The sequence below is a fragment of the Streptomyces sp. NPDC028928 genome, assembly GCF_055564915.1.
Window position 1 is genome coordinate 11,748 of sequence record NZ_JBVHVI010000006.1, and the last position, 56,137, is coordinate 67,884.

Annotated in this window: 50 protein-coding genes and 2 pseudogenes; 32 read left to right on the top strand and 20 right to left on the bottom strand. The window is 73.5% G+C overall.

Annotation, left to right across the window (positions count from 1 at the left end; translation table 11 throughout):
- Positions 1-97: 97 nt before the first annotated feature.
- From ACZ4U1_RS15785 to ACZ4U1_RS15805, 5 genes are all read right to left on the bottom strand, one after another.
- Complete coding sequence (locus ACZ4U1_RS15785) at positions 98-2,050, bottom strand: FAD/NAD(P)-binding protein (protein WP_467903561.1); 1,953 nt, start codon at positions 2,048-2,050, stop codon at positions 98-100.
- A 51-nt stretch (positions 2,051-2,101) separates the two neighbouring features.
- Positions 2,102-2,944, bottom strand: coding sequence for a 2-oxo acid dehydrogenase subunit E2 (locus ACZ4U1_RS15790; protein WP_467903563.1), 843 nt, complete (start codon positions 2,942-2,944; stop codon positions 2,102-2,104).
- A 77-nt stretch (positions 2,945-3,021) separates the two neighbouring features.
- Positions 3,022-4,053, bottom strand: coding sequence for a 3-oxoacyl-ACP synthase III family protein (locus ACZ4U1_RS15795; protein ID WP_467903565.1), 1,032 nt, complete (start codon positions 4,051-4,053; stop codon positions 3,022-3,024).
- Positions 4,054-4,064: 11 nt separating this feature from the next.
- The gene (locus ACZ4U1_RS15800) at positions 4,065-4,613 is read right to left on the bottom strand and encodes an allene oxide cyclase barrel-like domain-containing protein (RefSeq protein ID WP_467903567.1); all 549 of its coding nucleotides are present in this window, start codon (positions 4,611-4,613) and stop codon (positions 4,065-4,067) included.
- A gap of 139 nt (positions 4,614-4,752) precedes the next feature.
- Positions 4,753-4,980, bottom strand: coding sequence for an acyl carrier protein (locus ACZ4U1_RS15805; protein WP_467903569.1), 228 nt, complete (start codon positions 4,978-4,980; stop codon positions 4,753-4,755).
- Between the two features lie 483 nt (positions 4,981-5,463).
- Here ACZ4U1_RS15805 and ACZ4U1_RS15810 point away from each other — a divergent pair, with 483 nt between their 5' ends.
- Positions 5,464-6,246 (top strand): AfsR/SARP family transcriptional regulator, encoded by a 783-nt coding sequence (locus ACZ4U1_RS15810; protein ID WP_467903570.1) that lies wholly within the window; start codon positions 5,464-5,466, stop codon positions 6,244-6,246.
- A 112-nt stretch (positions 6,247-6,358) separates the two neighbouring features.
- Here ACZ4U1_RS15810 and ACZ4U1_RS15815 read toward each other — a convergent pair whose 3' ends face one another.
- Positions 6,359-7,183: an SAM-dependent methyltransferase gene (locus tag ACZ4U1_RS15815; RefSeq protein ID WP_467903572.1), complete on the bottom strand. Its 825-nt coding sequence runs from the start codon at positions 7,181-7,183 to the stop codon at positions 6,359-6,361.
- 456 nt (positions 7,184-7,639) lie between these two features.
- Here ACZ4U1_RS15815 and ACZ4U1_RS15820 point away from each other — a divergent pair, with 456 nt between their 5' ends.
- Positions 7,640-8,248 carry a TetR/AcrR family transcriptional regulator gene (locus ACZ4U1_RS15820; protein ID WP_467903574.1) on the top strand — a complete coding sequence of 203 codons (609 nt, stop codon included), beginning with the start codon at positions 7,640-7,642 and terminating at the stop codon, positions 8,246-8,248.
- Between the two features lie 82 nt (positions 8,249-8,330).
- Here the strand turns inward: ACZ4U1_RS15820 and ACZ4U1_RS15825 are convergent, their stop codons facing one another.
- Positions 8,331-9,410 carry an LLM class flavin-dependent oxidoreductase gene (locus ACZ4U1_RS15825; protein ID WP_467903576.1) on the bottom strand — a complete coding sequence of 360 codons (1,080 nt, stop codon included), beginning with the start codon at positions 9,408-9,410 and terminating at the stop codon, positions 8,331-8,333.
- A gap of 384 nt (positions 9,411-9,794) precedes the next feature.
- On the opposite strand from ACZ4U1_RS15825, the gene ACZ4U1_RS15830 reads away from it, so the two are divergent.
- On the top strand, positions 9,795-12,626 hold the full coding sequence (locus ACZ4U1_RS15830; protein ID WP_467903578.1) for an ATP-binding protein: 2,832 nt from the start codon (positions 9,795-9,797) through the stop codon (positions 12,624-12,626).
- 764 nt (positions 12,627-13,390) lie between these two features.
- A complete protein-coding gene (locus ACZ4U1_RS15835; protein WP_467903580.1) occupies positions 13,391-13,912 on the top strand; it encodes a hypothetical protein in 522 nt (173 codons plus the stop codon).
- A 31-nt stretch (positions 13,913-13,943) separates the two neighbouring features.
- On the opposite strand, the gene ACZ4U1_RS15840 is transcribed toward ACZ4U1_RS15835, so the two are convergent.
- Genes ACZ4U1_RS15840 through ACZ4U1_RS15850 form a run of 3 tightly spaced genes read right to left on the bottom strand, consistent with a single transcriptional unit; the run spans position 13,944 to position 16,938 of the window.
- A complete protein-coding gene (locus ACZ4U1_RS15840; RefSeq protein ID WP_467903581.1) occupies positions 13,944-15,485 on the bottom strand; it encodes a hypothetical protein in 1,542 nt (513 codons plus the stop codon).
- Entirely contained in the window at positions 15,482-15,817 is a 336-nt protein-coding gene (locus tag ACZ4U1_RS15845) for a helix-turn-helix domain-containing protein (protein WP_188301047.1), read from the bottom strand. Before ACZ4U1_RS15845 ends, ACZ4U1_RS15840 begins: the two co-directional genes overlap by 4 nt.
- Positions 15,814-16,938: a tyrosine-type recombinase/integrase gene (locus ACZ4U1_RS15850; RefSeq protein WP_467903582.1), complete on the bottom strand. Its 1,125-nt coding sequence runs from the start codon at positions 16,936-16,938 to the stop codon at positions 15,814-15,816. Before ACZ4U1_RS15850 ends, ACZ4U1_RS15845 begins: the two co-directional genes overlap by 4 nt.
- A 160-nt stretch (positions 16,939-17,098) precedes the next feature.
- Between ACZ4U1_RS15850 and ACZ4U1_RS15855 the strand changes: the two genes are divergently transcribed.
- The 3 genes and pseudogenes from ACZ4U1_RS15855 to ACZ4U1_RS15865 all read left to right on the top strand — a co-directional run bounded on the left by ACZ4U1_RS15855 (position 17,099) and on the right by ACZ4U1_RS15865 (position 18,833).
- Positions 17,099-17,287 (top strand): hypothetical protein, encoded by a 189-nt coding sequence (locus ACZ4U1_RS15855; RefSeq protein ID WP_467903584.1) that lies wholly within the window; start codon positions 17,099-17,101, stop codon positions 17,285-17,287.
- A gap of 17 nt (positions 17,288-17,304) precedes the next feature.
- Positions 17,305-17,682 (top strand): annotated as a pseudogene (locus ACZ4U1_RS15860) (DUF4158 domain-containing protein); the annotation flags it as partial.
- A gap of 512 nt (positions 17,683-18,194) precedes the next feature.
- A complete protein-coding gene (locus ACZ4U1_RS15865; RefSeq protein ID WP_467903586.1) occupies positions 18,195-18,833 on the top strand; it encodes a hypothetical protein in 639 nt (212 codons plus the stop codon).
- A gap of 42 nt (positions 18,834-18,875) precedes the next feature.
- On the opposite strand, the pseudogene ACZ4U1_RS15870 reads toward ACZ4U1_RS15865, so the two are convergent.
- Positions 18,876-19,846 (bottom strand): annotated as a pseudogene (locus ACZ4U1_RS15870) (tyrosine-type recombinase/integrase).
- Positions 19,847-20,164: 318 nt separating this feature from the next.
- Entirely contained in the window at positions 20,165-20,887 is a 723-nt protein-coding gene (locus tag ACZ4U1_RS15875) for an AfsR/SARP family transcriptional regulator (protein WP_467903587.1), read from the bottom strand.
- Between the two features lie 371 nt (positions 20,888-21,258).
- On the opposite strand from ACZ4U1_RS15875, the gene ACZ4U1_RS15880 reads away from it, so the two are divergent.
- Positions 21,259-22,473, top strand: coding sequence for a cytochrome P450 (locus ACZ4U1_RS15880; protein WP_467903589.1), 1,215 nt, complete (start codon positions 21,259-21,261; stop codon positions 22,471-22,473).
- A 188-nt stretch (positions 22,474-22,661) separates the two neighbouring features.
- Entirely contained in the window at positions 22,662-22,994 is a 333-nt protein-coding gene (locus ACZ4U1_RS15885; RefSeq protein ID WP_467903590.1) for a DUF3040 domain-containing protein, read from the top strand.
- A gap of 130 nt (positions 22,995-23,124) precedes the next feature.
- Here ACZ4U1_RS15885 and ACZ4U1_RS15890 read toward each other — a convergent pair whose 3' ends face one another.
- Together ACZ4U1_RS15890 and ACZ4U1_RS15895 are read right to left on the bottom strand one after the other, a co-directional pair.
- Positions 23,125-23,688 (bottom strand): hemerythrin domain-containing protein, encoded by a 564-nt coding sequence (locus tag ACZ4U1_RS15890; protein WP_467903591.1) that lies wholly within the window; start codon positions 23,686-23,688, stop codon positions 23,125-23,127.
- A 100-nt stretch (positions 23,689-23,788) separates the two neighbouring features.
- Complete coding sequence (locus ACZ4U1_RS15895) at positions 23,789-24,682, bottom strand: polysaccharide pyruvyl transferase family protein (protein ID WP_467903594.1); 894 nt, start codon at positions 24,680-24,682, stop codon at positions 23,789-23,791.
- Positions 24,683-25,008: 326 nt separating this feature from the next.
- Between ACZ4U1_RS15895 and ACZ4U1_RS15900 the strand changes: the two genes are divergently transcribed.
- The 16 genes from ACZ4U1_RS15900 to ACZ4U1_RS15975 all read left to right on the top strand — a co-directional run bounded on the left by ACZ4U1_RS15900 (position 25,009) and on the right by ACZ4U1_RS15975 (position 41,264).
- Positions 25,009-26,013 carry an NAD-dependent epimerase/dehydratase family protein gene (locus ACZ4U1_RS15900; protein WP_467903595.1) on the top strand — a complete coding sequence of 335 codons (1,005 nt, stop codon included), beginning with the start codon at positions 25,009-25,011 and terminating at the stop codon, positions 26,011-26,013.
- A 39-nt stretch (positions 26,014-26,052) separates the two neighbouring features.
- On the top strand, positions 26,053-27,687 hold the full coding sequence (locus tag ACZ4U1_RS15905) for a carbamoyltransferase family protein (RefSeq protein ID WP_467903597.1): 1,635 nt from the start codon (positions 26,053-26,055) through the stop codon (positions 27,685-27,687).
- Positions 27,684-28,679, top strand: a complete 996-nt coding sequence (locus ACZ4U1_RS15910) for a glycosyltransferase family 2 protein (protein WP_467903599.1) — start codon at positions 27,684-27,686, stop codon at positions 28,677-28,679. Before ACZ4U1_RS15905 ends, ACZ4U1_RS15910 begins: the two co-directional genes overlap by 4 nt.
- On the top strand, positions 28,676-29,512 hold the full coding sequence (locus tag ACZ4U1_RS15915; protein WP_467903601.1) for a D-glycero-alpha-D-manno-heptose-1,7-bisphosphate 7-phosphatase: 837 nt from the start codon (positions 28,676-28,678) through the stop codon (positions 29,510-29,512). The genes ACZ4U1_RS15910 and ACZ4U1_RS15915 overlap by 4 nt, the downstream gene beginning before the upstream one ends.
- Positions 29,509-30,519, top strand: coding sequence for a glycosyltransferase family 9 protein (locus ACZ4U1_RS15920; RefSeq protein ID WP_467903602.1), 1,011 nt, complete (start codon positions 29,509-29,511; stop codon positions 30,517-30,519). Before ACZ4U1_RS15915 ends, ACZ4U1_RS15920 begins: the two co-directional genes overlap by 4 nt.
- Entirely contained in the window at positions 30,516-31,478 is a 963-nt protein-coding gene (locus ACZ4U1_RS15925; RefSeq protein ID WP_467903603.1) for a glycosyltransferase, read from the top strand. The genes ACZ4U1_RS15920 and ACZ4U1_RS15925 overlap by 4 nt, the downstream gene beginning before the upstream one ends.
- The gene (locus tag ACZ4U1_RS15930; protein ID WP_467903604.1) at positions 31,475-32,707 is read left to right on the top strand and encodes a glycosyltransferase; all 1,233 of its coding nucleotides are present in this window, start codon (positions 31,475-31,477) and stop codon (positions 32,705-32,707) included. The genes ACZ4U1_RS15925 and ACZ4U1_RS15930 overlap by 4 nt, the downstream gene beginning before the upstream one ends.
- Entirely contained in the window at positions 32,704-33,426 is a 723-nt protein-coding gene (locus tag ACZ4U1_RS15935) for a D-sedoheptulose-7-phosphate isomerase (RefSeq protein WP_467903605.1), read from the top strand. Before ACZ4U1_RS15930 ends, ACZ4U1_RS15935 begins: the two co-directional genes overlap by 4 nt.
- Positions 33,423-34,835, top strand: coding sequence for a PfkB family carbohydrate kinase (locus ACZ4U1_RS15940; protein ID WP_467903608.1), 1,413 nt, complete (start codon positions 33,423-33,425; stop codon positions 34,833-34,835). The genes ACZ4U1_RS15935 and ACZ4U1_RS15940 overlap by 4 nt, the downstream gene beginning before the upstream one ends.
- Positions 34,836-35,459: 624 nt before the next feature.
- Entirely contained in the window at positions 35,460-36,458 is a 999-nt protein-coding gene (locus ACZ4U1_RS15945) for a glycosyltransferase family 9 protein (RefSeq protein ID WP_467903610.1), read from the top strand.
- Positions 36,448-37,389 carry a glycosyltransferase family 2 protein gene (locus tag ACZ4U1_RS15950; RefSeq protein ID WP_467903612.1) on the top strand — a complete coding sequence of 314 codons (942 nt, stop codon included), beginning with the start codon at positions 36,448-36,450 and terminating at the stop codon, positions 37,387-37,389. The genes ACZ4U1_RS15945 and ACZ4U1_RS15950 overlap by 11 nt, the downstream gene beginning before the upstream one ends.
- 166 nt (positions 37,390-37,555) lie before the next feature.
- Positions 37,556-38,488 (top strand): glycosyltransferase family 2 protein, encoded by a 933-nt coding sequence (locus ACZ4U1_RS15955; RefSeq protein WP_467903614.1) that lies wholly within the window; start codon positions 37,556-37,558, stop codon positions 38,486-38,488.
- A gap of 128 nt (positions 38,489-38,616) precedes the next feature.
- Entirely contained in the window at positions 38,617-39,045 is a 429-nt protein-coding gene (locus tag ACZ4U1_RS15960) for an STAS domain-containing protein (RefSeq protein ID WP_467903616.1), read from the top strand.
- A 117-nt stretch (positions 39,046-39,162) separates the two neighbouring features.
- Positions 39,163-40,413: an ANTAR domain-containing protein gene (locus ACZ4U1_RS15965; RefSeq protein ID WP_467903618.1), complete on the top strand. Its 1,251-nt coding sequence runs from the start codon at positions 39,163-39,165 to the stop codon at positions 40,411-40,413.
- An 88-nt stretch (positions 40,414-40,501) separates the two neighbouring features.
- Positions 40,502-40,693 (top strand): hypothetical protein, encoded by a 192-nt coding sequence (locus ACZ4U1_RS15970; RefSeq protein WP_467903620.1) that lies wholly within the window; start codon positions 40,502-40,504, stop codon positions 40,691-40,693.
- A 115-nt stretch (positions 40,694-40,808) separates the two neighbouring features.
- On the top strand, positions 40,809-41,264 hold the full coding sequence (locus ACZ4U1_RS15975; RefSeq protein WP_467903622.1) for an RpiB/LacA/LacB family sugar-phosphate isomerase: 456 nt from the start codon (positions 40,809-40,811) through the stop codon (positions 41,262-41,264).
- Positions 41,265-41,329: 65 nt separating this feature from the next.
- Here ACZ4U1_RS15975 and ACZ4U1_RS15980 read toward each other — a convergent pair whose 3' ends face one another.
- On the bottom strand, positions 41,330-41,695 hold the full coding sequence (locus ACZ4U1_RS15980) for a DUF6479 family protein (protein WP_467903624.1): 366 nt from the start codon (positions 41,693-41,695) through the stop codon (positions 41,330-41,332).
- 153 nt (positions 41,696-41,848) lie between these two features.
- Between ACZ4U1_RS15980 and ACZ4U1_RS15985 the strand changes: the two genes are divergently transcribed.
- The 3 genes from ACZ4U1_RS15985 (at position 41,849) to ACZ4U1_RS15995 (ending at position 44,246) form a co-directional block, all read left to right on the top strand.
- A complete protein-coding gene (locus ACZ4U1_RS15985) occupies positions 41,849-42,220 on the top strand; it encodes a four-helix bundle copper-binding protein (RefSeq protein ID WP_467903626.1) in 372 nt (123 codons plus the stop codon).
- A gap of 102 nt (positions 42,221-42,322) precedes the next feature.
- Entirely contained in the window at positions 42,323-43,501 is a 1,179-nt protein-coding gene (locus tag ACZ4U1_RS15990; RefSeq protein WP_467903628.1) for an acyl-CoA dehydrogenase family protein, read from the top strand.
- A gap of 109 nt (positions 43,502-43,610) precedes the next feature.
- Positions 43,611-44,246: a protein-L-isoaspartate(D-aspartate) O-methyltransferase gene (locus tag ACZ4U1_RS15995; RefSeq protein WP_467903630.1), complete on the top strand. Its 636-nt coding sequence runs from the start codon at positions 43,611-43,613 to the stop codon at positions 44,244-44,246.
- A gap of 11 nt (positions 44,247-44,257) precedes the next feature.
- On the opposite strand, the gene ACZ4U1_RS16000 is transcribed toward ACZ4U1_RS15995, so the two are convergent.
- From ACZ4U1_RS16000 to ACZ4U1_RS16010, 3 genes are read right to left on the bottom strand one after another with little or no spacing between them, the layout of a single operon-like run.
- A complete protein-coding gene (locus ACZ4U1_RS16000) occupies positions 44,258-45,001 on the bottom strand; it encodes a PP2C family protein-serine/threonine phosphatase (protein ID WP_467903632.1) in 744 nt (247 codons plus the stop codon).
- Positions 45,002-45,026: 25 nt separating this feature from the next.
- Positions 45,027-45,449, bottom strand: coding sequence for a CBS domain-containing protein (locus ACZ4U1_RS16005; RefSeq protein ID WP_467903634.1), 423 nt, complete (start codon positions 45,447-45,449; stop codon positions 45,027-45,029).
- A gap of 43 nt (positions 45,450-45,492) precedes the next feature.
- Positions 45,493-46,311, bottom strand: coding sequence for a VOC family protein (locus ACZ4U1_RS16010; protein WP_467903636.1), 819 nt, complete (start codon positions 46,309-46,311; stop codon positions 45,493-45,495).
- Between the two features lie 116 nt (positions 46,312-46,427).
- On the opposite strand from ACZ4U1_RS16010, the gene ACZ4U1_RS16015 reads away from it, so the two are divergent.
- Positions 46,428-47,348 carry an oxygenase MpaB family protein gene (locus ACZ4U1_RS16015; RefSeq protein WP_467903638.1) on the top strand — a complete coding sequence of 307 codons (921 nt, stop codon included), beginning with the start codon at positions 46,428-46,430 and terminating at the stop codon, positions 47,346-47,348.
- Between the two features lie 52 nt (positions 47,349-47,400).
- Positions 47,401-48,963, top strand: coding sequence for a phytoene desaturase family protein (locus ACZ4U1_RS16020; RefSeq protein WP_467903640.1), 1,563 nt, complete (start codon positions 47,401-47,403; stop codon positions 48,961-48,963).
- An 18-nt stretch (positions 48,964-48,981) separates the two neighbouring features.
- On the opposite strand, the gene ACZ4U1_RS16025 is transcribed toward ACZ4U1_RS16020, so the two are convergent.
- Positions 48,982-50,769: a serine hydrolase domain-containing protein gene (locus ACZ4U1_RS16025; protein ID WP_467903642.1), complete on the bottom strand. Its 1,788-nt coding sequence runs from the start codon at positions 50,767-50,769 to the stop codon at positions 48,982-48,984.
- Positions 50,770-50,933: 164 nt separating this feature from the next.
- Between ACZ4U1_RS16025 and ACZ4U1_RS16030 the strand changes: the two genes are divergently transcribed.
- Positions 50,934-52,046 carry an NAD(P)H-dependent flavin oxidoreductase gene (locus ACZ4U1_RS16030; RefSeq protein ID WP_467903643.1) on the top strand — a complete coding sequence of 371 codons (1,113 nt, stop codon included), beginning with the start codon at positions 50,934-50,936 and terminating at the stop codon, positions 52,044-52,046.
- The gene (locus ACZ4U1_RS16035) at positions 52,043-53,605 is read left to right on the top strand and encodes an acyl-CoA synthetase (protein WP_467903645.1); all 1,563 of its coding nucleotides are present in this window, start codon (positions 52,043-52,045) and stop codon (positions 53,603-53,605) included. Before ACZ4U1_RS16030 ends, ACZ4U1_RS16035 begins: the two co-directional genes overlap by 4 nt.
- Before the next feature lie 52 nt (positions 53,606-53,657).
- Here the strand turns inward: ACZ4U1_RS16035 and ACZ4U1_RS16040 are convergent, their stop codons facing one another.
- The gene (locus tag ACZ4U1_RS16040) at positions 53,658-56,078 is read right to left on the bottom strand and encodes a penicillin acylase family protein (RefSeq protein WP_467903647.1); all 2,421 of its coding nucleotides are present in this window, start codon (positions 56,076-56,078) and stop codon (positions 53,658-53,660) included.
- Positions 56,079-56,137 lie beyond the last annotated feature (59 nt).

Consider the following 56,137-nt stretch of genomic DNA (forward strand, 5'->3'; position numbering starts at 1 on the left):
TCCCTCCCCTTCCCCTCCGCCTCCCCCCCCCCCCCCCCCCCCCCCCCCCCCCCCCCCCCCCCCCCCCCCCCCCCCCCCCCCCCCCACCGCGTTTCGCTCACCCCATCCCGACGGCGGACCCGGCGCGCACTCCCTGGCGCAGCATCGAACGCACCATCGCGTCGCAGCGCATGAAGCCGATCGGGTTCAGCCGGGGGAACCCGGCCGGGCCGAACCCCGCCGTCCATGCGCCGACCGCGAACAGCCGCGGGTGCGGTGTGCCGTCCGCCGCCAGGACCCGCTGGTCACCGGCGGCCACCGCCAGCTTGCCCGAGCCATGGGCGGGCGCGTCGGGTGCGTCGCGCAGCAGCTCCTCGGTGCAGGCGCCCCGCGCGAACAGGCGCCGGATCAGCCGGTCGCGATTGCGCTCCACGCTCGCGGTGGGCAGCCGCGCCTCCAGCAGGGCCCGCGCCTCCACACTGCCCGGGGCGTTGACGCCGCTCGCCCGGAACACCCCCCGCTCGGCGTCGGCCACCACCCGCAGGCCCCCGCCGATGAAGCGCACCACACCGGCCCGGGCGAGCGCGATCATCTGCTCGGCGCGCGGCCCCGGCGCCCCGCTCCCGATGTAACCGAAGAAGTCGTGGAACCACGGGTCCAGCTCCTTGGTGCGGGAGAACGCCGACAGCCGGTTGGAGCTGAGCAGCTGGAAGATCGGTCCCATGCTCGCCATCAGGGCCTGCAGCGCCGCCAGATCGGGGCTGTGCCGGGGATCGTTGCGCCGGGCCAGGTCCGCCTCGACATGCGCCAGGACCAGGGCGTGCAGCGCGTCGGCGTCCGCCGCCCGCACGCCCTCCAGCGGGTACTCGGTGGCGTGCAGGTCGAAGCGGTCGGCGGGATCGGGCACCGTCGCCGCCACCAGTTCGTCGATCATGGCCCGGTCGCCCGGGTCCTGCCCGCCCAGCAGCTCGAAGACGCCGGCCACCTCCGCCCAGGGGCGGGTGACGCGGTCGGGGTGGCCGGCGTACAGCTCGTGGTAGTGGGCGTACTCCATCTCCGCGGTGATCAGCGGCTGGATGTCGACTCCGAAGTGCACCGGGCCGGGCCGGGCGATCAGCTCCTTGACGGTGTGCGAGGTCAGGAACCGCGGCACCGGCTTCTCGGTGCGCAGCGTGGCGTAACCGAACTTGGCACGGTAGGGCACGCCCCGCCGCGACCCGGCGTACAGCACCGGTTCCCGTCCGGACGGCACGTACCGCAGCGTGCCGTCGGCCGCCCGCCGGTAGCTGCCGCCCCGCCCCTCGGTGAGCAGCACCATGTAGTCGACGAAGGACAGCGCGAGGCCTCGGACGATCACCGCCTCGCCGGGCGGCAGCACGTCGAGGTCGGCGTCGGCGGCGTACTGCGCGGGCAGATGGACAAGCCCGTGCTCCCGGGCGAACGCGCCGAGCGCCCCCGCCTCCGGCGCCGGCTCCACCTCGTGGTGTCCCTGGGCCAGCAGCACCGCGTCCGCCACCACCTCGGCGCCGGACGCCAGCCGTACGGTGGTGCGCGTGTCGTCGTCCACCAGCTCGACGCCGGTGTCGGTGTGCAGGACCACCTCGACGCCGGGCGGTGCCTGCGCGGTCAACCGCCGTACCACCGAGCCGAGATACGCTGCCAGGGTGCGCCGCGAGGGGTAGAAGCCGGGGTGGGCCCGCGCCGCCTCGTCGGCCACCACGGGGTCGGTGAGTTCCTCGGGTCCGGCCGTGCGGGCCCAGTCCAGGATCGACGGGCCCGGCGGCTTGGGGCCCTCGCAGGCCATGCCCTCGTCGGGGAAGACGGTGATCGCGGCCATCGGGGTGTTGGCCCACATCAGGGCCGACTGCTCGGACCGCCAGACCCGGCCGCCGCCGGGCGGGAAGGGATCGATCAGATGCACCCGCACCGGGCGGTCGGGCAGGATGTCGGGCACGTTCGCGCAGATCCGTTCCAGCAGCGAGGTGCCCGCGGGCCCCGCCCCGACCACCGCCACGGTGAAGGGCTCGGCCGGGGAACCGGAACCGGCCGGGCTATCGTCGGAGTTCGCCATGTCAGCCTTTCGCTCGGCGCCGGTCGGCCGCAGGCCGAGCGGGCGCTTCGGTCAGCGGGGACGGGCGGTGTCCAGGGACCTGGCGGGGTCCCCGGCCGCACGGTCGTCCGCGGTGCCGGAGGGGAAGTTCTCCAAGCCGTCCTTGATCTCGGTGAGCAGGTCGGCCGCTTCCGCGCCGTCGATGACGCGGTGGTCGAAGGCGAGGTTCAGCCGCATGACCGGGGCGACGGCCACGGCTCCGTCACGGACCACCGGGCGCTCGGCGATCTGGCCCACGCCGAGTGTCACCGTGGTGCCGCCCACCGAGTGGAAGCCGTTGACCGGACGGTGGCCGAGCGAGGTGATCGCCAGTGTGCCCAGCAGGTGCGGACGGCGCCGCAGCGAACGGGCGGCGAGCCGGAACAGCGGCAGCCCGATCGGCCTCGGCAGCCGGTGCAGGGTCCGTACCATGGCGAACTCGGGCATGGTCTGCGGATCACCGTCCCGGAAGTGCGACACCCGCTCCTGGATCGCGTCCAGGCTCGCGGTGTCCGCGTCGGGCACCACCGTCGCCAGCACCACCCGGTGCCCGTCGAGCCGCTTGTCCAGGGTCACCTTCGCGTGCACCCCCGTGTACCGGGCGAGCCGCGGCCACAGACGGCCGCGCAGCGCGGCGTTCGCCTCCGGGTGCGCGGCCGTGGCACGCGCGGCGGCCTGGACGACGTAACTCACCACGGAATAGCCCGGTTCGGCGGCCCGGTGCCGCAGCACCCGGGTCATGTCGACGTCGGTGTCCAGGAAGACGGGCGAGAAGGCGCGGATGACCCCGGTGAAGTACTGGGTGTGCCGCCGTCGGCGTACTTCGGGACCGATCCGCGCCACCGCACCGCGTTCCCGGCCGGACGAGCCTGACATCATGGACTCCCTGAGAATCGTCGGCGGTCCCGCAGGACCGGCTGCGGCTGAGGAAGGGAGCGGAGCGCCCGGCTCCGCTACACCATCTCGACGGCGAAGCCCGCCTTGATCCACTTGCTCGACTCCACCGACACGCCCAGCGCCCGCCGGCCCGGGGTGATCTGGTCGAGCAGCCGCTCCAATTGGAAGAACGGGGTGGCGTTGCCGTTGTTGCCGACCTCCCGCACGCAGCTGACCTCGGTCGCGGAGGGCAGCGCCAGCAGATCGACGATCTTCGCCGTCATCCGGCCGGACAGCTGCGGCGGCAGCAGGAAGTCCACCTCGTCGGGGTACCAGCCGGTCTCGTCCAGCAGTTCCTCGAGGATCTCGGCGGCCATCGCCGGCACGGACCGCTCGATCTCCTTGTAGTCCTCCTCGGCCGGAGAGCCGGTCTCGTCCCGGTCGGACGGCCCGTACCAGCGCACCGTCTGCCCCGGCGGCCGGTCCAGACCGGTCAGGCGGGTGAACAGCCGGCGCACCGCCAGTGCGCCCGCCGCCGGCTGCGCACCGAGCACCATGGCGCCCGCGCCGTCGCCGAACAGGACGTAGTGCACCAGGTGTTCGGGCGGCAGGGTGGCGAAGTCGACGTCGAAGTCGTAGAACCGCGCCGTCACGTCACCGCCCAGGACCAGCGCGTTGCGGTAGGCACCGGTGGACAGCAGCTGCAGGGCGACGTGCATCGCCTGGAAGGCGCCGGTGCAGCCGGACTGCAGCTGGTAGCTGGGCACTCCGTTGATCCGCAGCCGGTCGGCGACCACGTTCACGGTCGCCGGCATCAGCGCGTCCGGCGAGGCCGTGCCCATCACCAGCAGGTCGACCTGCTCCGGGGCGAGCCCCGCCCGCTCCAGCGCCCGCCGGCCCGCGGTCTCGCACAGGTCCGCCAGGGTGCAGGAGGGCTTGCCGCTGTCGAGGTCGATGGACAGATGACGGCTCTCGGTGCCGATGAAGGTGGCCACCCACTCCTCCCACTGCCCCGGCATCCGCAGCCGCCGCCCGAGAACGGCGTTGTCCAGGGGCGGCCCCGGCAGGGCCGTGCCGACCCCGAGCACGTGTACGTCTGTGCCGCTCACGTCCGCTTCCCTCAGCCGCACAGCCGGATGACGACTTCGGCGATCTCGCTGGCCTGCGGCGGATCGTACAGCGGAGGCAGCAGCCGCCAGCGCCGGTAGCCGGCCTTGCCCGCGAACTCGCCCCCGGTGCCGACGGCGGAGAAGTGCATCCACTTCCCGGCGATCATCCCGTTGCGGTCCAGACCCCGGCCGGTGTCGCGCAGTGTGCCCTGCGGAAGCTGCACGGACTCCTGGTAGTCGGTGATGAGGTGCCCGTCCGACGGCCGTACGCCCACGATCGTCACGTAGCCGAGGGCCTTGCCGATGACGGTGCCGTCCTTGCCGTAGATGACGTCCGTGTAGATGGCGGTGTCGCCCACCTGGCGCATCGGCGGGTTCGCGGAGCCGACCGTGTCGTACTTGACGGTCTGCTCGGTGATGCCCTTGACCGTCACACAGGCCGGCTTGGCGTGACCGGAGGCCACCGTGGCGCTCGCGGCGGGCGTTCCGGCGGCCGCGCCGGCGAGCAGGACGGAGGTGACGGCGACGGAGGTGCGGCGACGTGTTGACCAGAACCTCATGAAGATCCTTGATTGTCGGGGAGAGCCGGTGCCTGCCGGCGAGGACGGGAGGGCGGGTCCTGCGGGCCGTGCGGCCGCCCGGTCATGGTCGGCGTGCGGGCTTGGGCAGTTCTAAAGCGCCGGCCGGGGCGCGGGGCCGTCAGCCGTCGGCCGCGAGTGCGTAGATGTGCCCGAGCGTGGGCGCCTCCAGCACGGCGGGCAGCGGGATGCGCCGGCCCGTCTCGCGTTCCAGGACCGCCAGCAGCGACAGCAGGTGCACCGAGTCCCAGCCGGGCACCTGGTCGAGGTCGAGCGCGGTCTCCGCCTCGGTCAGCGGCAGGCCGATCTCGTCACGGATCAACGTGACGAAGTCGTCGATGTCGTTCACGGGTCGCGTCCTTCACGGGTCGGGTGGCCGGGCGGGCCGGGACGACCGGACAGCAGGGAGCCGTGCGCGCCGGTCGCAGGCAGTGTCCGGCCCGCCTCTTGTGCCTCGCTGAAGCCACCCTTGGGGTGCGGCCGGCCGGGATGCCGCTGCCTGGCCGAGCCGGCTGCGTACGCCTGGGCCGGGGGCGTACGTACTTTGTCTGATGTGGCCTTCCGGCCAGGACTGACAGGGTGGGTTCTCGACAACCTGCGGGGGCCGGCGTCGGCTTCCCGCGGCCCGGCCGAACGCGGGGGAGGAACGCCCCGTTCGGAGAGCGGTCCCCCCGCCGACGACGTCGTAGGGGACCGTCGGCGACGGCGCGCACGCCGCAGCGGAGCGGTTCGCGCCGCACACCCATCGTTGTTCGCGGGGGCACGGGTGCCCACGGGAGCGGAGACCGCCCCGCCGGCCGCACGCGTGCGCCGCGAGTACCAGGAGTGCGCTATGAGGTTCGAAATACTGGGCGATCTGCGCGCCGTCACCCCGGCCGGTCCGGTGACGGTCAGCGCGCCCAAGGTCGAGACACTGCTGTCGGTCCTGCTGGTACGCACCGGGCGGGTGACCTCGACCACGCAGCTGGCGGCCGAGATCTGGGGCGACTGTCCGCCCCGCCGGTTCACCGCCGCCGTGCACGTCTACGTCCATCAGGTGCGCAAGGCGCTCGCCCACTGGTCGGGCCTGCGGGACACAGCCCAGGAGCAGCGGCTGACCACCCGCCCGGCCGGGTACGTCCTGCGCGTCGAGCCCGGCGAGCTGGACGTGGACGACTTCCGCGCGTTCGTCGCCGACGGGCGCGCGCAGGCCGCGGCGGGACGGCACGAGGCCGCCTCGCGTGCCTTCGGCCGGGCGCTCGCGCTGTGGCGCGGTCCGGCGCTGGGCGGGCTCGCCGGCGGCGGCCCCATGGTCGAGGAGTTCGTGCGCTGGGCGGAGGAGGCCCGGCTGGAGTGCGAGGCGCTGCGGGTGGAGCAGGAGTTCGCGCTGGGCCGCCACGAACCGCTCATCGCGCCGTTGCGAGCCCTGACGGCGGCTCATCCGCTGCGCGAGGACTTCGCCCGCCACCTCATGCTGGCCCTGCACCGCACGGGACGTACGACCGAGGCACTGGGCGTCTACCGGCAGGTCGGCCGCACGGTCAAGGACGAACTGGGCCTGGAACCGGGCCGTGCCCTGCGGGATCTGTACACCTCGCTGTCGTCCGCCGAGCGCATGCCGGCACCAGCGAGGTGACAGCGGACGAGGTCGGGTCCCGGTGGAGCCCGGGGCCGTACCTCCGTACCTCCGCACCTGCGGAACGGGCCGGGCGGTGGGTGCCGGCCCGGCCCGTTCCGCGCGCCGCCGGCTATCCGGCCGTGCGGACCGCCGTGGCGAGGCCGCCGTTGGGCCGGCCGGTCACCGGGCGGCCGTAACCCGCGGCGACCTCCGCGCGGTCGTGCAGCCGGGGCTCCCAGCCGTGCTCGCCCAGCCAGCTGAGCGTGTCGTCCCCGAGCCCGCCCTTGACGAGGGCGTTGAGCGCGCGCAGCGCCGGGACCGCCTTGGCCTCCGTGGCGGCCGAGGCGCGTCCGGTGTTGGCGTGCTCGAAGGTGATCCGGCTGCCGGCGCAGGAGAGGCTCCCGATCGTGGTCAGCAGGGCTGCCGCCTCCTCCGCCGTCAGATAGATCAGCAGCCCCTCCAGGAGCCACACCGTGGGCACCGACGGGTCGTGCCCGGCGGCCGTCAGCTCCTCCTGCCACGCCTCGCGCAGGTCGGCGCGGACGGCCGTGCGCAGTGCGGCCGGTTCGGCGCCACGCTCCTTGATCACCTCGTCCTTGAAGTCCAGTACGTCCGCCAGGTCCACCTCGAACACCCGGGTCTGCGGCGGCCAGGCGAGCCGGTAGGCCCGCATGTCCAGGCCGGCGCCGAGGATCACCACCTGCCGGCAGCCGGCGGCGGCCGACTCCGTCAGATAGTCGTCGAAGAAGCGGGTCCTGATGGTGACGTTGAACTCGATGACGGCCTTCCAGGCCGCGAGTTCCGGCGTCTGCTCCTCGGCCTCCGGCTCGTCGCCGAGCGCCGCCTCCAGGAAGGCGCCGGCGAACGGGTCGTCGAAGAGCCGGTCGGGACGGGCCGATTCCTTCGCCCGTACCTGTGCCACTTCGATCGCCGTACGTGCCAGACCTGTACGCATGCTCAGTCCTCCGGGGACGGGGATGGGGATCAGGATGGGGATCGCGCCGGGAAGGCCCCGGTGCGGCGGGGCCGGGACAAGTGGAAAGCACCGCGGAGCGCACGAGAGGTGACCGAACGAGGCGGTGAACGGACGAGATGTGCCGAACGAGGCCGTGCGCGAACGAGACGGTGACGTGGCCGCGGCACCCGCCCCGGGGAGCGGTGCGGCGGCGAGGGCGGCCGGCGGTCGTGCGGCCACCGCGCCGCGTGAGTCCGCGCGCCGGACGGGCCCCCTCGTCCCGGCGCCGGACGGTGGCGAGCCGACAATACAGGGACTGTCCCCGGTTATTCAAGGGCGGGCGGACGGGGCCGCCGCCGAGTGGCCCGTCTATCATGGGGCGAGCGCCTTTCAGGCCGGCGGTGAGCCCGCTCCGGGCCCCGCACCCCCGACGAGCCACACACCAGGGAAGTGCCCATGACGCCCAGCACCGGTACTGCGGGGCCCTCCTCGTCGCGGCCGATGCGGGCCGACGCACGCCGCAACTACGAGCGCCTGCTCGCCGAGGCCGGCCGTGCCTTCGCCGCCTACGGCGCCGACACCTCCCTCGACGACATCGCCAAGCGCGCCGGGGTGGGCAACGCCACGCTCTACCGGCACTTCCCGACCCGCGAGGCGCTGCTGGAGGCCGTCTACCGCGAGGAAATCTCCCAGCTCTGCGATCTGGCCCGCTCGCTGGTGCCCGACGAGGACGCCGGCCCCGAGTCGGCGGTCACCGCCCTCATGGCCTGGCTGCGGGCCTCGATCGAGCGCAGCGGCACCCACAACGGCCTCAAGGGGCTGCTCGCGATCGTGCTCCGCGACGAGGGCGCGGCACTGGCCTCGTGGTGCCGGGAGAGCATCATCTCGGCCGCGGAGCACCTGCTCTCCCACGCCCAGCGGTCCGGCGCGATCCGCGCCGATCTGGACGCGCTGACGCTGCTCCGGCTGGTCAACGCCATCACCATCGCCTCCGAGTACAGCGGGGGTCCGGCCCAGGCCGACCAGATGATGTCCCTGGTCATCGACGGCCTGCGCACCCGCTGACGACCCACCCCCCGCCCGCCGGAGCACCGCTCCGCCGCTGCCCGGCGCACTCGCCCGCCGACGGCCCCGCGCCCGCAGGCCGTCATCGCCCCGTCGGCTCGTCGGTCCTCGTCCGTGCGGGGGCGCCGTCCGTGGTTCCGGGTGTGAGTGTCTCGGCGAGGAGGGCGTAGGAGCGGACGCGTAGTTCCTGGTCGTGGATCATCGTCAGGGCCATCAACTCGTCGGCGCCGGTGGCCTTCAGCAGCGCCTCCGCCTTGTTGCGCACCGTCTCGGGGCCGCCGATGAGATGGGAGGCGAGCCGGTCCGCGACGAAGGCCGCCTCCCGTGGCGAGTACGGGTACTTCTGCGCCTCCTCGGGGGTCGGGTGCGGGGCGCTGATGCCGCGGGTCCGCTGCAACAGCGAGGTCAGCAGCATCGGCCCGGCCAACCGGCGTGCCTCCTCGTCGCACTCGGCCACCACCACCATCGACGAGAGGGCCAGGTACGGGCGGTCCAGCACCGCCGAGGGGCGGAACTGCTCGCGGTACAACTGCGCGGCCGCGGCCGCCAGATCGGGTGAGAAGTGGTGGGCGAAGGCGAGCGGCAGACCGAGCGCCGCGGCCAGTTGGGCGCTGTAGCCACTGGAGCCCAGCAGCCACACCTCGGGCGGCGCGTCCACGGCGGGCAGCGCCTGGATCGGCGGCCGGACGGCCTCGGACCCCGCGGGGGGCTCCGGGAGCGACCCGAGGTAGCCGAGCAGTTCACCGAGGCGCCCGGTGAAGTCGTCGGCGTCCGGCGCCCGGCGCAGCGCGTGCGCGGTGACCGCGTCCGCCCCCGGGGCGCGTCCGACGCCCAGGTCGATCCGGCCGGGATGCACCGCCTCCAGGGTGCCGAACTGCTCGGCCACGATCAGCGGGCTGTGGTTGGCCAGCATCACTCCCCCGGAACCGACCCGGAGCCGGGAGGTGACGCCCGCGATCAGGCCGATCAGCACCGGCGGTACGGAGCTGGCGATGTTGTCGATGCCGTGGTGCTCCGCGACCCAGAACCGGTGGTAGCCCAACTCCTCGACACGCCGGGCAAGTTCGACGGACTGGCGGACGGCCTCGGCCGACGAGGAGCCGGCGAAGACGGGCGCGACGTCCAGGACGGAAAGACGCGGCGCGGGGCGGTCGGCAGGCATGGCTGAAAGTCCTCCACGGCGGCGGCGCGGCGAGGACACCGCACGGGTCGGCATCGGACGGGTACCATACGGGGAGAGTCCCCGTTAGGACAATTCATGCGTTCACGCGTGCGACCCTGGGCAATGATGTCTGATACGTCTGTGCGCCACTGAACGAACTCAGCCTGTCGGCTCGTTGGTGCGCTCCCGCCGACTGTGGAGCCACGGCGAAGGGGGAGGGGGGAGTCCGCCGCACGCGGCGACCGCCAGACCGCTCATGCACCGCGCCCGCGGGGACGAGGGTCGACCGCATCTGCGATCCGCACTGCGTCGACAGGTGCCGCGGGCCGGCTGCCGGCCGGCCCTTGCGGAAGCCGACCGTCCAACTTGCTCGGAGGATACGAGATGCTCCCCACTGCTCTCGGTGAGCCACAGCACGACCGTACGGTCCGCGGAAAGGAACTGACCAGACTGAGCGCCCTGTTAGGGCAGTTGGCGGAGGGTCGCGGATCCTTCACCGCCATAGCCGGAGACCCCGGATACGGGAAGACCCGGATGCTGAACGCGCTCGGCGACGAGGCCGAGCGCATGGGACTGCTGGTCCTGCGGGCCGGCTGCGCCTCCTCGTGCACCGACGGCCCCTTCCAGCCCTTCGTCGAGGCCTTCGGCGGCTGGCGCCGACAACGGCCGAACGCGCCCCACACGGCCGCCGCCCGCCTGGTGCGCAGCCTCGGCCAGGGCTCGCCCGCCGCCTCCGGGGCGCCCTGGACCGCCGACGGCACCCGCTGCCGCTTCTACGCGGATCTGCGCCGGGGGGTCGCGGAGACCGTGGCCGCGGCCGACAACGGTGTCGTGCTGCTGCTCGACGACTTCCATGCCGCCGCCCCGGAATCGATCGACCTCATCGAGGCCCTGCTGGACTGGCCGCTGGACGAACCGCTCGCCATCGTGCTGGCCCACCGCCCCCGCCAGAGCCCGCTGCGGCTGCGGTCCCTGCTCGAACGGGGCGAGGAGAAGCGGACCGTCCACCTCCTCGCACTCGACGCGCTCACCCTGCCGCAGAGCGCCGCCCTGCTGGACGTACCGCTGTGCTCACCCTCGTTGCGCGAACTGCACCACCGCAGCGAGGGCGTGCCGCTCTACCTGACGGCGCTGGCCGCGTCCGAAGCCTCCGTCTCCGAGGTGCCGGCCTGGGAGCGGATCAGCGCCCGACTGCTGACCGAGACCGAAGCGCTCGCCCCGCGCGACCGCGAGGTGCTCGCCGTCGCGTCGGTCCTCGGTGACCGCTTCGACCTCGAAACGGTCACCGCCGTCGGGGAGTTCTCCTCGGACGAGGCGTGCGACAGCCTCGCCGCCCTGCGCTGCACCGACCTGGTCCGCTCCGCCGGCGCGGACCTCCTGGCCTTCCGGCATCCCCTGGTCCGCGAGTGCGTGTACGAGCTGATGGACTCCTGCCTGCGCGGTCTCCTGCATGCCCGTGCGCTGCGGTACCTCGGCCGCCGCGGCGAAGACCCGATGGAGCTCGTCCGCCATGTCGACGGCGCGGGCAGCGCGACCACGCCCGAGGACGCCGGCGTGCTGGTCGCCGCGGCGGAGGAGGCACTGCACCGCCACCGCGCCGTGGACGCCGGCACCTGGCTGGCGAAGGCCATGCGCCTGTCCCGGCAGGGTCCGGTCGGCGACATCGCGAGCGGCATCCGCCTGCCGGTGGCCCGCGCCCTCGCCGCCGAGGGCCGGCTGGACGAACTCGGCGAACTGCGCCGCGAGACGCTGCTCACCCTCCCCGCCGACGCCACAGCCGAACGCGAGGCCACGGTCCGCTGGTTCGTCACCGCCGAAACCCTGCTCGGCAATCCCGCCGACACCCACCCCCTGGTGACCGCCGAGACCCACCGCGGCCACGGCCCCACCGACGCGCGTGCCGTGCACCTCAAGGTCCAGTACGGTCTCGCCCGGGTGCTGCGCGGGCTCACGCCGCTGCCCGGTGAGACCGACACGCTGCTGCGCGAGAGCGCCGGCGACCCATGGGCGCTCGGCGGAGCGCTCGCGCTCCACGGGCTGAGCCAGGTGCTCACCGGCGGCGACCGGATCCAGGCCGCGGCCACGCTCGCCGAGTCCGCCCGTACCATCGACGCCTCCCGTCACGACGTCGCGGGAGCGCGCCCGGAGCAACTCGGCGTCCTCGGCTGGGGCGAAGCGCTGATCTGGCGCCACAGTTCGGCCGCCGGACACCTGGAGCGGGCCGTCGCCGCCGCGCGCAGCAGCAACGAGACGCACCTGCTCCCCATCCTCCTCACGGGGCTGGGCCTCGTCCGCTGCCGCCTCGGGGACATCGCCTCCGCCTGCGGGCTCGCCGCCGAGGCGCAGACGACGGCCCGGGCGGCCGGTATCCCTGAGCACGCCGCGCTGGCCCGCGTGCTGAGCGCCGTCACCGGCACGCTGTTGCGCATCCCCGATCTCGGCAGCGGAGTGTTCCTCCTGGACGAGCTGGGCGGCACCGACCTGTGGTGGCGGCCGGTGGCCGCACTGCTGCTCGCCGAGGCCGCCATGGTCAAGGGCGATGCGGCCGCCGCCCACGCACTGGTGCTCAGCGGAGGCGGCGGGGCCAACCAGCCCACCATGGTGCCCTCCATGACCGCCCACGCCTACGAGGTGTTCGCCGCGGCGGAACAGCACGGTCACGACTGCGGCAGGGAATGGGCCGACCGGGCGGCGGGGGCCGCGGCCGACCTGCCTGCCGAGCGCGCCTACGCCCTGATGGCCTCCGGCCACGCGGGCGTCGACGGACCGGCGGGAGCCCTGCGCGACTACGAAGCCGCCTTCGAGTTGTTCGCCGAGGCCGGGATGGTGTGCGAGCAGGCACGGGCCCTGCTGGCGGCGGCTCCGCACGCCGCACTCAGCGGTCAGCGCCCACGGGCGCTCGGCATGCTCGACGGAGCCGAACGCATCGGACGCCGGCACGGTCTCGTGGCGGTGTGCGAGGAGGCCCGACGGCGCAGGAACGAGCTGGGACTGAGCCTCACGGGTTCGCTCGTCGGCGTTCCGGCGCTCGACGACCTCACCCAGCGTGAGCAGGAGGTCGCCCGCCTGGCCGGCGAGGGCCTCAAGACCCGCGACATAGCCCTCCGGTTGCAGATCAGCCCGCGCACCGTCGGCGTCCACCTCACCCGGATCTACGCCAAGCTGAACGTCGGCTCACGCGCGGCACTGGCCCGCTTCATGGCCCAGGTGGCCTGAACAACACCTCCCGACCGGGACGGACGCCGCTCCCGGCCGGGTGGCATGGCGATGCTCTCGCCACCGGGTCGCCCGCGCGGGGGCTCCGGGCCGCGTGGCTGGAAGGGTGCTGTCGGCTGGCCGCGTTGGGCGGTGGTTCTGGGCTGTGTGGTTGGGAGGGTGCTGTCGGCTGGCCGCGTGGAGCGTTGGTTCCGGGCTGCGTGGCTGGAAGGGTGCTCTCGGCCGGCCGTATCGAGCGGTGGCTCCGGGCCGCACGGACCACGCGCGTTCTCGGCCGGTTGGCTCGAGCGGAGAAATCCGGGCCGGACGTCTCGATCGCCGGCTCCGGCCCAGCAACCTGAACTGCGGGTCCTGGGGCGGTGGTCTGAACGGCGGGTCCTGGGCGGTGGTTCGAGTGGTGGGTTCCGGGCCGTGGTCTGAGTGGCGGATCCCCCGGGGCTGAGTGGTGGGTCTCGGAGCGGCGGTTTGACCGGTGGTCCTGGGGCGGCGGTCTGGCCGGTGGTCCCGGGGTGGCGGTCTGAGTGGTGGGTGCCTCTGAACGGTGGATCGGGGTAGTGGTCCGAGTAGGGGGTCCGGGGCGGCGTTCTGAATGGTGGGTCGGGGGTTGATACTGGTGGGCTCGCGTATACAACTGTCGCTAATTCCCCGAGGAACCCAGCCCGCTGGTGACCGGCTGTGACCGCCGGCTGATCATCTGGCCGTGCGGTGACGCGAGGCCGGGAGGCCTTGATCCGGGACGGATGGTCCGTCGTAGGCTGCGGTTCATGAGTTTGTGGGATGTCTTGCCGGACCGCGAGCGACAGCAGTGGACCTTCGATCCGTTCGTGAGCGTGGGGCCGCTGCGGTTCGGAATGAGTTCAGACGCCGCGGCTTCCGCGCTCGGCGGAGCCCATGCGACCGTGCGCCAGCACTACTCGCATTGGAACATCGCGTGCCACGCCTACCCCAAGATGGGTCTGAAGCTCTACTTCTCAGCCGGTGAGAGCCTGTGCGGCATATCGGTCGATGCCCTGCGGGGGCCTCAGGTTCCTGCAGACGGGGAGCCGCTGGTCGGCAAGGTTCCCTCCGAGCTGGAGCAGTGGCTGTTCGACCGCGCAAACAGTGCGGAGACCCGAACGGAGTTGTTCTACCTGCCCGGGGCGGAGGCCGGATCGCTGACTCTCGGGGTGGTGCTGTGCGTCCAGCGGGCCGGCGATCGGCTGCTCACGCGCCCGGTGTTCCTGCCTGCCGACGCCATGGACGACGCTTTCCACTACCTGCCAGGCGACGCGTGGGCCATGTTCTGATCACGGCCTCGGTACTGGTGGGCTCGCGTAATCAACTGTCGAGGGTTCCCCGAGGAGCCCAGCCCGCTGGTGACCGGCTGTGGTCGCCTGCGGCGTATCGGCTCCAGGTCCCGCCGCTTTCTCTGAGAAGGCGGCTGGTGGTCTTGTCGTGGTATCCGAGGGCGTCCGCGACGACGGGGGCGGGCAGTTCGAGGAGTTGTTGTCGGATGGCGGCGCCGCGGGCGGCGGCGACCGGGATGCCGATCTCCCGCAGTCGTGAGGACATGTGGTCGGGACGGGCCGGCCGTCCGGCCCGGCGGCCAGGGAAGAGCCAGCGGGATGCCTGGTTGGTGGCGGTGTTCATGTTGTCGCGGTCTGCGATGTATGCCAGTAGCAGGGCTGCCGCTGGTGCAGGGACGGGAGAGGCGGGCTCCCCGAGCCGCAGAAGCGTGGTCTCTCCGTCGTGGAGCACGTCGTCGACCGTGAGCTGGACGATCCGGGTGAGGGGTTGCGCGTAGAGGAGGACGATGACGCCGGCGACGCGGAGGCGCATCGGGGTGTCTGCGTCGGTCAATAGCCGGCCGAGCGCGGCCAAGCGCTCGTCCTCGCTCAGGGCGGGTCGTCGGGAGATCCTCTGTGCGGGGATGGAGAGGGAACGTAGGCACCGGCGGTTCTGCATGGCCCAGTTGAGGAAGGGCCTCAGGCAGGTTCGGCCGTGTTCGGTGTTATCCGCGAACCAGGCGTCGATGTCGAGTTGGCCGCAGGACGAGAGGGTGCTGTCCCGGGTGCCGAGCCATTGCAGGAAGGTGGTCGCGTGCTTGATCTGCTCAGTTGCGAAGCGGCGGATGCTCGGCGTGATGTGGCTCCGGTCGGCTCGTTTCCGTAGGTGGGGAAGGACGTGCCAGGTTGCGAAGAGCTTGATCGTCTTGACGTGCCCGGGATCGGTGATGTCGGCCAGGTGGCCGGGCAGCCATCGCTGGAAGGAGCAGATGTACTTGTCGACGGCGGGCAGGACGCCGCTGGCCATCAGGAGTTCTTCCAGGTGAGCTGCTGCCCGCCAGGGCTGGAGTTCGTGGAAGGCATCATGGGTGAGGGGCAGCTGTCCGAGTCCGAGTCGCCGCAGTATCCGGGAGGCGTTTCCGGGATGGTCGTGGCGCATCGCCAGCCAGGCCAGGCCGCTTCTGGGCTCGTCCATCGCCACCAGCATGTCGAGCAAGGGCGTGAGCGTCTGGCGGACGCGACCCGTGCCGTCGTCCAGGAGGGCGGTCAGCCGGTCGGTGAGCGTGCACCGCTCGCAGAGCCGTCCGCCCAGGAGTTTGCCCTCGAAGCCGCAGCGCGAGCAGTCGAAGGTCTGGGAGAAGCCAGCGCAGGTCGTGCAGATCGCGGAGCCGTCGCCGGGGTGGAGCCCGGGGAGAGCCCGGTCCTGGCCGCATCCGGGGCAGGTGCCTCGTGTTCGCACCGCGCGGTCCGAGCAGGTCCGGCAGACGTATCCGTCCGGCCAGGTGCCGGACTTGTGCCTGCGGCGGCCGCAGCGGCAGCACTCGGCCATGAACCAGCGTTCGTACTGCTCGTCGGTGGCGTAGGGGCGGCTCATGCGTCGGGCAGGATGCGGGCCGCGCGGGGCCGCAGCTTCGCGACGTTGTCGGGCGGGGTGGGCAGGTCGCCGGTGGCGGTCTTGCGGACACCGGCGTTCTCAGCGGTGGTCGCCACCAGCTCGGCCGGAGTGCAGGAGAGGATGTCGCAGAGCGCGGACAGGACCTGCAGCGACAGCCGCTCGGGGGTGCCAGAGACCAGGCGGTGGACCTGGGAGGCGGACAGGTCGATGCCGCGCTCACGCAGCAACGGGACCAGTTCGGTCGCGGTGAAGATGCGGTGCTGGGCCATCACCTCACGCAGCCGCCAGGTGTAGCCGACCTTGCGCTTCATGCCTGCTTCCCGTTCTGGACCTGGAGGACGGCGGCGACGGTGACGTCCAGGTGCCGGCGCAGGGTGCGGGTGCGAAAGTCCGAGGAGACGCAGGTGTAGATGGACGTGGTGCTGGCGTGCTCGTGGCCGACCTGTTCCTGGACGAAGCGGGGGTCCCAGCCGTCCTCGATGAGGTGGGGGACGTAGGACCTTCGGAAGGAGTGGTAGTCCAGCCCGTCGTCCAGGCCCAGGGCCTTGCGGTAGGTGATGAAGCGGGAGTTGATGCGCTGGCAGCCGATCCGCATCCCGCGCTCGGACGGCCAGGCTGCTGGGTTGCCGTCGGTGCCCAGCAGCGGGCGGACCTCGGTGAACCACTCGTCCAGGACGTCGGGGGTCCAGCCGAACACAGTCAGCACGCCGCGGCGTTTGGGCGGGGAGCCCTTCTTGGCCTTGCCGAACCGGACCTGGCAGCGGCCGAAGTCGCCGTACTCGGCGCCGTGCGGGTTGCGGCCGAAGTCGGCGGCGTCGAGCATCCGCGTCTCGTTGCGCCGCAGCCCGTAGGCGTAGGCGGTCTTGAACAGGGTGGCGTCGCGGAACGCCGGCAGCCAGCCCTTGCGGCCGAAGGCCCGGATCCGGGCGACCTCGTCGTCGCAGTGCTCGAAGAGCGCGTGCAGCTCGGCCTTGGTGAACGCCCGCTTCTTCGCGTTGGCCTCTTTGTCCTGGACGTGCACCGCGGTGTTCCACTCATGCACGACCTGCACCGGGTGGGTGCCGAACCGCTCCTCGCAGGTGGCCGCCCAGGCATAGAGCGGGTCGGTGACGAAGTGGCAGAACGCCCGGACGGCCTCCGAGTAGGACCGGATCGTGGAACGGCGCAGATCCCTCAGCGAGCGCAGGTCACCGAGCCACTCGTCGAACATCGCCGGCGTCCAGTGCCACGGGTAGGTGTTCACGTACGCGGCGAACGCCTTGACCGTGTTCTCCCGGCCCTCCACCGTCGTCCGGGCCAGATTCCGCGCGAGCTGCTGGTTGGCGAACCCGGTCAGCATCGCGGTGAAGACCTGTTCCTCCGGCCGCAGCAGCGCGACCCCGTCCACCAGGTGCAGCCGTGCCGCACCTGGGATCGACCCGTTGAACCCCACCGGTCCACCACCCTCCGTTACTCGCGTCGTATGCGAGAAAACCGCATCTGATGCGAGTCGGAGGACAATCCGCAGGTCAGTCAGCCGGACGAGTGACACCAGCTGGCGTCGCGCTCACGTCCGTCACTACGGTCGCCACCAGCAGGCAGGGCGAACTTCCATGGTCAGCACGCTGGTCGGCGCCGCTGGCCAAGCCGATTCGCGAACCGTCGCGAGTTCGCATCAGATGCAATTGGCGGCGCTTGGAACATCGGAACGAAAACTGGCGCTAAGCGCTTCGCGCGTCCGGGAGCGCTTTGACCTGGGCTTCGGCGAAGACGGAGCCTTCGGCAGTCGTGTTGATCACTGACTGTCTGGAGGTACGGAGTGCCGGTCGAGTTTCTGACGGATGAGCAGGCCGCGAAGTACGCGGCGTACGACGGGGCGTCGGCGCGCGCCGAGTTGGAGCGGTTCTTCTTCCTGGACGACGCGGACCGGGCGCTGATCGAGTCCAAGTGGCGGTCCCACAACCGCCTTGGCTTCGCGGCCCAGCTGACGACCGTGCGCTATCTGGGGGTGTTCCTGGACGACCCGACGGACATCCCGGCGGAGGTCGCCGACTACCTCGCGGAACAGCTCGGTATCGCGGACGCCTCGGTGCTGAAGGCGTACGGCGAGCGGGAGAAGACCCGGTTCGAGCACGTGTGGGAGCTGCGCGAGGTCCTGGAGTACACGGAGTTCGCCGAGGTGGAAGCGGAGCAGCGGTCTCGGGGGCCTTCGACTGGCACACGAGATCCTCGATAACCTTCCTCTCCACACCGGGACTTGGACCACGTGCTAGGGGGATACGTATGCCGAACTCTTCAGGCACCACCAGCGGGAATGCGAACGGAAGCCCTGCGGCCAACGGAGCGGGCGATCAGTTACCCCCTGCTGCCGCACCAGGCTCGCAGGGCGCAACGGGGGGACCTACACCGGCTCCACAGCCTCCTGCGAATCCCCCCACTACGCCGCCGGGGGCGGCACCAACACCAGCTGGTTCGTCGACCACTCCTTCGGCCTCGGCAGCGGCGCCGGCTGAGCCTTCGACGACCGGCACGCCGTCTGCACCTGACAGCGATCCGGAATCGAGATGGAGGCACAAGCCCAACCTCATCGGCCTGCTGACCCTGGTCGCCACCGTCGTAGGCATCGTTCTTGCGATCTATTACGGCAACGACTCCTCCGAGTCAGGGCAGTCGCAGGCGAAGAGCGGGGATGTGCAAGCAAGCACGGGCGTGTCAGAAGCAGCACGCCAGCCCAATCTCAAGGTCGCGAGAATCGCCGCTTACATCAAGGAGGGCATCGACGGCAAGGAGGGGCAAGAGGCCCTCACGGATCTGCGGGGCCCGCATCTGGACGTCACGTTTGAGAACCGAGCCCCTGGTCCGTCTCTGATCACCAAAGCTACGTTGCGTGTTCGTGAGGCCGGAGTCCTGCCGGGATGCCATCAGATCGGAGGCGAACTGGCGATCTCCATGAATTACGACTTCCCCCTGCCCGACAAGCTGCCGACGACGCCTTATGAGCAGTCGAAGGACATCAGCTTCACGGTCGAAGACAACAAGCTTGATCGCCTGACCCTCACCATGGGGCCAAAGAACCACGGATGGGAGAACCCGTGGTACGGAGTGGTAGATATCGTCTTTGAGCACGACGGAACCAAGACCACTGTCGGCCCCGTCGCTGTGGTCGACACAGGAGGCGATGCTGAGTTCTACCCCGACGGCGACACGTGGGTCATCAAGAACATCAGCATCCCCACCTGCTTGGACGAGAACGCCGCGCTGGTGGACCGCCTCATGAGCATCCCTGATGTCACCGTCTCGAAGGAATTGAAGACGCTGCGAGACAAGCTCACCTCAATGGGCCACTGATTCCCCTGATAGGGCCTTTGGCAGGCCGCCGACGGGCACGCTTCAGCGCCTGCTGCCGCAGGGAGCGAGCAAGCTGGTGACCTCGGCGATCGCCTCGGCCGAGGGGTGGAAGTAGCGCCGTAGGATCTCCGGCTTCTTGTGCCGGGACTTGGCCATGAGCATCGGCAAGCTGGCCCCGGCCTCGCCAAGATGGGTAAGGCCGGAATGCCGGTACTCGTGCAGGTCCCAGCCCGTACCCGGTACCCCGCCGATGGCCGTGTGGGTGTCGAGCAGGGCGCGGGCCTGCCCGTACGACAGTCGTACGAGACCCGTGTCCGGGCAGACGTCGCGCGGGCTGACGACCTTCCCCGGCCCCGGTCGGCGGTGGGTGACGAACGCCGGGCCGCGCGTACGGCCCTTGATCAGCCGGGGCAACAGGCGCGCGGTTCCAGCGTCCCAGTACACGCTCTCCAGCACGAACTCCTCGCGCGGGGCGCCCCGGCGCCGCGTTCGCGGCTGGGCGCCCTTCGCCTTCACCGGCGCCCGGCCAGGTCCAGCTCCTCGATGTTGACGCCGAGGATCTCCTCCGACCGAGCGACCGTCTCGTACAGCATCCGCCACAGCGTCTTCTCTCGCAGATGGACGTCGCGACGGCCGATCAATCGGTCGATGGCCATCTTCGAGCGGGCCGGGGTCTGCGAGTCCGGCGGGGGCATCCGCTTCACCCAGGCCGGCACCGCCGGGCCGTCGTACCCGCGCTCGGCACACCAGCCCAGCCACGACAGCACCGCCGCCCGGCGCGCGTTCCACGTGTTGATCGCCGCCTCACCCCACATCTGTTCGAGAGCGCCGCCGACTTCGTCGTCCGCCACGGTGGCAAGCGGTCGGGCCTCCCCGAGACGTTCCGCGGTCTTGCCGACCCCGACGCCGTACGACCGGAGAGTGTTCGGGTTGTCGAGCGAGTCGAGGAACACGTCGGCCGCCGCGCGGACGGTCAACGCCTTCCCGGCGGGCAGTCGTACGACGGCGGGCACCGCTTCCCCCTTGCCACAGATAACAGGGTCGCTTCACGCACGGCCCGGAGAACGTCGCCGCAGGTCGCGATCAGCTACGCCGCAGATAATAGGGCGTTATCTGTGGGATGACTTCAGACGGGTCCGGTCGGCCGACGCTCCGTCAGCCGCCCACCACGGCCGACGAGGGCTTAGCGCCAGTTTTCGTTCCGATGTTCCTCAACCCCCGGGTCCCGGTCGGGTGACCCGGGCTGCGGACCTCGTGGTCCGGTGCCCGGGCCGCCCTGAGCGGCGGCTCTGTGGCGTGCCCGGGGGACCGGGCACGGGGGCGCTCTCCCGTCACACCCCCGTCGGCACGTCCAGAGCCCGGTCCGAGGCGAGGATCGCCTGGTGCAGATCGCGCAGCGGCTGCGAGGGCTCCAGCCCCAGGTCGGCGCGGAGCACCGCCCGCGCCGAGCGGTACACCTGCAGCGCCTCGGCACGCCGCTCCGACCGGTAGAGCACCAGCATCAGCTGCCGGTAGAAGGTCTCCCGCAGCGGGTGCCTGGAGATCAGCGAGGTCAGCAGGTTGACCATCTCCCGGTGCCGGCCGACCGCGATGCACGCCTCGACCATCAGCTCCAGGCACTCCAGACGTTCCTGCTCGATCCAGGTCGCCATGGCGGACACCGCAGGGCCCTCGCCCAGCCCCTCGATCAACGGCCCCCGGCACAGGGACAGCGCGGTCTCGAACGACGCGACCGCGGCCTCGGGCCGGCCGTCGCGCAGCTCTCTGCGGCCCTGCCGGGCGGCTTCCTGGAAGTCGTGCAGATCCAGCGTTCCCCTCCCGAGCCGGAGCAGATAGCCGGGCGCACGGGTGACCAGTTCGCAGTCGCCCAGGGCCTGTTCCCCCCGGCCGGGGCCGAGCACGCCCGCGAGGAACTTCCGTAACTGGGACACGTACACGTGCACCGAGGCGGTGGCACGCCGTGGCGGCATGTCACCCCAGAGTTCCACGGTCAGCTGCTCCTTCGAGACCAGTCTGTCCGCGTTGATCAGCAGTGCGGTGAGCAGTACCTGCACTTTCGGAGCCGTGGGGGAGTGGGGCCCTCTCGATCCTGTGACCTGCAGTGGGCCGAGCACCTCAAAGCGCATGGACACCTCCGTCTCTCGGCTGAGCCGTTCCGCCCGGTGATCCGGGATCACACGTGCAGGCGCCACTCTTTTCCGGCGGCCACGCGCGGCACATCGTCAAAACTGCCTACACCCGACCGGATCGGGGCGTTCCGAAACTGGCTTAACCGTCGTTTTAGCAGGGGGGATGATGCTGCGTTTGATCAACAAACGCGGCAGGACTGTAAAGCCCGCCGCGCGTCCGCGACGGCGACGACGCCGCCCGGGCGACGCTCTGGGCACCCCCCATATCGCCCACACCCCCTGGAGACACCAGCACCATGAGCACCGACACCATGGCTGAAGCCCCTCCGGCCTATCCCTCCCCCCGCCCCCTCGGCCGTCCCCTGGAGCCGCCGCCCGCCCTGGGCCGGCTCAGTCACCGCGCCCCCGTCAACCGGGTGACGCTGTACGACGGAAGCTCGGCCTGGCTCGTCACGGGCCTGGCCGAGGCCCGTCAGGCGCTGCGCGACCAGCGGCTGAGTGTCGACTCCCGCAGGCCCGGCTTTCCCTTCCTGTCGGCCGCGCAGACCGAGATCCGCGACACCCCGCCCACCTTCCCGCGCATGGATCCGCCCGACCACACCGTCTACCGGCGGCTGCTGACGCCCGAGTTCACCATCAAGCGCATGGAAGCCCTGCGCGCCACGATCGAGTCCGACGTCGCCGCGATGCTCGACCGGGTCGAGGACTCCGGCCCGCCCGCCGACCTCTCCGGCGCGCTGACCCGGCCGCTGGCCTCGCTGGTCGTCTGCCGGCTCCTGGGCATCCCCTACGCGGACGCGGAGTTCTTCCAGAGCCGCAGCTCCATGATGTCCAACCAGACGGCCCGCCCCGACCAGGTCCGCGCCGCACGCGTGGAACTGCTCACCTACCTCCAGGAGCTGATCACCCGTAAGGCCGAGCGGCCCGAGGACGACCTGCTCAGCCGGCTCGTCGTCCAGGCGGACAGCGCGGGGATGTCCCGCCAGGACGTGGTCGGGACGGCGCTCATCCTGATGTTCGGCGGCCATGAGACCACCGCGCACAGCACCGACCTCGCCCTGCTGGCGCTGATGGAACACCGGGACCAGTGGGACCGGTTGCGGCAGGAACCTGAACTGATCCCGGGCGCCGTCGAGGAACTGCTGCGCCACCAGACCATCCTGGAGACCGGCCTGCCCCGGATCGCCCGGGAGGACCTGACCCTGGGCGACACGGAGATCAAGTCCGGGCAGGGCGTGCTGATCTCCCTGGTGGCGGCCAACCGCGACGGGCGGGCCTTCCTCGACCCCGACCGGCTGGACGTCACCCGCGACGCGCACCGCCACATCGCGTTCGGCTTCGGTGTCCACCAGTGCGTGGGCCAGCCGCTGGCCCGCATCGAGATGCAGACCACGCTCTCCGCGCTGCTGCGCCGGTTCCCCGGCCTGCGCCTGGCCACCCCGGTCGATCAGCTGGAGTTCCGCGGCCAGATGGCCGTGTACGGCCCGACCGCGCTGCCCGTGGCCTGGTGAGCCCGCGCCTCGGCCCTGCCGGTCGCACACGGCGGGACCGAGGCGCGACTGTCACCGGGCGACGAGCCCGGCGCCCGGCCCCGCCGCCCGGCCCCGGCCCCTACGGTCCGCTTCGGCCGGGCCGGCCGGGGAACTCGGTGGCCGGGAACCCTTCGGACCGCCGACATGGCGGAGGAGGTGCCGTTGCCGTGGACGACTGGGAGACCTGGGAGAAGCCCGACGAGGTACGGCTGTCGCCGCGCGAGCAGCTCGTCCTGCTGCGGATCGAGGCCGGCCTCCGCAAGGACCGGCGGTTCGCCCGCCGGATGCGCCGCACACGCCGGGAGGTGTGGCTGCCGGTGGCGGTGCTGCTGCTGACGGTCGCGTCGGTGTTCGTGGCCGTCATGGGCATTCGTACGTCGGACCCCGCGCTGCTGTGGTGCTTCGTGCTGCTGTGGCCGCTGACCCTCCTCCAGGCCTTCCGGCTGCTGTGCCGCGCGTCCCGCACCCGACCCGGCTCCCGGGCCACGCCGTGGCTCTGAACCCCGCCCGGCCGGCCCAGCAGTCACACAGCGTCCAGCAATGAACGCCAGCACCCAGCAGTGAACGCCAGCACCCAGCAGTGAACGAACGGGGGCCGGGCACGCGCCCGGCCCCCGGGGGCAGCACCCCTCAGCTCTCCTTGCCCCGCCCCGACAGCATGTCGCGCATCCGGTCCACCAGACCGGCTCCCGGCGCCAGCAGCTTGTTGGCCGGGGGAGTGTCCGGTGCCGACGGGTGCGGACGGGTGGGGGCCATCTTCTTCGCCCGGCGGACCTTGTCGCCGAGGTCCATCAACGCGTCCGGAGGGCAGGCCGCCTCCATCTGCGGGAAGAGGTTCTGCTCCTCGTCCGCGACATGGGACCGGATCTCGCTCATCAGCTGCGCCATGAGCGAGTCGAAGCGCGGATCGTCCGCCTGGCAGTCCTCCAGGTCCTTCATGATCTGTTCGGCCTTGGAGTGGTCCTCGATCTCCTTGTCGGCCAAGGCGTCCCCGCCCGTCAGATGCTGCCGCACCGCCGGGTACAGGTAGGCCTCCTCCGCGACCGAGTGCCGGACCAGCTCCATCGTGGCCTGGTCGCAGAGGGTCTTGCGTTCCGCGGAGCCGGACGGCAGCGCCTCGATGCGGCCGAAGATCTCCTCGACCTCGCGATGGTCGGTGGTCAGCTCCTGGATGACGTTTCCGCCGTGACCCATGGTCGTTACCTCCTGCGTGAAGCGCGGCGGCCCGTGGACGGCCGGCCGTCGCCGCGCCGAGTGCCCCGGGCGCGGCGCGCTACACGGCCGGCCGCGTCCGTCAGCCCATCGAGTGGCAGGCGGCGGCCGTCCGGCCCGCCTCCGACAGCGCCCACTCCCACCAGTGGTCCAGGCTCCGCAGAGTCAGCGCGTCCGCCGCCACCAACGCCGGCCAGTCCAGGGCGCGGGCCTGCGCGCTGACCTTGGCGCCGCCCGCGACCGGGTCGACGGCGATCACCGGGGTGCCGGTGCGCAGCGCCAGCACCAGGCCGTGCAGCCGGGTGGTGACGACCAGGTCGAAGCGGGCGACCAGGGCGAGGAACTGCTCGGCGGTGGCGCACAGCCGCCAGTCGTCGGTGGCCAGCCGGGTGTCGGCCGGCACGCGCACACAGTCCTTGCCGGCCAGCCAGCCGGTGATCCGCTCGCTCACCTCCGTATGGCGCCGGCGCTCCCCGTACTCGCCCTGGCCGTGCGCGAGCACCACCCCGGCCACCGGCGGCAGCGGTCCCGCCGGCGCACCCGCCGCCAGATCCCGCCGGGCCGGGGCGCCGGTGCCGTCGCGGGCGACGATCGTGTGGAAGCCGGTGGCCGCGGGGTCCGCCGCGTCGACCACCGAGACCCCGGCCGCGAGTCGTCTGCAGAACCTGAACCTGTCATGCAGCGCGGCCACTTGGGGCCCGTGCACCGGACCGCACACGAAGAGCAGCGTGTCGTACGCCCGCGGTTCGGCCGTCTCCAGGGACAGCTCGCCGGGCCGGAAACCGGGGCTCCACGCCGTGTCGTGCCGGATGCCGGCCCTGGTCAGCGCGGCCGACATGTGGGCCTGCGCGAGCAGGTCCCCGGCCGTCGCCTCCCCGTCCCGGAAGCTGAACCAGCCGGTGAGCAGTAACCGCTGCGGGGGCCGGCCGGACCCGCGCAGCGCACGCAGCACGGTGTCCGCGACCTCGTCGTGCATGAGCCTCTCCACCGTGGTAATCGGGGCGCAGGAGTCGCGCGAGTACCCCTGATTCCGGACAATAAGGATCCAACGTATGAAACCAACTGGCAGGGGAACTCGGCTGCCAGTGCCGTCCAGCCAGCGGCGGCAGACCCAGGGCGGTCCTCCGGATCAGCGGGGACCCGAGCCCTGTCCTCTCCCTCTCCCACGGGCCGACGACGTCGGGCCCGGCGACGCGACACGCGCCGAATACCCGCACACCGCCTCCGACCTGCGGAGAAAGGCGTTCGGGGCCGCGGACGGACGCGGACGACGTGGACGAAGGACGACGAAGGAACAGCCCCATGACTGGTGACACACCGTTCTCCTGGCGGCGCGCCCTCGTGACCGGCGGCGCCGGCTTCCTCGGCTCCCACCTGTGCGAGCGGCTGCTGGATTCAGGCGTCGAAGTCGACTGCGCCGACAACCTGGTCTGCGGACGCCGCGAGAACATCGCCCACCTCCAGGACCGGCCCGGTTTCCGCTACGTCCACTGCGACGTCTCCGCACCCGAGTGCGCCGAACGGCTGCCGGGCCCGTACGACCTGGTCCTGCACTTCGCCTGCCCGGCCTCGCCCGCCGACTACCTGCGGATGCCCCTGGAGACCCTGGACGTGGGCAGCCTCGGCACCCGCAACGCCCTGGCCATCACCGAGCGCGACGGCGCCCGCCTGCTGCTCGCCTCCACCTCGGAGGTGTACGGCGATCCGCTGGTGCACCCGCAGCACGAGGGCTACTGGGGCAACGTGAACCCGGTCGGGCCGCGCAGCGTGTACGACGAGTCCAAGCGGTTCGCCGAGGCCCTGGTGACCGCCCACGCCGGCACCCACGGCACGAACGCCGGCATAGTGCGGCTGTTCAACACCTACGGCCCCCGGATGCGGGCCCACGACGGCCGCGCGGTGCCCACCTTCATCTGCCAGGCGCTCGCCGGCGAGCCGCTCACGGTGACCGGCGACGGCAGCCAGACCCGCTCGCTGTGCTACGTGGACGACACCGTCGACGGCATCCTGCGGGTGGCCGAGAGCAGGTCCGTACGGCCGGTGAACATCGGCGGCAGCGACGAGATCACCATGGCGGACCTGGCCCGCCGGATCGTCGCCCTGACCGGGTCCCGGTCCCCGATCGCGTTCATCGACCGGCCCGTCGACGACCCCGGCCGCCGCCGCCCCGACACCACCCTCGCGCGCGAGCTGCTCGGCTGGTCGCCGCAGGTGCCGTGGGAGGAGGGCCTGAAGCAGACGATCGCCTACTTCGCCGCCCTGCCCCCGGAACCGGCCCCGTCCGCGGAGGAACCCCCTCGGTCCTGACCCGCCCCCTCGCCCTTCCCCCGGCCCTGGAGACAGCGCATGCACGTCCTCGGAATCAACGCACTCTTCCACGACCCCGCCGCCGCCCTGATCACCGACGGCCGGATCGTGGCGGCGGCGGAGGAGGAGCGTTTCTCCCGCCGCAAGCACGGCAAACGGCCCGTTCCGTTCTCCGCCTGGGAGCTGCCCGAGCAGTCCGCCCGCTGGTGTCTGACGCAGGCCGGCCTCACCCCGTCCGACCTGGACGCCGTCGCCTACTCCTACGACCCCGCGCTCGCCCGCCCCGCCGAGGAGATGGGCCTGCACGACCCCTGGGACCACCTGCGCCAGGAGTACGCCCGGCAGGCGCCGGACTTCCTCGCCGAGGCGCTGCCCGGACTCGACCCCGCGAAGGTGAGGTTCGTCCCGCACCACGTGGCGCACGCCGCCTCCGCCGGGCCCGTCTCGCCGTACCCGGACTGCGCCGTCCTCGTCCTGGACGGCCGCGGCGAGTGCGGCTCCCACCTGGCCGGCCGCTGCACCAACCGCGAACTGACCGTCCTCGGCACCCAGCGGCTGCCGGACTCCCTCGGTCTGTTCTACGAGGACCTCACCCACCACCTGGGATTCCTGCGCAGCAGCGACGAGTTCAAGGTGATGGCACTCGCCTCCTACGGCACCCCGCGCTTCGCCGGCCGGCTGCGGGAGTACGTCCACGCCGACGACGAGGGCGGTTTCCGGGCCCGCCCGGTGCCCTGGGCCGACCTCGTCCCGCCCCGCCCGGCCGGCGGCGCCTTCAGCCGGGACCACGCCGACCTCGCCGCCAGCGCCCAGCTGTGCCTGGAGGAGACGATGCTCGCCCTCGCCCGCCGGCTGCACGAGGCGACCGGCGAGGACGCGCTCACCATGGCCGGCGGTGTCGCCCTGAACTGTGTGGCCAACACCCGGCTGTGGCGCGAGAGCGGCTTCACGCACGTGTGGGTGCAGCCCGCCGCCGGAGACGCCGGTACGGCCCTCGGCGCGGCCGCACACGTGGCCGGGCAGAAGGACACCCTGGAGCCGATGCCGACGGCCGCTCTCGGCCGCGGCTGGAGCGACTCCGAGCTGCGGGCGTGGCTGGAGCGGGCGGCCGTACCGTACGAGGAGCCCGCCGACATCGCCGAGACCGCCGCGGAGGCGCTGGCCGCCGACGGGATCGTGGCCTGGTTCCAGGGCCGCAGCGAGTACGGGCCCCGAGCGCTCGGGCACCGTTCGCTGCTCGCCCACCCCGGCAAGGCGGAGAACCTGGAACGGCTCAACGCCGTCAAGGGCCGCGAGGAGTTCCGGCCGGTGGCGCCCATGGTGCTCGCCGAGCGCGCGGCCGAGATCTTCGACGGGCCGCTGCCCAGCCCGCACATGCTGTTCGTGCACGACGTGGCCGCCGACTGGAAGGCCCGCATCCCGGCCGTCGTACACGTCGACGGCACGGCCCGCATCCAGACCGTGGACCGTGACCGGGAGCCCCTGGTGGCCCGGATGATCGAGGGTTTCGAACGGCGCACCGGGCTGCCGGTGGTGGTCAACACCAGCCTCAACACCGCCGGGCGGCCCATGGTCGACGATCCCCGGGACGCCCTGGAGTGCTTCGGCTCGGCCCCTGTGGACCTGCTGGTGCTCGGCCCGTTCGCGATCCGCCGTGGGAAGGCGTTCGCATGAGCGACGCGCCCGCCTACACCGTCGTCGTCCCGACGATCGGCCGCCCCTGCCTCGCCGAGTGCCTGCGCGCGCTCGCCGCGGCCGACGGCCATCCGCCGCACGAGGTGGTCGTCGTGGACGACCGGCCCGCGCCCGACGGCGACCTGCCGCTGGAGCCGGCCGGGCAGCTGCTCGACCGGGTCCGCACCCTGCGCACCGGCGGCCGGGGTCCGGCCGCCGCCCGCAACGCCGGCTGGCGGACCGTCCGCACTCCGTGGACGGTGTTCCTGGACGACGACGTCCAGGTCCTGCCGGACTGGTCCCGGCGGCTCGCCCACGACCTGCGGGACGCCGGGCCCGACGTCGGCGGAGTCCAGGGGCAGCTGCGTGTCCCCCTGCCCCTGGACCGCCGGCCCACCGACTGGGAACGCACCACCAAGGGCCTGGAGAACGCCGCCTGGGCCACCGCCGACATGGCCTACCGCACCGAGGCGCTCAAACGGACCGGCGGCTTCGACGAACGCTTCCCGCGCGCCTTCCGCGAGGACGCCGACCTCGCGCTGCGCGTGCGGCGGGCCGGCTGGTCACTGACCCGGGGGACACGGGTCACCCGGCACCCGGTCCGCCCGGCCCACTGGTGGGCCTCGCTGCCCGTGCAGCGGGGCAACGCCGACGACGCGCTGATGAACCGGCTGCACGGCCGCGACTGGTGGGACCGCGCCCAGGCACCCCGCGGCCGTCTGCCCCGGCACCTGGCGGTCACCGGCGCCGCCCTCGCCGCCGCCGGCTGCGCCCTCGCCGGACGGCGCCGGGCCGCGACCGCCTGCGCCGCCCTGTGGACCCTCGGCACCGCCGAGTTCGCCCTCGCCCGGATCCTGCCCGGGCCGCGCACCGCCCGCGAGATCGCCGGGATGCTCGGCACCAGCGTGCTCATCCCGCCGCTCGCCGTCCGGCACTGGCTGCGCGGAGTCGTCCGCCACCGGCACGCCGAACCCCTGGGAGGTGCCGAGTGAGCAGGCTGTCCGCCGTCCTCTTCGACCGCGACGGCACCCTCGTGGCCGACGTGCCGTACAACGGCGACCCCGACCGGGTCCGGCTGCTGCCGGGCGCCGCCGCGGCCGTCGCGCTGGCCCGCGCCCACGGCCTGGCCACCGGCGTCGTCAGCAACCAGTCCGGCATCGGCCGCGGGCTGCTCACCACCGACCAGGTGCACCGCGTCAACGAGCGCGCCGACGAACTGCTCGGCGGCCTGGACGCCTGGCTCTTCTGCCCGCACGCCCCCGACGCCGGCTGCGCCTGCCGCAAACCCCGCCCCGGCCTGATCCACATGGCCGCCGCCCGGCTCGGCGTAGCGCCGGCCGAGTGCCTGGTGATCGGCGACATCGCCGCCGACGTACTGGCCGCCCGCGCGGCCGGCGCCCGAGGCGTCCTCGTCCCCAACGCGGCCACCGCACCCGAGGAGATCCAGCGCTTCGCCACGGAATCGGCCCCCGACCCCCTCACCGCGGTCCGCGCGGCCCTCATCGAGGCGGGCTTCCGGGCGGGCAGGCGAGCACCGGCACGGGACACGGCGGCCTCCGACCGGACGCGGTCGTCGGCACCGGACGCCGAAGCCGCCGGCGGGCGGCGGCCGTCGGTGCCGGAAGCGGCGGTTCCGGACCGTGCGCGACCGTCTCCGCACGCTGCCGCACCGCTCCCTGACCGTGCGCGACCGTCTCCGCACCCTGCCGCACCGCTCCCTGACGGACGGCGCCGGCCTCCGTGCGGAGCCACGGTCCCCGAACGGACCCCGTCGGCGTCGGCGTTGCCCGGTGCCACCGGTTCCACGGGGAGGTGGAGGGAATGAGATCGCTCGTGGTGCGGCTCGACAGTTTCGGCGACGTGCTGCTGGCCGGCCCCGCCGTGCGTGCCGTGGCCGCCCGTTCCTCCCATGTCACGGTGCTGTGCGGCCCCCGGGGCGCGGAGGCCGCGCGGTTGCTGCCCGGGGTGGACGAGGTGCTGGTGTGGGAGGCGCCCTGGGAGGGGTTCGATCCGCCCCCGGTGGTTCCGGCGGACGTCGACGCGCTGGTCGGGCGGCTGCGGGCCGGAGCCTACGACACCGCGCTCGTCCTCACCTCCTTCCACCAGAGCCCGTTGCCCACCGCGCTGCTGCTCCGGCTCGCCGGGGTCCGCAGGATCGGCGCCGACAGCGTCGACCACCCCGGCCGGCTCCTCGACGTACGCCACCGGCGGCTGGAGGGGCGGCACGAGGCCGAGGCGGCGCTGGACACCGCCGCCGCCATGGGCTTCCCGCCGCCACCGGGCGACGACGGGCGGCTGCGCGTGCTGCCGCCCCCGGACACCAGCGGCCTCACCGGCCACGGCCCCTACGTCGTCCTGCACCCCGGCGCCAGCGCCCCCGCCCGCGCCTGGAGCCCGCACCGCTGCGCCGAGGCGGTCGCGCTGCTCACCGACGCCGGGCACCGGGTCGTCGTCACCGGCGGCCCCGGCGAGACCGACCTCACCCGGCAGGTCAGCGGCGACCTGGCCGTGGACCTCGGCGGCCGGACCTCCCCCCGCACCCTCGCCGGGGTGCTGCGCATGGCCGACGTCGTGATCAGCGCCAACACCGGCCCCGCCCACCTCGCCGCCGCCGTCGGCACCCCGGTCGTCTCGCTCTTCGCTCCCGTCGTACCGGCCGAGCGCTGGGCACCCTACGGCGTCCCCGTCATCCTGCTCGGCGACCAGTCGGCGCCGTGCGCGGACACCCGGGCCCTCACCTGCCCGGTGCCCGGCCACCCCTGCCTGGACGAGGTCACCGGACAGGACGTGGTGCGCGCGGTCCACAAGCTCATCCAGGAGCGGCAGTCATGAACATCCTCGTCTGGCACGTGCACGGATCCTGGCTCACCGCCTTCGTGCAGGGCCCGCACACCTACCTGGTCCCGGTCACCGAGGACCGCGGACCCGACGGCCTCGGCCGGGCCGTGACCTGGGACTGGCCACCGTCGGCCGAGGAACGGACGCCCAGGCAGCTGTGGGACTCCGACATCGACCTGATGGTGCTGCAGCGCCCGCACGAACTCGACCTGGCCCTGCGCTGGACCGGCCGCCGCCCCGGCGTGGACGTGCCCGCCGTGTACGTCGAGCACAACAGCCCCGACGAGTCGCCCGAACGGCAACTCCACCCGCTGGCCGGACAGTCGGCCATCCCCCTCGTCCACGTCACCCACTTCAACCGGCTGATGTGGGACAACGGCCAGGCCCCGACCGAGGTCGTCGAGCACGGCATCATCGACCCCGGCCCGCTGTGGACCGGCACCGAGCGGCGCGCGGCCGTCGTGGTCAACGAGCCCGTGCGAAGGGGCCGTACCACCGGCACCGACCTGCTGCCCCGGTTCTCCCGGTCCGCGCCCCTCGACGTCTTCGGGATGCGCACCGAGGGCCTCGCCGAACACCTCGGTCTGCCGCCCGAACGCTGTCGCGCCCGGGACCTGCCGCAGCACGAACTGCACCGGGAGATGGCCCGCTGCCGGGTCTATCTGCACCCCGTGCGCTGGACCTCGCTCGGCCTGTCCCTGCTGGAAGCCATGTTCCTGGGCATGCCCGTGGTCGCCCTGGACACCACGGAGGTCCGCGAGGCGATACCCGACGGCGCCGGCGTGGTCTCGAACCGCCTCGACGTCCTGGAGGACGCCGTACGGACCTTCCTCGCCGAACCCGAGCAGGCCCGCCGCACCGGCGCGGCCGCCCGGGCAGCGGTCCAGGCCCGCTACGGAGAGCGGCGCTTCCTGGACGACTGGGAGCGCCTGATCAAGGAGGTCACCCGATGAGCCGCATTCCGCACACGGCCGGGCGCGTCGCCATGGTCTCCGAGCACGCCAGCCCGCTGGCCGCGCTCGGCGGACCGGACGCGGGCGGCCAGAACGTGTACGTGGCGCAGGTCGCCCGGCAGCTCGCCAGAAAGGGATACCGCGTCACGGTGTACACCCGGCGGGACTCGGCGGGCCTGCCGGACCGGGTGACCCTCATCGACGGCGTCCAGGTGGTGCACGTCCCCGCCGGGCCGCCCGCACCCGTCCCCAAGGACGAACTCCTGCCCCACATGACCGAGTTCGGGCACTTCCTGGCCCGGCAGTGGCAGCAGAGCCCGCCCGACGTGGTGCACGCCCACTTCTGGATGTCCGGCCTCGCCGCCCTCGCCGGCGCCCGCGACCTGGGCATCCCCGTCGTGCAGACCTACCACGCGCTCGGCACGGTGAAGAAGCGCTACCAGGGCGCCGCCGACACCAGCCCCCCGCAGCGCCTCGCCGTCGAGGAGGCCATCGGCCACGAGTGCGCCCGGATCATCGCCACCTGCAGCGACGAGGTGGCCGAACTGAAGGCCATGGGCCTGCCCGAGGACCGGATCAGCGTCGTACCCTGCGGTGTCGACCCCGACCAGTTCACACCGGTCGGCCGCCCCCGGCCGTCCGGCGCCCGCAGGCGGCTGCTGGCCGTCGGCCGGCTCGTACCCCGCAAGGGCTTCGACCGCGCCATCCGCGCCCTGGCCGGCGTCCCCGACGCCGAACTCCTCATCGCCGGCGGCCCCGAGGCCGACCTGCTCGGCAGCGACCCCGAGGCCGCACGCCTCTACGGCATCGCCGGCGAGTACGGCGTCCTGGACCGGGTCACCCTGCTCGGCGGGGTCGGCCGCGCCCGGATGCCCCGGCTGATGTCCAGCGCCGACCTGGTGCTGTCGCTGCCCCTGTACGAGCCCTTCGGCATCGTCCCGCTGGAGGCCATGGCCTGCGCCACGCCGGTCGTCGCCACCGCCGTCGGCGGCCAGCTCGACACGGTCGTGGACGGCACCACGGGCGTCCTGGTGCCGGCCGACGACGACTACGACCTCGGCGCGGTCGTCCGCGCCCTGCTCGCCGACCCCGACCGGCTCGCCCGGTACGGAGCCGCCGGCCGCTCCCGGGTGCTCACCCACTACACCTGGGACCGGGTGGCCGACGGTGTGGCCGGGGTGTACGGCGCCGTGTCCTCGATCCGCTCGCTCTCGGGAGTCGTCCGATGAAGACCGTCACCGACACCACGCACTGCGACGACCTGGCCAAGGCGCTGGAGGCGTTCCGCGAGCACGGCCCGCTCATCGAACGCTGGGGCACCGAACTCGCCCGGCGGCTGGGTTCGGGCGCCCGGCTGCTCGTCGCCGGCAACGGCGGCAGCGCCGCCCAGGCACAGCACCTCACCGCCGAACTCGTCGGCCGCTACCGCGACGACCGGCCGCCGTTCTCCGCGGTCGCCCTGCACGCCGACACCTCCTCCACCACCGCGATCGCCAACGACTACGGCGTCCAGGAGGTGTTCGCCCGGCAGACCGCCGCCCACGGCCGCCCCGGAGACGTGCTCCTGCTGCTGTCCACCAGCGGCGCCAGCGCCAACCTGCTCACCGCCGCCGACACCGCGCACCGGCTCGGCCTGACGGTGTGGGCGCTGACCGGGCGCGCCCCCAACCCGCTGCAGCTCGGCGCGGACGACGCGCTGTGCGTCGACGCCCCCGTGGCCGCCACCGTGCAGGAACTGCACCTGGTCGCCGTGCACATGCTCTGCGAGGCCTTCGACCAGGCGGTCGAGCGCGGCGACGCCGGCCGGGGGTCCCCCGGCCACGGCATCGACGGCAAGCCCGCGGCCGACGGCCGGCCGGGTGTCGTGGGCCGGCTCGTCGGCCGCGCCCGCACCGTCGGCCGTACCGCGCCCGGCGCGCCGGTGGCCCCGCGGAAGGGACACGCATGACCGCCTCGCAGACACCCCTGGTCGTCGTGGGCGACGCCCTGCTGGACCACGACCTGTGCGGCCGGGCCGAGCGGCTGGCCCCGGACGCGCCCGTCCCCGTCGTCCACGGCACCCGGCGCAGTTCCCGCCCGGGCGGCGCCGCCCTCGCCGCCTGCCTCGCGGCCGCCGACGGACGCCCCGTCACCCTGGTCACCGCCCTCGGCTCCGACACCGCCAGCGACACCCTGCGGGAGCTGCTGGCCGGCCGGGTCGGCCTGGTCGAGGTGCCGCTGGAGGGCACCCTCAGCAGCAAGACCCGCGTCCTGGCCGGAGACCGGCCGCTGCTCCGCCTCGACGACGGCGAGGGCCGCGCCCGCGAGGCCACCCCGGAAGCGGTGTCCGCGATCGCGGCGGCCGGGGGTGTCCTCGTCGCCGACTACGGCCGTGGCACCGCCGACGTCCTGCGGGACGCCCTGACGCACACGGCGGCCCCCGTCGTCTGGGACCCGCACGTGCGCGGCCGGCCCCCCGTCCCCGGCGTCCGCCTGGCCACCCCCTCGGCCCAGGAGGCCCGCGCCTTCGCCCGGCGACTCGACGGTACCGAGACCGGCGACGCGGCCGGACTGCGCACCGCCGCCCGGGACGCCCGCGCCCTCGTCCGGGCGTGGCAGGCCCAGGCCGTCGCGGTGACCCTCGGTGAGCGCGGCGCCCTGCTCTCCCACGGCGAGACCCCGCTGCTCGTGCCGACCCCGGCCGCCGCCACCGGCGACCCCTGCGGCGCGGGCGACCGGTTCGCCGCTGCCGCCGCCGGCCTGCTCGCCGACGGCGCCCTCACCGAGGCCGCCGTCCAGGCCGCCGTCCACGCCGCCACCCGGTACGTCGCCGAGGGCGGCGCCCGCGCGGTCGCCGTCCCGGACGAGCGGGAGACGGCCGCGGAACCGTCGGCCGACGGCGACACCACCGGGGACGCCGTGCGCACCGCCGCCCGGGTCCGCGCCGCGGGCGGCACCGTCGTCGCCGCGGGCGGCTGCTTCGACCTGCTGCACGCCGGGCACGTCGCCCTGCTCCAGGCCGCCCGCCGGGCCGGCGACTGCCTCATCGTGTGCGTCAACTCCGACGACTCGGTACGCCGCCGCAAGGGCGACGGCCGGCCCCTCGTCCCGGCCGCCGACCGGGTGCGGGTGCTGCGCGCCCTGGAGTGCGTGGACGCCGTCGCCGTGTTCGACGAGGACACCCCCGAACGCATCCTCGGCGACCTCCGCCCGCACATCTGGGCCAAGGGCGGCGACTACGCCCGCACCCGGCTGCCGGAACAGCCCCTGGTGGAGAGCTGGGGCGGCCAGGTCCTGCTGCTGCCCTACCTGGACGGCCGCTCCACCACCGGCCTCGCCCGCCGAGCCGCCCTGGCCCCGGGAGGACGACCCAGGTGACGCCCACACACTCCTCACGGCCCCCGGCCGCCGCACGGCCACCACACCGCGCGGCCCCCGGCCCCCCGACTGCGGCGACCGGCCGCCCCCAGCCCACCCACCGACCGACACGCCCCCACTCCGGCACAGGGCCGCGCTCCGCCCGCACACCGCGGACACGACCGCCGGTCACCGGCACGGCCGGTTCCGGCGTGGGGTTGTGCTCCGTTCGTACGCTGCGGACACGGCCGTCGGCTCCCCGCACACCCGGCTCCCCCGCAGGGCCTCGCTCCGCTCGCATGCCGCGGACACGGCTGCCGGCTGTCGGCACGGCCGGTTCCGGCGTGGGGTTGTGCGCCGTTCGAATGCCGGGGACACAGCCGCCGGCTGTCGGCGCTCCCGGTTCCGGCGTGGGGTTGTGCTCCGTCCGTACGCCGGCGACGCGGCCGTCGGTCACCGGCGTGCCCCGCTCCGGCGCAGGGGCGTGCTCCGCTCGCACGCCCCGGACACGAGCGGCTCACCGTGTCGGGTGCCCGCCTGGTCCGCCCGGGGGCGAGCGGGCGGTGGCCCGGAGCCGGGCGGTGGCCGCCGTTCCGCCCCGCCCCCCGTACAGCTCACGCCCCCATTCACCGGAGGTCCCCCTCGGTGACCACTGAGCGCTCCCCGAGCCCCCCACACGTCCTGGTCCTGCGTGCGCTGGGTCTGGGCGACCTGCTGGCCGGTGTGCCCGCGCTGCGCGGTGTCCGCCGGGCCTTCCCCGGTCACCGGGTCGTCCTCGCCCAGCCGCCGGGCCTCGCCGAACTCGCCCTGGCCGCCGGCGCGGTCGACGCCGTGTTCCCGGCCGAGGCACCGGGCCGCGCGGTGCCGGACCTCTCCCACTGGCCCGGCCCGCCCCCCGACGTGGCGATCGACCTGCACGGCAACGGCCCCGAGAGCCGGGACGCCCTGGCGGCCCTGCACCCGCGCCGGCTGCTCGCCCACGCCTGCCCGGACGGCCCGCCGTGGCCGGCCCACGCCAACGAACGGGACCGCTGGTGCGCCTTCCTGCGCGGCTACGGCATCCCGGCCGACCCCCTGGACCTGCGGCTGCCCCCGCCCACCGCGCCGTCCCCGGCCCCGGGCGCGGTCGTCGTGCACCCCGGCGCGGCCTCGGGCTCCCGCCGGTGGCCGGGGGAGCGGTTCGCCGCCGTCGTACGGTGTCTGCGCGCCGCCGGCCACCGGGTGGTCCTCACCGGCGGCCCCGGCGAGGACGCCCTGGTCCGCTCGGTCGCCGAGCGCAGCGGCCGGCCCGGGGGCGACGTGCTCACCGGCGGCCTGCCGTTCGGGGAGCTGTCCGCGCTGGTCGCCGGCGCGTCCCTGGTGCTCAGCGGCGACACCGGCCTCGCCCATCTCGCGGTGGCCCACGGCACCCGCTCCGTCACCCTGTTCGGGCCGGTCTCCCCGCGCCTGTGGGGGCCGCCCCCGAGCCGGGACCACGTCGCCCTGTGGAAGCCGGGCCCGCCCGGTGACCCGCACGGCCGCACTCCCGACGCCCGCCTGCTGCGCATCCGCACCGGCGAGGTCGCCGCGGCCTGTCTGACGCTCCTGCGCGACGCGCGCGGCCGGCACCGGCAGCCCGGACCGGAGGTCGCGCATGTCCACTGAGCACGCCCCCGGACGCGTCCACCGGCCCGCCGGCCCGGGCGACCCCCGCATCACCGTCGCCGTCATCACCCGCGACCGCAGCGCCAGCCTGCTGCGCACCCTGGACGCGCTGGCCGCGCTGCCCGAGCGGCCGCCGGTCATCGTGGTGGACAACTCCCGCGACGACACCACGTGCCGGGCGATCGCCGGCCACCCGGCGATCGCCCGGCTGCTGCGGCCCGCCGCCAACACCGGCGCCCTCGGCCGCAACCTGGCCGTCCGGCACGCCCGCACCCCCTACGTCGCCTTCAGCGACGACGACTCCTGGTGGGAGCCCGGCAGCCTGCGCCGCGCCGCCGACCTGCTCGACCGGCACCCCCGGCTCGGCCTGCTCGCCGCCCGCACTCTGGTGGGGGACCAGGCCGCCGAGGACCCCCTCAACGCCGTGCTCGCCGCCTCCCCGCTGCCGCCCGAGCCGGACCTGCCCGGCCGACCGGTGCTCGGCTTCCTCGGCTGCGCCTGCGTGGTCCGCCGGGAGGCCTTCCTGAGCGCCGGCGGTTACCACCCGCTGCTCTTCTTCGGCGGCGAGGAGACCCTGCTCGCCTACGACCTGGCCGCCGCCGGCTGGGGCGTCGCCTACGAGCCCTCCCTGGCCGCCTGCCACCACCCCGAGGACCACGGCCGCACCGGACGCTCCTTCCTCGTCCGGCGTAACCACGTGCTCACCACCTGCCTGCGCCGCCCCTGGCCGGTCGTCCTGCGTGCCTTCGCCGACCTCGCCCTGGCCGCGGCGGCCGGCCGTCCCGGCGCCCGCCGTGCCCTCAGGGAGACCGTCGCCCGGTTCCCGGCCGCCCTGGCCCGCCGCCGCACCCTGCCCCCGCACGTCGAACACGCCGCCCGCCTGCTCGACCAGGACGCGGCCGGACGCCTGGACGGGGACACCGCGCGATGACCGGACGCGCCGTGACGCCCGCGGGGAGGTGCCGCGCGATGACCGGACGCGCCGTGACGCCCGCGGGGAGGTGCCACGAGATGACCGGACGCGCCGTGACGCCCGCGGGGAGGTCCCGCGCGATGACCCGGACGTGCCCTGACGACCCGCGAGGAGGTGCCGCGCGATGACCAGGACCGCCCCCGAGCGCCATGCCCGGACCGGCCCCGACGACCGTACGACCGTCGTCCTGATCACCCACAACCGCCGCGACGAGCTGCTGCGCACCCTCGCCCTGCTGCGCCGGCTGCCCGAACGCCCGCCCGTGATCGTCACCGACAACGCCTCCACCGACGGCACCGCCGAAGCGGTCGCCCGGGACTTCCCCGAGATGACCCTGCTGCGCCCCGGCCGCAACCTCGGCGCCATCGGCCGCAACCTGGCCGTCCAACGGGTGCGCACGCCCTACGTCGCGTTCTGCGACGACGACACCTGGTGGGAGCCCGGCAGCCTGCGCCGCGCCGCCGACCTGCTGGACGCCCGGCCCCGGCTCGCGGCCGTCACCGCGCGGATCCTGGTGGAACCGGAGGGCACCGAGGACCCGGTCGTGCGCGAGCTGCGCGAGTCGCCGCTGTCCGGCCCTGACTGGCTGCCCGGACCCGCCCTCGGCTCCTTCCTCGCCGCCGCCACCGTGCTGCGCACCGAGGCCTTCCGCGCCGGCGGCGGCTTCCACCCGGGCCTGTGGCTCGGCGGCGAGGAGGAACTGCTCGCGTGCGACCTGCTGCGCCAGGGCTGGTGGCTGGCCTACGCCGAGGAGCTGACCGTCCACCACCACGCCTCCCGGCTGCGCGACAGCACGGCCCGCCGCGTCCTCGGGCTGCGCAACACGCTGTGGTTCACCTGGCTGCGCCGCCCGCTGCTGCCGGCGCTGCGCCGCACCGGGCACCTGATCCGGACCGTGCCCCGGGACGCGGCCTCCGCCCGCGCGTTCGCCCACGCCACCGCCGGACTGCCGTGGGTGCTGCGCCAGCGCGACCCCGTACCGCCGGAGCTGGAGCGCCGGCTCGCCGCGCTGGAACGCGCCCGCAGGGACTCACCCGCACGGCGGTACGTCGGCTGACCGGGACCGCGCCACGACACGCCCTGAGGCGTCGTTGCATCGGGCATCCGGGCGAGGGCACAGTGAGGTCCCGGTCAAGCAGCGGCCGGCCGAGATCCTTCCGCCCCGTGCCCAGGAAGCCCGTTCCCATGGAAATCGGTCAGCCGTCCCCGTCCCCCTCCCGCGTCCGTCCCGGCGGCCCGGCCCCGCTGCTGCTGCAGACCGTGCACGAGCACCGCGCCGGGCTCGGCGGCATCAGCGTCCTGAAGGCCCGCGGCACGGTCGACGCCGCCAACGCCGGGCGCTTCGCCGAGGCCCTCGCCGACCACCTCCGCCACGCCGTCCAGGCCGGGGAGCACCCCCTGCTGGACCTGAGCGAGGTGTACCTGGCCTGCGCCGCCGCGGTGCGCTCCCTGGACCGGGCCACCGGGCTGCTCGCCCGCTCCGGCCGCGCCCTGCCCGTCGTACAGCCCCGCCCGCATGTGCGGGAGGCCCTGGCCAGGGCCGGTGTGCCGGGGATCCGGCTGCACGCCTCCCTGCCGGCCGCCCTGGACGCCCTGGCCACGCTGCCCGGATAGCCGCCGCCCGGCGCGTCGGACCGTGCGGTTGATGGCCGGGGATCTACCGTGCAATGTGGTGCAAAGGCCGGGAAGAGGCCGATCGAGTTCTTTGGGACGTCCCGTCTGGGTGATGCGATGAAACCTTCTTCCGGCCGCCCGGCCGCACCGGCACCCCTCGTCATCGAGTCCTCCGTGGTCGAGGGACTGCCCGCCGAAGGCGCCCTGCTGCTGCGCATGTCGGGCAGCCTCGACGCCGCCGGCGCCGAGGCCTGGTCGGAGGAGCTGCGCGGTCACCTGGAACAGGCCGACCGCGCCGGACTGCGCCCCGTGCTCGACATGGCGCACGTCCAGCTCGGCGGCGCCGCCGTGCTCCGCACGCTCAGCGAGACGACCCGGGCGCGCGCCGGACGCCCGGACCTGATCATCGTCCGCGCCCGGCCGGGCGTACGCGAGGCGGTGCACCTGGCCCGCCTGGACGGCGTCCAGCTGTACGCCACCCTGGACGAGGCACTGCGCGAGCTGGCCCGCGCCGCCTCCCGGGTGGAGGAGCTGCCCGCCTGGCGCTCGCAGATGGCGGACCCGCTGCGCCCCTCGTACGAGGACCTGCACAAGGAGGTCCGCGCGCTGCGCGCCCGGGTGCGCACCGCGCCGGTGATCGGCATGGCGCAGGGCGCGCTCATGGTCCGCTACGGCCTGCCGGACTCCGGCAGCGCCTTCCGTGTGCTGCGTGACGCCTCGCAGCGGTTCAACGTGCCGCTGCGGGTCCTGGTCTCCGCCGTGGTGGTGGCCCGGCCCCCCGACGGCGACGTGTGGTTCCCGGGCCGCCGTTCCCTGCCGGTGCCGCAGCTGCGGATCCTGGCCCGGGGCGGCCGGGACCCGCGCTGCCGGCGGCAGATGATCGACGCCGTACTGCACGAGGCGCTGGCCGCCGGTCACGCCCCCGCCGGGTACGTGCAGTTCGTGGACCCGGCCGTGAACGCCCTGATGCTGGAGACCCACTACGGCTGCGCGGACACGTTCCTCGACCACCTCGTGCGCGGGCGCGGCGAGGGTACGGCCGACGCGGCGGCCCGCGTCCGGGGCCGCCAGGTGAGCGTGCCCGACGTCGCCGCCGACACCCAGCTCTCCGACGACTGCCGGCGCGCCCTGCTGGCCACCGGCACCCACGCGGTGCGGAGCATCCCCGTGCTCTCCGCCGCCGGCTCCTGCACCGGCGTGATCACCCTGCACTGGCCCGACGCCGGCCACCGGCCGACCTCCGCGCAGGCCGAGGCGTTCGCCCTGCTGGCCGCGGAGGCCTCGGCCTGGCTGAGCTGGTACCACCGCTCCGTTCTCCTGGACGCCCTGGAACACCTCCACCGGACGCTGACCCGCCCCGCGCCCTGAGCCGGTCCGCCGGCGGCTGCGTCACCCGCGCCGCCCTGGGAACCCGGACCCCGCACGGAGCACGCACGACCGGAAGGGAGTCCGGCGCATGTCCAATCCGCAGCAGCCCGAACAGCGGCGCAGTGACAAGGGTGGCGCCACCCCGCAGGACAGCGGCGAGCTGAAGGCCCGCCAGACCGGCCGGGACGCGGGCGCCCGCCCGCACGGCACGGACAAGGGCGCCAAGGGCGGGGGCGAGGGCGGCGGGGTGCCTCCGGCACAGCAGCCCGACCACCCCTGACCCGTCCTCGTACGACACCGGCCTACGACGCCGACCTCGTACGGCGTCCTGCCGAGCGGCCCCCTCCGGGGCCGTTCGGCACGTCCGGAGCCGGTCAGGGGTTACGCTCCGGGGTATGCGGATCTCCGTCTCCTCCGACATGGACGAACCCGTGGCCCGCCTCCTGGTCGCGGAGCTGCGCCGGCGTGGGCACGAGGTCCGGGAGCACGGCGCGCTGCGGCCCGGGGCCGACGCGCAGTGGGCGGTCTGCTCGGAGGCCGCCGCCCGGGAGGTGGCCGAGGGCACGGCGGACCAGGCCGTGGTGTGCTGCTGGACCGGAACCGGCGCGTCGATCGCGGCCAACAAGGTGCCGGGCGTACGGGCGGCGCTGTGCACGGACGCCGGAACGGCCGACGGCGCGCGCCGCTGGAACGACGCCAACGTCCTGGCGCTGAGCCTCCGGCTGACCTCGGAACCGGTGCTGAAGGAGATCCTCGACGCCTGGTTCGCGGCCGAGCCCAGCCAGGACCCGGAGGACCGGCAGAACGTGGCCCGCGTCGGTCGCCTGGACGCCGCCCGGGAGACCTCCTAGAAGGCTTCCGGGGGCGTGCGGCGGTCCGGCGCGGGCCGGGTTGCCGTAGGGGGTGGGGCCGGAGTTCAGTGGGCGCCGAGTCCGCCGCCGCCGAACGAGCCGCTGGAGCCCTTGCTCCAGCGCGGGCGCTCCGTCGTGTCGCTCGGCCTGGAGTCCATGTTGCTCAGCTCGTACGGGGTGAGGGGGCGGTCGCCCTTGGGGATCCGTGGCACCTCCGCGGACTCCCTGTTCTGCCGCACCTCGTGCACCGGTCCGTCCGGCGGCAGCTTGGGCTGTTCCTCGGGGCGGGGGCGCGGCGACTCGTTGTACCTGACGCGGGAGGTCATCCAGAAGCCGCCGGCGAGCAGCGCGAGGACGCCCACGGCCACGATGAACAGAACGAGGCTCATCAGGCCGCTCGCCGCGGCCAGCTGCATCGATGCGGTATTCATAGGACAGGAATACCCCGCCCGGAACCGGACGAACCCGGACATTACGGGTTATGGCAGGTGGCGCGCGGCGACCGTCGGCCGGAGTCGGCTCCGGGGCCGCTCCCGCCCGGTCCACGGTGGTTTGCCGCTGTCCGCCCCGGCTACCCGCACGATGTGACATCGCCTACTTCGCAGCAGCTGTACCGCTTCTTGGAAGACCGCTTCACCTGTGCGCAGGCCTGCACGGAGTGCGCCCGCGCCTGCGCCGTGCGCGCGAGCCTGGTCGACCCCGACGGCACCGAGCGCCAGGAGCGGGTGCGCCGGCTGGGCATCATGTGCGCCGAGGTGTGCGACGCCACCTGCCGCGTACTGTGCGAGGAGAACCGGCAGGACGAGGAGGCCATCCGGGTCCGGGTCGACTGGTGCCGGTCGATCTGCCTGGAGTGCGCCCGCGCCTTCGACGAGTACCCCGGCGCCGAATCGGCCGCGGACAGCTGCCGGGCCTGCGCCGCCGCCTGTGAGGACTTCCTGAAAACGCTCCAGTGAGGGCCTGGTCCGCCATTCGCCCCGGCCCCGGCATTCCCAATTTCTGAAACACGTTCTACGGTGTGCGCCGTCAGGACCGCCCTTGGGGAGCCTGGAGGCGCCGTGCACCTCGACCACACACCCGAGCAGCAGCGGCTGCGCACTCAGCTGCGTGCCTACTTCGCCGAACTGGTTCCGGACCACGCCTACGCCCGGTACGCCGACCCGGCCGCACAGAAGCGGTTCTACCGCGACACCATCCGCCGGCTCGGCGCGGACGGCTGGCTCGGCGTCGGCTGGCCCGAGGAGTACGGCGGGCGCGGGATGACGGCGATGGAGCAGTTCGTCTTCTTCGACGAGGCCGCACAGGCCGGCGTACCCCTGCCGCTGATGGCGCTGAACACCGTCGGACCGACGATCATGCGGTACGGCACCGACGAGCAGAAGGCGTACTTCCTGCCCCGCATCCTCTCCGGCGAGATCGACTTCGCGATCGGCTACAGCGAGCCCGGCGCGGGCACGGACCTCGCCTCCCTGACGACCCGTGCCGTACGGGACGGCGACGAGTACGTCGTCAACGGCCAGAAGATCTGGACGACGAACGGCGACACGGCCGACTGGGTCTGGCTGGCCGTGCGCACCGACCCCGAGGCCCCGCTGCACAAGGGCATCACCATGCTGCTGGTGCCGACCTCCGACCCCGGCTACTCCTGCACGCTCATCCGCACGCTCGCCTCCCACGACACCACCGCGAGCTACTACGAGAACGTCCGCGTCCCCGTCTCCCGCCGCGTCGGCGCCGAGAACGAGGGCTGGCGGCTGATCACCAACCAGCTCAACCACGAACGCGTCACCCTCGCCGCCCACGGCACCATGGCGATCCGCGCGCTGCACGACGTACAGCGCTGGGCGAGGCAGACCAAGCTCGCCGACGGCCGCCGGGTCGCCGACCTGCCCTGGGTACGCCGGCTCCTCGCCCGCACCCACACCCGGCTCGACGCGCTCAAGCTCCTCAACTGGCAGATGGTCTCCGCCGTCCAGGACGGCACGCTCACCCCGCAGGACGCCTCGGCCGTCAAGGTCTACGGCTCCGAGGCCCGCCGGGACGCCTACGCCTGGCTCATGGAGATCGTCGCCGCGGCCGGCCCGCTGAAGGAGGGCTCGGCGAGCGCCGTCCTGCACGGCGAACTGGAACGCGGCTACCGCTCGGCGGTCATCTTCACCTTCGGCGGCGGCAACAACGAGATCCAGCGCGAGATCATCTCCTGGATCGGCCTGGGCATGCCCAGGGTGCGCCGCTGACCTGTGGCGCTGCCCCAGGAAGCCGCTCGCGCGGCCGGCGGGCCCAGGGTGTACTGGAGGTCGGGAGGAGCGGCGCGGCCGCAGATGTGAGCCGTGCCAGTGGTCGACGATGGTGCACAACGACGAGGATCTCGTGCGGGCCGTGCGAGCGGCCGGAATCCGCGACGAGCGCCTGCTCCGGGCCGTACGGGCGACGCCCAGGGAAGCCTTTGTCCCCACGGACGCCCGCGCGGACGCCTACCGCGACGTGCCCCTGCCCATCGGGCGCGGACAGGTGACCACGCAGCCCTCGCTCTCGGCGATGATGATCGACAGCCTGGGGCTGAGCGGGACCGAGCACGTCCTGGAGGTCGGCACCGGGCTCGGCTTCCAGACCGCGCTGCTGGCCCGGCTGGCCGCCGACGTCGTGACCATCGAGATGTGGCCGGACATCGGGGATCAGGCACGGCACAACCTCACCCGCCAGGGGATCCGGAACGTCGAGCTGCGCATCGGGGACGGCAGCGGCGGGGTACCCGACCGGGCTCCGTACGACGCGGTCATCGTGTCCGCCGCCTTCCTGGAGGTTCCCGCCCCGCTCGTGGAGCAACTGCGTGCCGGCGGTCGTCTCGTCCAGCCCATCGGGCCGGGCGGCCGGGAACAGGTCGTCTCCTTCCTGCGGACAGCGACGGGACTGGAGCGTCGACGGCTGGTCACGGACGCTCACTTCGTCCGCCTGCGAGGACGGTACGGCTTCTCCTCGTGAGCCCGTGGTGGTCACCCGTCCGCGACGCGCACCACGGCGAGCGTGATGTTGTCGGGGCCGCCGGCCGCGATGGCGGCCTTCCAGAGTTCGAAGGCGGCCCGTCCGTCGTCGTACTCCCGCAGCACGCCGTCGAGAACGTCGTTCGGCAGCGGGTCGGTGAGGCCGTCGGTGCAGATCAGGAATCGGTCACCGGGGGCGACGGGGGCGGCGGTCACATGGGGGGTGACCGCGCGGTACGCCGGAGTGCCGCCCAGTGCCTGGGTCACCAGCGACGTGGTGCGCTGCCCCGGCGCCAGCGGGGGGTTGTCGTCCACGCTGAGCTGGACCACACCGTCCCGGGGCGCGGCGAAGACCCGGCTGTCGCCCACGTTGAACGCCAGCAGCGACTCGGGCCGTACGACGACGCCCGCGACGGTCGTCCCCATCGTGGCCAGGGCGTCGCCGCCGCGCGCGGTCGCGAACACCTGGCGGTTGCAGGCGTGCAGGGCCTCGCGGACGTCGTCCTCGCCGGCCAGCCGGGGCCCCGTCGCGGCGAGCCGTTGCACGACGAGGGCACTGGCCACCTCGCCGCCGGGCTGGCCGCCGAGCCCGTCGGCGACCGCGACGACGAGCGGCGTACCGAGCGGGAACACCAGCGTCTGCGGGTTCTCGGTCACCGTGGAGCACAGGGTCCACGGCCCGGCGACCAGGCTGTCCTCGTTGCGCGTGCGGACCAGTCCGGGATGGCTCAGCGCGCTCACGGCGACGAACGCCATCGGATGGCACCCCCTGCCCGGGGGATCAGCCCGCGTACACCCGCTGGACGAACTCGGCCATCTGGTCGTCGGTGAGGTGACGGGCGATGTCCGCCTCGCTGATCATGCCGATCATGCGCTTGTCCTCGATGACCGGCAGGCGCTTGATCCGGTGGTCCTCCATCTCCCGCAGGACGGCGGAGACGTCGGAGCCGGCGTCGATCCAGCGCGGGGTGCCCTCGCACAGGTCACCGCACCGGACACGCGCGGGGTCGTGGCCCTCGGCGATGCACTTCACGACGATGTCGCGGTCCGTGATGATGCCGCACATCCGGTCGTCGTGCTCCGGGTCGCTGACCGGCAGCGCCCCCACCTGGTGGTCCCGCATCATCTGCGCGGCGCGGTCCAGCGTCTCGGACGCGGGGATCCACTGGGCTCCGGGGCTCATGATGTCCTTGGCAGTCGTCATCGTCCGTCTCTCCTCCGTTGTGGGTGATGAAATCGGGTTCCTGTCAGCTCAGTCGGCGTGACGTCACCGTGAACTGGGCGCCGTCGGGGTCGCGCAGCACCGCCTCGTCCTCGCCCTCCGCCAGCACGCTGCCGCCGTGCTTCTCCGACGCCCGGGCGCAGGACTCCACATCCGTCACGGTGAAGTGGACCTGCCAGTGCGCCCGGACCGAGGGGTCGGGCGGCGCCTCCACCGAGCCCGACTCGATGCGGGCCACCACGGCGTCCCGGCTCCGCAGCAGCACCGCCTCCTCCACGTACTCGACCTCGCAGCAGCCGGGGCGGCCCGAGGCCCAGTCCAGGATCTGGCCGTAGAACATCACGGCGTCGAAGGCGTCGCGGGTGTGGAGGGTGATGAACGTCGGCGCCGCCCGCCGCCACGCCTCCCACTCGGTGACGAGCTTCCCCTGCCACACCCCGAACGCCGCTCCGTCGCGGTCGGCGAGCAACGCCGCCCTGCCGGGAGGGAAGGAGATCGGCCCGACCGCCACGGTGCCGCCGCGCTCCCGGGTACGGGACGCGGCGTCGTCGGCGTTCGTCACGGCGAAGTACGGCGTCCAGGCCGCCGTCCGCTGCCCCACGGCGGCCACCGCCGCGATCCCCGCGACCGGTATCCCGTCCTTCAGCGCGGTCCGGAAGTGCTCGCCCAGCCGGGCCTGGCGGGTCCGCCAGCCCAGCACGGCACCGTAGAAGTCCTGGGTGGCGTCGAGATCGCGGCTGGTGAGGCTCACCCAGCACGGCGCACCGAACACCGAACTCGTGTCGAAGTCATCCGTCGCACCGACATCCGGCGCACCGGATGATTCTGTCGTGCCGTGGTTCATGGCATCGCTCGCACCCTGGTCTCTCAGACCGGCGGCCACCGCTCTGCCTCCAGTGTCCGACGAGAACCCCGACCCTGCACGCCGTGCCCCCCGTGGATGCCTACACTTCCGAGTGAATGTCTCCCTGTCGGAAGGGACGTGCGGTGGCTGTGGTCACACCTGCGGACGGCGGAGATCCCGGGCTGTTCACCCCCGCCTCCGTGACCTGGCAGATGCACGGCGACCCCATGATGTGGGTCGCCGGCGTCCGCGCGCTCTACCTCCAGGCCCTGCACCCGCGCGCCGTCCGGGGCGTGATGCAGAACTCCGACTTCCGGCGCGACGCCTGGGGCCGGCTGATGCGCACCGCCCACTTCGTCGGGACGACGACCTACGGCACCACCGAGGCCGCCGAACGGGCCGGTGCCCGGGTGCGGAAGATCCACCGCATGCTCACCGTCACCGACCCGGACACCGGTGAACGGTACGGCGTCGACGAGCCGGAACTGCTGCTGTGGGTGCACTGCGCGGAGATCGACTCCTATCTGCACGTCCTGCGCCGTTCCGGCTTCCCGCTCACCGACGCCCAGGCCGACCGGTACATAGCCGAACACCGCGTCAGCGCCCGCCTGGTGGGCCTGGACCCGCGGACCGTACCCGGCAGCCGGGCGGAGCTGGCCGCGTACTTCGCGGCGGTCCGGCCGCGGCTGGCCGCCGGACCCGAGGCACGCGCCGTGGACGACTTCCTGCTCCGCCCGCCGACGCACCCCCTCCTCGTCCCGGCCCGGGACCTGCTGTGGCGGCGCGTGGCCCTGCTCGCGTACGCGGCGCTGCCGCCGTACGCCCACGAGCTGTACGGCAGACCGGCCCCCGCGCCCGCCACCGTCACCCGCCGGCTGCGGACCACCGGCGCCCTGCTCCGCCGTGTCCCCGCACGGCTGCGCTGGCAGCTCCCGCCGCAACACATCCTGCGGGCCATGGCACGCCTCGGCCCGGCCGCGCGCCCGGCCCCGGAGAAGGTTCCGGCACCGGAGAGGGCGGGCGAACCGGGGAGGTGACCGGGCCGGTCCGCCTCTGGCCGCCGTGGATCACCGCGTGCTACGAAGAACCATGTCCGCGAACGAGACACCCCGCGCCTACGACGCCGTCATCGTCGGCGGCGGCCACAACGGCCTGGTCGCCGCCGCCTACCTGGCCCGGGCCGGCCGCTCGGTGCTGGTGCTGGAACGGCTGGACCACACCGGCGGCGCGGCCGTCTCCACCCGCCCGTTCGCCGGGGTCGACGCCCGGCTGTCGCGCTACTCCTACCTGGTCAGCCTGCTGCCGCGGAAGATCGTCGACGATCTCGGGCTGAACGTCCGCCTGCGCGCCCGCACCATCTCCTCGTACACCCCGGTGGAGCGGGCCGGCCGGCCCACCGGCCTCCTCGTCGGCGGCGCCGAACAGCGCACCCGCGAGGCGTTCGCCCGGCTCACCGGCGGCGACCGCGAGTACGAGGCCTGGCAGCGGTTCTACGGCATGACGGGCCGTGTCGCCCGGCGTGTCTTCCCGACCCTCACCGAACCCCTGCCCACCCGGGACGAACTGCGCCGCCGCATCGACGACGAGGCCGCCTGGCGGGCCCTGTTCGAGGAGCCGGTCGGCGTGGCGATCGAGGAGAACTTCGCCGACGACCTGGTCCGGGGAGTCGTCCTCACCGACGCGCTCATCGGCACCTTCGCCGACGCCCACGACCCCTCCCTCGCCCAGAACCGCTGCTTCCTCTACCACGTCATCGGCGGCGGGACCGGCGCCTGGGACGTGCCGGTCGGCGGCATGGGCGCCCTCACCGACGCGCTGGCCGCGGCGGCGCGCTCGGCGGGGGCGCGCATCGCCACCGGGCACGAGGTGATCCGGATCGACACCGACGGGGACACCGCCGAGGTCGCCTACCGCACGGCCGCCGGCGAGGGCGTCGCCGCCGCCCGGCACGTCCTGGTAAACGCCTCCCCGCAGGAACTGGCCGCCCTCACCGGCGACCCGGCACCGGAGCCCGCCGAGGGCGCCCAGCTCAAGGTCAACATGCTGCTGACGCGGCTGCCCCGGCTGCGCGACCCGGACGCCGACCCGCGGGAGGCGTTCGCCGGCACCTTCCACATCGCCGAGGGCTACCGCCAACTGGCCACCGCCCACGCCCAGGCCGCCGCCGGCGAACTGCCCGCCGCACCGCCGTCGGAGATCTACTGCCACTCCCTGACCGACCCCACGATCCTCGGCGCCGACCTGGCCGAGCGGGGGTACCAGACGCTCACCCTGTTCGGCCTGCACACCCCGGCCCGGCTCTTCGACCGGGACAACGACGGCGCCCGCGAGGAGCTGCTGAAGTCCACCCTCGCCCAGCTCGACGCCCACCTCGCCGAACCCCTCGCGGACTGCCTGGCCACCGACGCCGACGGCCGCCCCTGCATCGAGGCGAAGACCCCGCTCGACCTCGAACGCGACCTGCGGCTGCCCGGCGGCAACATCTTCCACCGGGCCCTGTCCTGGCCGTACGCGGAGGAGGGCGGCGGACGCTGGGGCGTGGAGACGCGGCACGCCAACGTCCTGCTGTGCGGTGCGGGTGCGGTGCGCGGAGGCGGGGTGAGCGGGGTGCCGGGGCACAACGCGGCGATGGCGGTGCTGGAACGGCCCTGACCGCCGTTCCCGGCCGCCTCAGTCGGCGGACCGCTGCCAGCCGGCCGCTGTGATCCGCGCCGCGTCCGCGGGCCGGGCCCCGTCGAACAGCACCGTCCCGCCCGCCTCGGCGCGCAGCGCGTCGACGTACGCGCCCCGGCCGACGTACAGCCGGTCGGTGGTGTACCGCCAGCGCAGGGTGAGCCGCGGGGCGGCCGGCAGGTCGGCGGTCATCCGGTGCCAGACGCGGCCCGACCAGCCGGTGACCGCGCCCGCCGGGTGCTCCCCGGGGTCCTCGCCGTGGCGGGTGGTGGTGAACGGGACCGGCCGCCAGGTGGCGCCGCCGTCCGCCGTGGACTCCAGGGTCAGCGCGTCGGAGCCCGGTTCGGTGTCCCACCACAGGGCACAGCGCAGGCGGGCCTGGCCGGCGGAGGTGTCCAGCGCCGGGAGGGTGAGCGTCGCGGCCGTGGCGCTCGCCATGCCCGAGAACCAGGCCGTACGGCCGCGAGCCGGACGGACCGGTACCGCGCGGGCGAGGTGGTTGCCGGCGGCGACCCGCGGCGCGGAACCGGACCGCCAGGTGCGCACCGGGTGCACCGAGTTGCCGAGGACGACCAGGAACGCGTCGGTCGAGGGGTCGAGCACCAGTGAGGTGCCCGTGAAGCCGGTGTGGCCCGCCGTGCGCGGCGTGGCCATCGCGCCCATGTACCAGTGCTGGTACAGCTCGAAGCCGAGCCCGTGTTCGTCACCGGGGAAGGCCGTGTTGAAATCGGTGAACATCAGGTCCACGGACTCGGGCCGCAGGATGCGCGCCCGGCCGTAGCAGCCGCCGTTGAGCAGCGTCCGGCCGAGCACCGCGAGGTCCCAGGCGCTCGCGAAGACGCCCGCGTGACCGGAGACACCGCCCAGGCTGTACGCGTTCTCGTCGTGCACCTCGCCCCACACCAGACCCCGGTCCAGCCCGGACCAGGGTCTGCGCGCGTCCTCGGTGGCCGCGATCCGCGGCTTCCAGGAGGCGGGCGGGTTGTAGCGGGTGCTGTCCAGGCCGAGCGGACCGGTGATCTCCTCGCGCAGCAGCGCGTCCAGGGTACGGCCGGTGATCTTCTCCAGGACCAGGTGCAGGGAGATCAGGTTCAGGTCGGAGTAGAGGTAGGCGGTGCCCGGCGGGGTGAGGGGCGCCTCGTCCCAGATGAGCCGGAGCTTCTCCTCGTACGTCGGCGCGTTGTAGAGCGGGATCCAGGAGCGGAAACCGGAGGTGTGGGTCAGGAGCTGACGGATGGTCACGTCCTGCTTGCCCGCGCGGCCGAAGTCCGGAAGGTACGAGGCGACCGTGCCTTCCAGTTCCAGCGCGCCCCGTTCGATCTGCTGGACGGCGAGGACCGAGGTGAACAGCTTGGAGACGGAGGCCAGGTCGAACACCGTGTCCCGGGTCACGGGGAGCTGCTGCCCGGGCGGCAGTTCCACACCGGTGTCGGTCTTCTCGTCGTACCGGGCGTAGCGCACGGCCATGCCGATCGGCTCGTGCAGGGCCACGGTGCCGCCGCGCCCGGCGAGCAGGACGGCGCCCGCGTACCAGGGGTGGCGGGGAGAGGGAGAGAGGAACGTTTCGGCATCGGTGACGAGTTGGCGCAGGTGACCGGCGAGCAGCCCGGCGCGTTCGGGGGAGCCGTGGCGCAGGGTGGGACGGCGGCCGGAAGGGGGTGCGGCGGTGGCCGGGCCCACCGGAAGCGCGCCGAGGGCCAGTGCGCCGCCGGTGGCCAGGGAGCCCACGACGAGCCGGCGACGGGTCGGTCCGCTCGCCGGTCTTCCTGCGGCATCGTCCGTCATGCTGCGGCCTCCTGACTGAAAGAATCTTTCCGGAGCTGCCCTGCACCGTGAAACTTTCCTGTCAGGCACCGGCTGTGTCAACGGGGCGCGTGACGTTCCGAAAAACCTGACGGACCATCAGAAAGGGTCTTCCGTCGTCCGGCCGGCTGCGGCATCCTGCGCCCATGCAGACGGAGCTGAGCAGGAAACTGGGAATCGAGCACGCCGTCTTCGGCTTCACACCGTTCCCCGCCGTCGCCGCGGCCATCAGCCGGGCCGGCGGCTTCGGCGTGCTCGGCGCGGTCCGTTACACCGCCCCCGACGACCTCAAGCGGGACCTCGACTGGCTCGACGCACACGCCGGCGGACGGCCCTACGGGCTGGACGTGGTGATGCCCGCGAAGAAAGTGGAAGGCGTCACCGAGGCCGACGTCGAGGCGATGATCCCGCAGGAGCACCGGCGGTTCGTCCAGGACACGCTCGCCGCGCACGGGGTCCCGGAACTGGCCGAGGGGGAGGCGTCCGGGTGGCGCATCACCGGCTGGATGGAGCAGGTCGCGCGCAGCCAGCTCGACGTCGCCTTCGACTACCCGATCAGGCTGGTCGCGAGCGCCCTCGGCTCCCCGCCCGCCGACGTCGTCGCCCGCGCCCACGACCGGGACGTCCTGGTCGCCGCGCTCGCCGGCAGCGCCCGGCACGCCCTGAAGCACCAGCAGGCGGGCATCGACATCGTCGTGGCCCAGGGCTACGAGGCCGGCGGCCACACCGGGGAGATCGCCACCATGGTGCTCACCCCCGAGATCGTGGAGGCCGTCGACCCGCTGCCCGTCCTGGCCGCGGGCGGCATCGGCAGCGGCCCGCAGGTGGCGGCCGCGCTCACCCTCGGCGCCCAAGGTGTATGGCTGGGCTCCATATGGCTGACCACCACGGAAGCGGAGCTGCACTCGCCCGCCCTGACCCGCAAGCTGCTCGCCGCCGGGTCCGGGGACACCGTCCGGTCCCGCGCCCTGACCGGGAAACCCGCCCGCCAGCTCCGTACCGCCTGGACCGACGCCTGGGACGACCCGGCCGGCCCCGGCACGCTGCCCATGCCGCTGCAGGGCCTGCTGGTCGCCGAGGCGGTCTCCCGCATCCAGAAGTACGAGGTCGAGCCGCTGCTCGGCACCCCCGTCGGCCAGATCGTCGGCCGGATGACCGCCGAACGCGGCGTCCAGGCCGTCTTCGACGACCTCACCCGCGGCTTCGAACAGGCCGTAGACCGCATCAACCGCATCGCCGGAAGGAGCGGCCAGTCGTGAGCGCGCCCCACAGCACACCCCCCGCCGGTTTCTGGGCCCAGGCCGCCCGGGACCCCGGCCGTACGGTCCTGATCGCGCCGGACGGCACGGAGTGGACGGCCGGCCGGCTGCACGGCACCGCCAACCGCCTCGTCCACGGTCTGCGCGCCGCCGGGCTGCGCCGCGGGGACGCCTTCGCGGTCGTCCTGCCCAACGGCCCCGAGTTCCTCGCCGCGTACCTCGCCGCCAGCCAGGCCGGTCTCTACCTCGTCCCCGTCAACCACCACTTCGTGGGCCCGGAGATCGCCTGGATCGTCGCCGACTCCGGCGCCAAGGTGCTCATCGCCCATGAGCGGTTCGCCGTCCCGGCCCGCGAGGCCGCCGACGAGGCCGGGCTGCCGGCGAGCCACCGGTACGCCGTCGGCCCGGTCGAGGGCTTCCGGCCGTACGCCGAACTCCTCGAAGGGCAGCCCGAGTCGGCGCCCGGCGACCGGGAGCTGGGCTGGGTCATGAACTACACCTCGGGCACGACCGGCCGCCCGCGCGGCATCCGCCGGCCGCTGCCCGGCAAGCGCCCCGAGGAGGCCTACCTCGGCGGTTTCCTCGGCATCTTCGGGATCAAGCCGTACGACGACAACGTGCACCTCGTCTGCTCACCGCTGTACCACACCGCCGTCCTCCAGTTCGCCGGCGCGTCCCTGCACATCGGCCACCGCCTGGTGCTGATGGACAAGTGGACGCCCGAGGAGATGCTTCGTGTCATCGACACCTACAGGTGCACCCACACCCATATGGTCCCGACCCAGTTCCACCGGCTGCTGGCGCTGCCGGACGAGGTCAAGGCCCGCTACGACGTCTCCTCCATGCGGCACGCCATCCACGGGGCCGCGCCCTGCCCCGACCACGTGAAACGCGCGATGATCGACTGGTGGGGCCACTGTGTGGAGGAGTACTACGCCGCCAGCGAGGGCGGCGGTGCCTTCGCCACCGCCGAGGACTGGCTGAAGAAGCCCGGTACCGTCGGCAAGGCCTGGCCCATCAGCGAACTGGCGATCTTCGACGAGGACGGCACACGGCTGCCGCCCGGCGAACTCGGCACCGTCTACCTGAAGATGAACACCGGAGGCTTCTCCTACCACAAGGACGAGGACAAGACGCGGAAGAACCGCATCGGCGACTTCTTCACCGTCGGCGACCTCGGCTACCTGGACGAGGACGGCTACCTCTTCCTCCGGGACCGCAAGATCGACATGATCATCTCCGGCGGGGTCAACATCTACCCGGCCGAGATCGAGTCCGCTCTGCTGGCGCATCCCGCCGTCGCCGACGCAGCCGTCTTCGGCATCCCGCACGACGACTGGGGCGAGGAGGTCAAGGCCGTGGTCGAACCCGCCCCCGGCCACGAGCCCGGCCCCGGGCTGGCCGCCGCGCTCCTCGACCACTGCGCCGGGCGGCTCGCCGGCTACAAGCGGCCCAGGAGCGTCGACTTCATCACCGAGATGCCCCGCGACCCCAACGGCAAGCTCTACAAGCGGCGGCTGCGGGACCCGTACTGGGAGGGACGCACACGCCCCGTATGAGACCGGTGTGGTCCCGCCCCATGGGGGACGGGACCACAGACGGGAGCAAGGATCAGTGTGCGCGCACGTGGACGACCTTGAGCGCGGGGGAGGACAGGATGTCCTTCTCGCAGAAGCGCGGTGTCACCCACTTCTCCTGGGAGAACAGCCCGGTCTGGTCGCTGTAGTGAGGCGAGCCGGGGTGGGAGGACTGGGAGTACGTCAGGAGCGTGCGGGCCACCGGGCAGAGGCTGCCGTTCCAGCCCACCGCCTGGATGTGGCTGGAGCCGAACGCCACATCGGTGTAGCCGCCGTGCGCCGGATCCCACACCGGCTCGATCTTGTTCCACACGCCCAGGGCCTCCGTACCGCCCGGAACGGGCATCCGCCGGCCCTGCCGCACGAGGAACTGGTGTGCGCCGAGCGGGGAGTCCAGCGGGATGCCGGCCGCCCTCAGCTCGGTCACCGCGTCCGCGAGGGCCGTGGCGAAGCCCGGGGCGTCCGTGTCGAGCGTGTTCGGGGTGTGGACCGGGTCGGCCGCCGAGAACGGCACCTTCCACCGCTGGGCGTTCGGTACCAGCGCACCGAACCGCCGCCAGAAGCGGTCGAAGAGCAGCGCTCCCCGGCTGCCGGTATCGACGGTGCGGTCCCAGGCCGCGAGCACCGGGCACGCCCCGGAGACGTCGACCTCCTTGCCGTCCTTGTCCCTGGCGACGCCGCCGGGCAGCGCGGCGCAGGCCCGAGCCGCGTCCCCGGCCGCCAGGGCGCCCACGGTCACCCGGTTCGCGAACTGCTGCTTCTGCAGGTCCCGCACGGTCAGCCCGCCCCGCCCGGCCATCGCCGCCACGGCGTCGATCGCGCCCCGGGTGCGCGGTGAGCGCGCGGTGCCGACGGTGCCGAAGATCCGCTCGTATCCGGTGAGCGGCCGGTCGGCGTTGGCCAGCCAGGCGCTGTCGTTGGAGTTCTCCGCGTACGGGGCGTCCTTCAGCGTCGGCATGCGGGCGGGCCCGAATGTGCCGGGCTGCACGGCGTCGGCGTCGCGGCCGAGGGCGCAGGCGCCGCGGGAGCCGTCGAGGACCGCGAGGCCCGCCGCGGGGTAGGTGGCCCTGCCGAGGTCCGTGGAGCAGCGCCCCGCCAGGTCGTCGGTGATCCGGGGCAGCACCTGCGACTGGGTGAACAGCGAGTGCCCGGAGGAGTCCGCGGCGACGGTGTTCACCCAGGGCAGCCCCTGGTGCCGGGTGAGGGACGCCAGGACGTCCGCCGTGTTCCGTGCCGTACCGAAGCCGAGGGAGGTGTCGGCGAACCGCATGTTCGCGGCGTTGGGGTCGTTCAGCGCGAACGCGGTCGTCGCGGTCCAGGGCAGCGGGAGGTCGCCGTCGGCGGAGGCGACGACCGGGCCGTAGCGGGTCCACCACTGGGCGCGGGTCACCGGTGGGCCGTCCTTGACCGGGACGGTCACGGTCCGCCGCCTCATCCGTTCCGGCCGGCCGTCGACCAGGTAGACGGTGGGGTCGGCCGGATCCAGGGTGAGCTGGGTGAGGTTGAAGGGGACTCCGGTGGAGACCGTGTGGCTCCACGCCACCCGGGAGTTGTAGCCGATCGACACGGTCGGCGAGCCGAGCAGCGAGGCGCCGGCGACGTCGAGTTCGCCCGGGATGGTCTGCTGCACCTGCCAGAACCGGCGCCCGCCCTGCCAGGGGTAGTGCGGGTTGCCCAGCAGCAGGCCGCGGCCGTTCGCGGTGGCGCCGCCGGCGAAGGCGACCGCGTTCGACCCCATGTCCGCTTTCTCGGCCCGCTCCCGCATGGCCCGTATCAGAGCCTGGGCGTCCGGCGCGGTGCCGGTTCCGGTTCCGGTGCCCCGGACCGGGGCGGTGGGCGGCCGGGCCGCGGTGATGTCGTCCACGGCGCCGCCCTGCCCGCCGATCACGGCGAGGGCGTAGAAGCGGGAGGCCACATCCAGGGTGGTGACCGGGCGCACCCAGGGGGCGCCCGCGCAGGCCGGGTCGGTGGTCCGGTGCTGCCGCAGCCAGGCGTCGTACCCGGCCGCGTAGCCCCGCATCAGGTCTTTGACCTGCCGGCTCGGGCCCAGCGGAGCCGGTTCGGCGAGCAGCTTCTGCACCGTACCCGCCTCCCGGACGCCCCGGAAGTACAGGTCGCTGGAGAGGTTGTCGCGGGCGGAGGACAGCGAGCCGTCGGTCGCCGCTGTCGCCCCGAAGAAGCGCGAGCGTTCGCCGCGCACGGTCACGAAGCCGTCGGCGAGGACGCACAGCTGGTCGGCGGCCTGCGCCCAGCCGGTGCCGAAGCCGAGGTCCGCGTAACTCTTGGCGCGTATGTGGGGGATGCCGTACTCGGTGTAGCGGATGACGGCGGACAGACCGCCGTGTGCGGGGTGTTCCTGGCGACTCGGTCGCTCGGCCGCGGCGGCCGGCAAGGCGGCCGAGGCGGTGAGCAGGGCGACGGCCGCGACGGCCAGTCGTCTGACGCGGTGACGCACGTCGTGCCTCCCAACATCATCGAGGGAAGGAGCGGTTGAGCGTACCAACCGGTATGTGT

Coding starts and splice junctions, on each gene's coding strand:
- ACZ4U1_RS15800 (WP_467903567.1), bottom strand. CDS start 4,613: ATGAGGTTCTGGTCAACACGTCGCCGCACCTCCGTCGCCGTCACCTCC.
- ACZ4U1_RS15905 (WP_467903597.1), top strand. CDS start 26,053: ATGCACGTCCTCGGAATCAACGCACTCTTCCACGACCCCGCCGCCGCC.
- ACZ4U1_RS15900 (WP_467903595.1), top strand. CDS start 25,009: ATGACTGGTGACACACCGTTCTCCTGGCGGCGCGCCCTCGTGACCGGC.
- ACZ4U1_RS15845 (WP_188301047.1), bottom strand. CDS start 15,817: ATGAAGCGCAAGGTCGGCTACACCTGGCGGCTGCGTGAGGTGATGGCC.
- ACZ4U1_RS15835 (WP_467903580.1), top strand. CDS start 13,391: ATGAGTTTGTGGGATGTCTTGCCGGACCGCGAGCGACAGCAGTGGACC.
- ACZ4U1_RS15925 (WP_467903603.1), top strand. CDS start 30,516: ATGAACATCCTCGTCTGGCACGTGCACGGATCCTGGCTCACCGCCTTC.
- ACZ4U1_RS15825 (WP_467903576.1), bottom strand. CDS start 9,410: ATGCCTGCCGACCGCCCCGCGCCGCGTCTTTCCGTCCTGGACGTCGCG.
- ACZ4U1_RS15815 (WP_467903572.1), bottom strand. CDS start 7,183: ATGCGTACAGGTCTGGCACGTACGGCGATCGAAGTGGCACAGGTACGG.
- ACZ4U1_RS16005 (WP_467903634.1), bottom strand. CDS start 45,449: ATGACGACTGCCAAGGACATCATGAGCCCCGGAGCCCAGTGGATCCCC.
- ACZ4U1_RS15975 (WP_467903622.1), top strand. CDS start 40,809: ATGCGGATCTCCGTCTCCTCCGACATGGACGAACCCGTGGCCCGCCTC.
- ACZ4U1_RS15820 (WP_467903574.1), top strand. CDS start 7,640: ATGACGCCCAGCACCGGTACTGCGGGGCCCTCCTCGTCGCGGCCGATG.
- ACZ4U1_RS16015 (WP_467903638.1), top strand. CDS start 46,428: ATGTCTCCCTGTCGGAAGGGACGTGCGGTGGCTGTGGTCACACCTGCG.
- ACZ4U1_RS15970 (WP_467903620.1), top strand. CDS start 40,502: ATGTCCAATCCGCAGCAGCCCGAACAGCGGCGCAGTGACAAGGGTGGC.
- ACZ4U1_RS15895 (WP_467903594.1), bottom strand. CDS start 24,682: ATGCACGACGAGGTCGCGGACACCGTGCTGCGTGCGCTGCGCGGGTCC.
- ACZ4U1_RS15880 (WP_467903589.1), top strand. CDS start 21,259: ATGAGCACCGACACCATGGCTGAAGCCCCTCCGGCCTATCCCTCCCCC.
- ACZ4U1_RS16030 (WP_467903643.1), top strand. CDS start 50,934: ATGCAGACGGAGCTGAGCAGGAAACTGGGAATCGAGCACGCCGTCTTC.
- ACZ4U1_RS15920 (WP_467903602.1), top strand. CDS start 29,509: ATGAGATCGCTCGTGGTGCGGCTCGACAGTTTCGGCGACGTGCTGCTG.
- ACZ4U1_RS15935 (WP_467903605.1), top strand. CDS start 32,704: ATGAAGACCGTCACCGACACCACGCACTGCGACGACCTGGCCAAGGCG.
- ACZ4U1_RS16025 (WP_467903642.1), bottom strand. CDS start 50,769: ATGACGGACGATGCCGCAGGAAGACCGGCGAGCGGACCGACCCGTCGC.
- ACZ4U1_RS15965 (WP_467903618.1), top strand. CDS start 39,163: ATGAAACCTTCTTCCGGCCGCCCGGCCGCACCGGCACCCCTCGTCATC.
- ACZ4U1_RS16000 (WP_467903632.1), bottom strand. CDS start 45,001: ATGGCGTTCGTCGCCGTGAGCGCGCTGAGCCATCCCGGACTGGTCCGC.
- ACZ4U1_RS15790 (WP_467903563.1), bottom strand. CDS start 2,944: ATGTCAGGCTCGTCCGGCCGGGAACGCGGTGCGGTGGCGCGGATCGGT.
- ACZ4U1_RS15930 (WP_467903604.1), top strand. CDS start 31,475: ATGAGCCGCATTCCGCACACGGCCGGGCGCGTCGCCATGGTCTCCGAG.
- ACZ4U1_RS16020 (WP_467903640.1), top strand. CDS start 47,401: ATGTCCGCGAACGAGACACCCCGCGCCTACGACGCCGTCATCGTCGGC.
- ACZ4U1_RS16010 (WP_467903636.1), bottom strand. CDS start 46,311: ATGAACCACGGCACGACAGAATCATCCGGTGCGCCGGATGTCGGTGCG.
- ACZ4U1_RS15785 (WP_467903561.1), bottom strand. CDS start 2,050: ATGGCGAACTCCGACGATAGCCCGGCCGGTTCCGGTTCCCCGGCCGAG.
- ACZ4U1_RS15980 (WP_467903624.1), bottom strand. CDS start 41,695: ATGAATACCGCATCGATGCAGCTGGCCGCGGCGAGCGGCCTGATGAGC.
- ACZ4U1_RS15960 (WP_467903616.1), top strand. CDS start 38,617: ATGGAAATCGGTCAGCCGTCCCCGTCCCCCTCCCGCGTCCGTCCCGGC.
- ACZ4U1_RS15855 (WP_467903584.1), top strand. CDS start 17,099: ATGGTCAGCACGCTGGTCGGCGCCGCTGGCCAAGCCGATTCGCGAACC.
- ACZ4U1_RS15840 (WP_467903581.1), bottom strand. CDS start 15,485: ATGAGCCGCCCCTACGCCACCGACGAGCAGTACGAACGCTGGTTCATG.
- ACZ4U1_RS15890 (WP_467903591.1), bottom strand. CDS start 23,688: ATGGGTCACGGCGGAAACGTCATCCAGGAGCTGACCACCGACCATCGC.
- ACZ4U1_RS15830 (WP_467903578.1), top strand. CDS start 9,795: ATGCTCCCCACTGCTCTCGGTGAGCCACAGCACGACCGTACGGTCCGC.
- ACZ4U1_RS15810 (WP_467903570.1), top strand. CDS start 5,464: ATGAGGTTCGAAATACTGGGCGATCTGCGCGCCGTCACCCCGGCCGGT.
- ACZ4U1_RS15950 (WP_467903612.1), top strand. CDS start 36,448: ATGTCCACTGAGCACGCCCCCGGACGCGTCCACCGGCCCGCCGGCCCG.
- ACZ4U1_RS15995 (WP_467903630.1), top strand. CDS start 43,611: ATGGTGCACAACGACGAGGATCTCGTGCGGGCCGTGCGAGCGGCCGGA.
- ACZ4U1_RS15955 (WP_467903614.1), top strand. CDS start 37,556: ATGACCAGGACCGCCCCCGAGCGCCATGCCCGGACCGGCCCCGACGAC.
- ACZ4U1_RS15910 (WP_467903599.1), top strand. CDS start 27,684: ATGAGCGACGCGCCCGCCTACACCGTCGTCGTCCCGACGATCGGCCGC.
- ACZ4U1_RS15940 (WP_467903608.1), top strand. CDS start 33,423: ATGACCGCCTCGCAGACACCCCTGGTCGTCGTGGGCGACGCCCTGCTG.